This window comes from Bacteroidota bacterium (assembly GCA_021300195.1).
GTDB lineage: Bacteria > Bacteroidota > Bacteroidia > J057 > JAJTIE01 > JAJTIE01.
The window spans coordinates 1-57,469 of the sequence record JAJTIE010000008.1 but is presented as its reverse complement, the minus strand read 5'-3'; the positions used below and the strand labels follow the sequence as shown (position 1 = coordinate 57,469).

The window sequence follows — 57,469 nt, the reverse complement described above, 5'->3', positions numbered from 1 at the left end:
AATCACCCCAGCGGGCCAGTACCGTAAAGCCAGTGCGGATCAGCAGGTTTCGCAGCATCGGCTCCGTTAGCAGCTGCACCCGCTCCTGGTAGTGGTAGCTCTGCCCGGCATCCCGAAACCGAATGTCCTTGTGCACATACCCCCGGATGAGGCGCCGGCGGAGGTCGAACCGGATGCCCTCGCGCAGCAGCACCTCCTGTGGCACCAGCGTATGGGCTACCTGGTCTGCATTCATAAAGTCGAGCACAAAGCGTCCGCCGGGCTTTAGGCTTGCCTTTACGCCAGTCAGCACCCGCAGGTTGTCGGTCAGGGTGGAGAAGTAGCCGAAGCTGGTGAATAGGTTCAGCACCGCATCGAAGCGGTGGGTATAGCCCAGGTGCCGCATGTCTGCCACTTCATAGTGCAGGCCATCGGCCTCGTATTGCCGCGCATGGGCTATGCTCTGTGGGCTAAGGTCTACCCCCAGCACCCGGTAGCCCTGCCGGTGCAGGGCCCGTGCGTGCCGGCCCTTTCCGCAGGCCAGGTCTAGCACTGCGGCCCCGGCAGCCAGGCCTAGCCGGGGTGCCAGCACCTCTATCAGCGCATCGGCCTCGGCCTGGCTGCGGTGCCCATACAGCAGGTGGTAGTAGGGGCTGTCAAACCATTCGGCAAACCACTCGGCATCGCGTGTGGGCATCTCTGGGGCTTCGGTTTCAGTGTGCATGGGCATGGATCAGGCTAAGAAGGAAACGGGTAGAGAGGGGTCCTGTTTCATCCCCCAGCGCCCCGGCATGGTGCTAGGCAGTGCCAGAGGGGCTATCGTTTGGTTGGTTTCGCGTACAGGCAGGGTATCCGCATGCTTGCGTTTGCGATGGTGGGCAGGCGGCTTGTTGGCAGGCCGCGTACCCTCATTTTGCAGCATGATTGCATCTCAAACCAAATATCCAGCCGGATTGTTCATCTTGTAGCGGAAAGGCGCGGATTAACGTGCGAGGTGATATGATAGAAGAAAAACACAAGACCGAGGAATACGACCTGCTGGGCATGACATGCCTTAGCTGCGCCGACAGTGCCCAGCGTGCCCTGGCCCGGGTGCCGGGGGTGCACCAGGCCGAGGTAAATTTCGTTGGCCGGTCGGCCCGGGTTGACTACGACCCGCAGCAGGCACAGTTTGAGCAGCTGGCCGCTGCGGTAAGGACGGCAGGCTACACCCTGGTAGCCGATAAGCGCGACCTTCAGCAGGCCAGCAAGACCTATTTCTCCGACCTGCGCCTACGGGTGTGGGTGGCCTTTGGCTTTGCAGTTCCCATTTTTGTTCTCAGCCTGTTCTTTCCGCACAGCTTCGCCGGGCAGGCCTGGGTAGAGCTGGCACTTAGCCTGCCGGTAGTTTTCTATGCTGGCCGCGGCTTTTACCTGAATGCCTACCGGCAGGCCCGCCATGGGCAGATCAGCATGGATACCCTGGTGGCCCTGGGCACTGGCTCGGCCTTTGTAGTGGCGCTGCTGGGCGTGCTGTTTCCGGGCAGTGCGCTGCACCGCATGCCCGTACACTTTGAGAGTGCGGCGGTGGTCATCGCCTTCATCCTGGTGGGAAACTGGATAGAGGAATCGGCCAAGAACCGTACAGATGACGCACTGGACAGCCTGGGTAGCCTGCTGCCCCGCACCGCCACACGCCTTGGCCCCCAGGGGGCCGAGCAGATTGCTGTATCGGACATACGGGTGGGAGACCGCCTGGAGGTGGCACCCGGCATGGCCATACCGGTGGATGGCAGTGTGTGGCAGGGCGAAACCTATGTGGACGAAAGCATGCTGTCGGGCGAAAGTGTGCCGGTGCATAAGCAAAAGCCCGATACCCTGATGGCAGGCACCCAGAACCAGGATGGCACCATCCAGATGATAGCCCGCCAGGTGGGACAGGGCACCGTACTGCAGCAGATCATTGAGCAGGTAAAGCGGGCACAGGGCACACGGCCCCCGGCCCAGCGCCTGGCCGACCGTATCGCCGGCATCTTTGTGCCCCTGGTGCTGGCCATAGCCGTGCTGGCTGCCCTGGCCTGGGCCCTGTGGGTGCCCGGTGGCGACTGGACCATTGGCCTGTATACAGCCCTGGCTATCCTGGTAGTTTCTTGCCCCTGTGCGCTGGGGCTGGCCACGCCCGTGGCCATCAAGGTGGGCATGGGCACGGCCACCCGTGCAGGCATCCTGCTGCGCCATGCCACCGCCCTGGAGGTGGCAGCCCGGATGGACACCCTGGTTTTTGATAAAACGGGCACCCTCACCCGGGGTACACCCAGGGTGTACGAGGCCGAGTATGAGCCCGCGCTGGCCGGTGCCGCCGGCCAGTATATGGCACTGGTAGCTAGCACTGTGGCCGAGAGTGCCCACCCGCTGAGCAAGGCGGTGGGCGGCTATCTCCGCTCCCTTACACACACCAGCAGGCTGCCCGACCTGGTGCACCAGTACGGCGGAAAAGGGGTGGAAGCACACTTTGGCAGCTACATCGTACGTGTGGGCCGTGGGCAGTGGCTACTGGATAGCGGCTGCCAGCTGGGCCCGCAGCTACAGCAGGCTGCAGCCCGCATGGAGGCGCAGGGCTATAGCCTGGTATATGCGGCCGTAGACCGGCAGGTGTTTGGCCTGTTTGGCCTGGCAGACCAGGTAAAGCCCGAGAGTGCCGAGGTGCTGGGCCGCCTGAAGCAGGAAGGGGTGCAGGTGGTAATGCTTACTGGCGACCACCAGGCCGCCGCCGCCGCCGTGGCGGCCGAGCTGGACATACAGCACTGGCAGGCAGGCATGATGCCCGACCAGAAAGCAGCATACATACACGAACTGAAGGCTAAGGGACGAAAAGTGGCCATGCTGGGCGATGGCATAAACGATGCCGTGGCCTTTGCCGCTGCAGACCTGCCCATAGCCATGAGTACGGGGGCAGATATAGCCATAGACAGTGCAGATGTAGTGCTGCTGCACGGAAACCTGGCACTGCTGCTGCGCCTGCGCAGCCTTAGCCGCAGCACCCGTCGCATCATTCGCCAAAACCTGGCCTGGGCCTTTGCCTACAACCTGCTGGCCATCCCCCTGGCTGCCGGTGTGCTATACCCCCTGCTGCTATCGCCCATGGTGGCAGGCGGCCTTATGGCCGTCAGTTCCCTCACGGTGGTACTCAATAGCCTGCGCCTCCGAAAAAAACTGTAATTTTTTTACTCAAGGCGTTGGTTCGTGCCATTTATACGCCTATATTTGCCACTCTTTTTACAAGCGGCCTCCTTAGCTCAGCTGGTAGAGCAACTGATTTGTAATCAGTAGGTCGGCGGTTCGATCCCGTCAGGGGGCTCTGAAAAGAATGGTACAAGCTTATTTTAGGTAAGCTTCGTTTTTTGAAATCGTGCGTTTGTAGTACATTCTTTGTACGAGCATTGTTAAGTTCTCATTGAATCTCACGGGGAGTTGCCGGAGCGGTCAAACGGGGCGGACTGTAAATCCGTTGACTTATGTCTACAGTGGTTCGAACCCACTACTCCCCACCAAGATACAAACGAGAAGTTCCATACAGCGTAATCCGCGTAGTACATCCACAGCAGTCGGCATTCGCCTTCTTCCACAGCTGTAGAGATTAATACAAGTATAAGCGGGAGTAGCTCAATTGGTAGAGCATCAGCCTTCCAAGCTGAGGGTTGCGGGTTCGAGTCTCGTCTCCCGCTCTGTTTTGGTACTTTCTTGTTTTCCATGCCGTGTCGAAAGACACAGACAGGATTCCAGTTACAAATCCCTGTCTGTCTTCCCCACCGGTTGTTTCTAATTAAAGCGGCAACGGTCCAACTGCTTCCAATCCGGGCCCTGCTACTGAGAAAAAAAGAGGCTAAGTAAAAGAGGACAAAAACGAGAAAGGCGTCATTTTGATAAGCATTACACAGAAGAAGATTCGAATCAGATGAATCTATTCGGTTATTCTTTAGCAATAAGTGATTGTCTGTTAGGTTTTTGGCCGATTCCAAGTATACTACAAGCCTTTGTAGCTCAGAGGTAGAGCACTTCCTTGGTAAGGAAGAGGTCAGGGGTTCGATTCCCCTCAAAGGCTCCAAAAGAGTTCAGTTCATCATCCGTATTCTGTTTTAATTATGGCTAAGGAAACCTTCAACCGGTCGAAACCACACGTAAACGTGGGTACCATTGGTCACGTTGACCACGGTAAAACAACCCTGACTGCTGCTATCACGGCTGTGCTGGCAAAGAAAGGGATGTCTCAAGCGCGCGATTTCGCGTCTATCGATGCCGCACCCGAAGAAAAAGAGCGTGGTATCACCATTAACACCGCACACGTAGAGTACGAAACCGAAGCTCGTCACTACGCGCACGTAGACTGTCCGGGTCACGCCGACTACGTTAAGAACATGGTAACAGGTGCTGCCCAAATGGACGGTGCTATCCTGGTAGTGGCTGCTACAGACGGCCCGATGCCCCAAACCCGCGAGCACATCCTGCTGGCCCGCCAGGTAGGTGTGCCTGCCATCGTTGTGTTTATGAACAAGGTGGACATGGTAGATGATCCCGAGCTGCTGGAGCTAGTAGAGCTGGAGATCCGCGAACTGCTGAGCAGCTACGAATTCCCCGGCGACGACATTCCCGTTATCCAAGGCTCTGCCCTGGGTGGCCTGAACGGCGATGCCAAGTGGGAAGAGAAAATCATGGAGCTGATGAATGCTGTGGATTCCTACATCCCGCAGCCTGTGCGCGACGTGGATAAGCCCTTCCTCCTCTCTGTAGAAGACGTAATGACCATCACGGGACGTGGCACGGTAGCAACCGGTCGTATCGAGCGTGGTGTAATCAACGTAGGCGACGCAGTAGACATCATCGGCCTGCAAGAGGACAAGCTTTCTTCTACCGTTACCGGTGTAGAGATGTTCAAAAAGCAGCTAGACCGTGGCGAGGCCGGAGACAATGCCGGTATCCTGCTGCGTGGTATAGAGAAGTCGCAGATCAAGCGCGGTATGGTAATCGTAAAACCCGGTTCCATTACCCCCCACACCAAATTCAAGGCTGAGATCTACGTACTGAGCAAAGAAGAGGGTGGCCGTCATACGCCGTTCTTTACGGGCTATCGTCCCCAGTTCTTCTTCCGCACTACCGATGTTACAGGCGTTATTTCTCTGCCCGCTGGTGTAGAGATGATTATGCCTGGCGACAACGTAAGCATTGACGTAGAGCTGATCTATCCCGTAGCCATGGACAAAGGTCTGCGTTTCGCTATTCGCGAAGGTGGCCGTACCATTGGTGCCGGTCAGGTAACCGAGATCGTTGAATAGTATTTCAAAGATTCAGGAACGGGCGTAGCTCAATTGGTAGAGCGACGGTCTCCAAAACCGTAGGCTGCGGGTTCAAGTCCTGCCGCCCGTGCAGAAAAAATCTTACATCCTCCGATCATCGAATTCGCATCCCATGAATAAAATCAGAGCCTTCTTCAATGGTTACTACGACGAGCTGGTGAACAAGGTGAGCTGGCCCAAGACCGAGGAGCTGCAGAGCAATACCGTTACGGTGCTCGTGGCCTCACTTGTTATTGCGCTTGTCATTGCCCTCATGGATGTGGTCTTCAACTATGGTCTGCAGTTTGTATACGAGCTCTTTGCCTGATCCCGCTTTCCGCCAGCACATATTCTTCTATTTCGCTTCTTCCTATATCTGTCATGAGTAGCACCCCACACTGGTATGTAATCCGCAGCATTAGCGGCCAGGAGAAGAAGGTGAAGCAGTACCTCGAGAGTGAGATAGACCGCTTGCACCTGGGGGATGCCATCATTCAAATACTCATCCCTACCGAAAAGGTATTTGAGATGCGCAATGGCAAGAAGAAGAGCAGAGAGAAGAGCCTGTACCCCGGCTATGTGTTTGTGGAAACAGTACCCCACCCCGAGGTGATCCAGGTAATACGGGATGTGCCAGGTGTGGTAGGCTTTCTGGGTACCGACCGGGGCCAAACCCCCATACCCATGCGCGAGGGCGAGGTGCTGAAGATGCTGGGCCAGGTGAATGACCTGCAGGACATGGAAGAGGTGATGGAAAACCCTTTTGCCATTGGCGAGCCGGTGAAGGTGATGGATGGTCCCTTCAATGGCTTTGACGGGGTGGTAGAGGAAGTGTATGATGAGAAGAAGAAACTAAAGGTGATGGTAAAAATCTTCGGCCGCAATACTCCGCTGGAGCTTAACTATCTTCAAGTAGAACGCATTTCGTAATCGCAATTATCAGATAAAAGCTCATGGCTAAGCAGGTAGAAACCTATATAAAACTACAGATCAAGGGTGGCCAGGCTACCCCTGCACCTCCGGTAGGCCCGGCACTCGGCTCCAAGGGGCTAAACATCATGGATTTCTGCAAGGCGTTCAATGCACGTACGCAAGAAAAGCAGGGCCAGATTCTGCCGGTACAGATCACGGTGTACAGCGATAAGAGCTATGACTTTGTTATCAAGACTCCACCCGCTGCCATTCTGCTGAAGAAAGCCGCCAATATCGAAACCGGCTCTGCCGAGAGTAACCGGAAAAAGGTGGGTAAAGTGAGCTGGGAGCAGGTAAGAGAGATTGCTGAAATCAAGCTGCCCGATCTGAACTGTTTTACCATAGAGAGTGCAATGAAGCAGGTGGCAGGCACAGCGCGTAGCATAGGCCTGACAGTAGAGGGCACTGCACCCTGGGAGCAAAACTGAGTATCCGAGTTAATCAAGGGAAGGTACATTCATGAAGAAGCTGACCAAAAAGTATAAAGAGGCACTGAAGCACTACAGCCCCGAAGAGGTGTATGGCGTTCAGACTGCCATGGGCATCCTGAAGAAAATCAATCTGACCAAGTTTGATCCTTCGGTAGACATTGCTGTGAGGCTGGGGGTAGACCCACGCCAGGCAAACCAGATGGTACGGGGTACTGCCAGCCTGCCACACGGAACGGGTAAGACGGTGCGTGTGTTGGCTCTGTGCCCAGAGGATAAGCAGGCTGCTGCAAAGGAGGCCGGTGCCGACTATGTGGGCCTGGACGACTACCTGGACAAGATACAGGGGGGCTGGACAGATATCGATGTGATCATCTGCTCGCCCGACGTAATGCCCAAAATAGGACGGCTGGGCAAAGTACTGGGCCCAAAGGGCCTGATGCCTAACCCCAAGAGCGGTACGGTGGCTCCGGACGTGGCCAAGGCCGTGAAGGAGGTGAAGGCCGGAAAAATTGACTTCCGTGTAGACAAGACGGGTATTGTGCATGCCAGCATAGGCAAGCTGAGCTTCTCGGCCGACCAGCTGACCGAAAACGCCCTGGAGTTGATACAAACCCTAGTGCGCCTGAAGCCTCAGCAAACCAAGTCTACTTATTTCGAATCCATCTACCTCAGTACATCCATGAGCCCTAGTGTACAGGTAGATAAAGCGACCATCCCCGGAATATAAGTGCCATGACGAAGCAAGAGAAATTTAAATTTGTAGAAGAGCTAACCGAGAAGATCAAGCAGAACCCCTCGTTCTATGTGATCGACATGGGTGGCTTCAGCGTGTCCAAGACGAATGAGTTTCGGGCAAAGGCTTTTGCTGCAAACCTGCAGGTGCAGGTGGCCAAGAATACCTTGATTAAAAAGGCACTGGATGCATCGGAGGTAGACTACTCCGAGATCTATCCGGCTCTGAAGGAGACCTCGGCGCTCGTTTTCTTTACCGAAAACTTCAAGGCTCCCGCCCAGCTGATCAAGGACTTCCGTAAGGAAGGCGAAAAGCCTGCCCTCAAGGCTGCTTATGTAGAAGAGACCTTCTTCGTAGGCGATGCCCACTTGGCTACGCTCATAAGCCTGAAGAACAAGAACGAGCTTATCGGAGACATTGTTGGCATGCTGCAGGCACCAGCCAAGAATGTAATCGGTGCACTGAAAGGACAAGGCAGCAAGATTGCCGGCATCCTGAAAACCCTGGAAGAAAAGGGCAACTAATCCATGCCCTCCATTCACATAAAAATCTAAGTATCCACAATAATTTTTCATAAAATGGCAGATCTGAAGAACATTGCTGAGACCCTGGTGAATCTCACAGTGAAGGAAGTAAATGAACTGGCTACCATCCTGAAGGATGAGTATGGCATTGAGCCTGCTGCGGCTGCTCCTGTAATGATAGCTGGTGGTGCTGCAGGTGCTGGCGAAGGCGCTGCGGTAGAGGAGAAAACCGAGTTCAATGTAATGCTGGTAGACCACGGCCCCAAGAAGCTGGAGATCGTTAAGATTGTGAAGTCTGTTACCGGCCTTGGCCTGAAAGAAGCTAAGGACATCGTAGACGGTGTACCTTCCGCTGTTAAAGAGGCTGTAGGAAAAGAGGAAGCAGAAGACATCAAGAAGCAACTGGAAGAAGCTGGCGCCAAGGTTGAGCTGAAGTAAGGCCTTGCTAGGAGCTAGTTGCTTACCTGTTGTTTAATCGGAACCGGGCTTGTATTCACAGGCCCGGATTATTCCGTTTATGTCTCCCCCTTTTCTTTCACCGTTTTTTTAACCGGAGGTCACTTTGGCAAACATATTTGAGAACACGCGTATCAATTTCGGAAAGATTCCGCGTGTAGCTGAATATCCGGACCTGCTAGAGGTCCAGTTGGATTCATTCAAAACTTTCATGCAGCTGGATACGCCCCCAGACCGCAGAACCAATGAGGGTCTGTGGCGCGTGTTTCAGGAGAATTTCCCCGTTTCGGACGCACGAGAGAATTTCGTGCTCGAGTTTCGCGACTACTCGCTCGATCCTCCCCGCTACAGCATTGAGGAGTGTAGAGAGCGTGGCCTCACCTACAGCGTGGCGCTCAAGGCCAAGCTATACCTCTATTGCACCGATGAGGACAATGAGGACTTTGAGCCAGTATCGCAGGAAGTATACCTGGGGAACATCCCCTACATGACCCCGAGTGGTACCTTTATCATCAATGGTGCCGAGCGTGTCATTGTGTCTCAGCTGCACCGCTCGCCCGGTGTGTTCTTCGGCCAGAGTATGCACCCCAACGGTACGCGCCTGTATTCAGCGCGTATTATCCCGTTTAAGGGTAGCTGGATCGAGTTCAGCACCGATGTGAACAACGTGATGTATGCCTACATCGACGGGAAGAAGAAGTTCCCCATAACCACCCTGCTGCGGGCCATTGGCTATAGCAGCGATAAGGAGGTGCTGGAGCTATTCGGCCTGGCCGAGGAGGTGAAGGCCACCAAGGCTAGCCTGAAGAAAGTGGTAGGCCGCAAGCTGGCTGCACGTGTGCTGAAGAGCTGGGTGGAAGACTTTGTGGATGAAGACACCGGTGAGGTAATCAACATTACCCGAAACGAGGTGCTGCTGGAGCGAGACCACGTTATTACCGAAGACGACCTGGACACCATAGAGAACAGCGGCGAAAAGAGCGTTATCCTCCTGAGTGGCGATAGCACCGCCGCCGAATACAGCGTGATTATCAATACGCTACAGAAGGACAACAGCAACAGCGAGATGGAAGCGATGCAGTACATCTACCGCCAGCTGCGTAATGCCGAGGCGCCGGATGAAGAGACTGCACGGGGCATTATCGACAAGCTGTTCTTCAGCGACAAGCGGTATGACCTGGGCGAGGTGGGACGCTACCGGCTGAACAAGAAGCTGCACGGCAGCCAGGATGAGGCGAGCCAGGTGCTCACCAAGCACGATATCATCTGTATCGTGAAGTACCTGATCGAGCTGGTGAACAGCAAGGCTAACGTGGACGATATAGACCACCTGAGCAACAGGCGGGTACGCACGGTGGGCGAGCAGCTGTACGGCCAGTTTAGTGTAGGCCTGGCACGTATGGCCCGCACCATACGCGAGCGCATGAACATCCGGGATAACGAACTGTTCACCCCCTCGGACCTGATCAACGCCCGCACCCTGAGCAGCGTCATCAACTCGTTCTTTGGCACCAGCCAGCTGAGCCAGTTTATGGACCAGACAAACCCCCTGAGCGAGATTACCCACAAGCGCAGGATCTCTGCCCTGGGCCCAGGTGGCCTTAGCCGAGAGCATGCGGGCTTTGAGGTGCGCGACGTACACTACAGCCACTATGGCCGCCTGTGCCCCATCGAAACCCCGGAGGGGCCGAACATCGGCCTCATCTCCAGCCTGTGTGTGTATGCCAAGGTGAATAGCATGGGCTTTATAGAGACCCCCTACCTGAAGGTGGAGGAGGGCAAGGTGGACCTGAAGAAGGTAAACTACCTGAGTGCAGAGGAGGAGGACAACGCCACCATTGCCCAGAGCAGCACCAAGTATATAGACAATGGTACCTTTAGCGACAACCGGATAAAAGCCCGTCATTTGGCTGACTATCCGGTGGTAACGCCTGAGGAGCTGGACTATGTAGATATAGCCCCCAACCAGATTGTATCCGTGGCGGCATCGCTCATCCCCTTCCTGGAGCATGATGATGCCAACCGGGCGCTGATGGGATCGAACATGCAGCGCCAGGCTGTGCCCCTGCTGCGGCCAGACGCGCCCGTGGTGGGAACCGGCCTGGAGCTGAAAACCGCTGCCGATAGCCGAACCCAGCTGATAGCTGAGGGAAATGGAATCGTGGTAGAGGTGGATGCTACCCATGTAACCATTCGCTATGACCGCGATGAGATAGATGACCTGGTGAGCTTTGACAGCAATGTGAAGACCTACTACCTGCAGAAGTTTGTGCGCACCAACCAGAGCACGGCCGTAAACCTGCGCCCCATTGTAAAAAAGGGCACCAAGGTAAGTAAGGGTACCGTGCTGGTAGAGGGATACAGCACCGAGGCAGGCGAGCTAGCCCTGGGTCGAAACCTGCTGGTGGCCTTCATGCCCTGGCAGGGTTACAACTTTGAGGATGCCATCGTGATCTCGGAGCGTGTGGTGAGCGAAGACCTCTTTACCTCGCTGCATGTAGAGGAGTTTGAAATGCAGGTGCGAGACACCAAGCTGGGACAGGAGGAGCTGACCAACGAAATACCCAACGTAAGCGAAGAGGCTACCCGAAACCTGGATGAGAACGGACTCATCCGCATAGGTGCGGAGGTGAAAGAGGGCGACATCCTGATCGGCAAAATAACACCCAAGGGAGAAACAGACCCCACCCCGGAGGAGAAGCTGCTGCGTGCCATCTTTGGCGACAAAGCCGGCGACGTAAAGGATGCCTCGCTAAAGGCGCCCCCGTCTTTCCAGGGAGTAGTTATCGATAAGAAGCTTTTCAGCAAAGACCGCAAGGACGGCAAGACCCGTGCGGTGGACAAGAAGAAGCTAACCGACCTGGAAGAGCAGTACAAGCAGGACATAACTGCACTGGACAAGCAGATGACCGAAAAACTGCTGGAACTGGTAGGGAGCGAGAAGCTGAACTCGGTGAAAGACAAGTACGGCGAGGAAGTAATTTCTGCCGGAAAGAAACTGACCGCCAAGGCAGCAAACCTCCGCTTTATCGATGTCATCCCGTCGGAGTGGACCAAGGACGAGGCACTGAACAGCCGGATCGTGCAGCTCTTCCACAACTATACGAACCGCTATAACGAAATAGATGGCAAGTATAAGCGGGAGAAATACCAGATCTCGGTAGGCGACGAGCTGCCTACGGGCATCATCAAGCTTGCCAAGGTGTACGTGGCGAACAAGCGTAAGCTGAAGGTGGGCGATAAGATGGCAGGCCGCCACGGGAACAAGGGCATTGTGAGCCGCATCGTGCGGCAGGAAGATATGCCCTTCCTGGAAGATGGCACGCCGGTAGACGTGGTGCTAAACCCACTGGGTGTACCTAGCCGGATGAACCTGGGCCAGATCTATGAAACCATCCTGGGCTGGGCTGGCCACAAGCTGGGCGTGAAATACGCCACGCCTATCTTTGACGGAGCTACCGAGGAGGAGGTGAACCAGGAGCTGAAGAAGGCCGGACTGCCCGACTTTGGAGCTACCTACCTCTACGACGGCCAGTCGGGCGAGCGCTTTGACCAGCCTACCACCGTAGGCATCATCTATATGCTGAAGCTGAGCCACATGGTGGATGACAAGATGCACGCACGCTCCATCGGCCCATACTCGCTTATTACCCAGCAGCCGCTGGGGGGCAAGGCGCAGTTCGGTGGCCAGCGCTTTGGCGAGATGGAAGTGTGGGCGCTCGAGGCCTTCGGTGCCGCACACATCTTGCGCGAGCTACTCACCGTCAAAAGCGATGACGTAATTGGCCGGGCCAAAACCTACGAGTGTATTGTAAAAGGCGAGAATATACCCACCCCGGGTATACCCGAGTCTTTCAATGTATTGATGCACGAGCTACGTGGCCTGGCACTCGAAATTTCTCTTGATTAACCCCCGTTTTCTGTACCATGTACAATCCAAAGAAGGAAAACAAATTATCCAGCGACTTCAAGTCCATCACCATCAGCCTGGCGAGTCCGGAGACGATCCTGAATCGCTCGTTTGGTGAGGTGCTGAAGCCTGAAACCATAAACTACCGGACCTATAAGCCCGAGATGGGCGGTCTGTTCTGCGAGCGCATCTTCGGCCCCGTAAAGGACTATGAGTGCCACTGTGGTAAGTACAAGCGTATTCGCTACAAGGGCATCATCTGTGACCGCTGTGGGGTAGAAGTTACCGAGAAAAAAGTGCGCCGCGAACGCATGGGCCACATAGCCCTGGTGGTGCCGGTGGCACACATCTGGTACTTCCGCAGCCTGCCGAACAAGATCGGCAACCTCTTGGGCCTTACCACCAAGAAGCTCGACCAGGTAATCTACTACGAGCGCTACGTGGTGGTACAGCCCGGCGTAATGGCGCAGGAGGGCCTGCAGCACATGGACTTCCTGACCGAAGACGAATACCTGGACATCCAGGAGCGCCTACCCAGAGAAAACCAGCTGCTGGACGACAACGACCCACAAAAGTTTATCGCCAAGATGGGTGCCGAAGCCCTGGAGATGCTGCTGGCCCGTACCGAGCTGGACGACCTGAGCTATGAGCTACGCCGCCGGGCAGCAGAGGAAACCAGCCAGCAGCGCAAAAACGATGCCCTGAAGCGCCTGAAAATCGTGGAAGCCTTCCGGGGTGCAAACAAGCGCATGGAGAACCGCCCCGAGTGGATGGTGGTGCGCATGGTGCCGGTCATTCCCCCCGAGCTACGACCCCTGGTGCCACTGGAGGGGGGCCGATTTGCTACCTCAGACCTCAATGACCTCTATCGCCGCGTTATCATCCGGAACAACCGGCTGAAGCGCCTGATCGAGATCAAAGCCCCGGAGGTAATCCTGCGTAATGAAAAGCGGATGCTGCAGGAGGCTGTGGACTCGCTCTTCGACAACACCCGTAAGGTGAATGCCGTACGCACCGACAGCAACCGTGCCCTGAAGTCGCTCTCCGACATGCTGAAGGGCAAGCAGGGCCGATTCCGGCAAAACCTCCTCGGTAAGCGGGTTGACTATTCCGGTCGCTCGGTTATCGTGGTAGGCCCAAAAATGAAGCTGCATGAGTGCGGCCTGCCCAAAGACATGGCTGCCGAGCTCTTCAAGCCCTTCATCATCCGCAAGCTGCTGGAGCGCGGCATTGTCAAGACGGTGAAGAGTGCCAAGAAGATTGTGGACAAGAAAGAGCCCATCGTGTGGGAAATCCTGGAGAGTGTGCTGAAGGGACACCCCGTCCTGCTAAACCGTGCCCCTACACTCCACCGCCTGGGCATCCAGGCCTTCCAGCCCCGGCTGATCGAGGGCAAGGCCATCCAGCTGCACCCCCTGGTATGTACCGGTTTCAACGCCGACTTTGACGGCGACCAGATGGCGGTGCACGTGCCCCTTAGCCACGAGGCGGTGCTGGAGGCGAGCATCCTCATGCTGGCTAGCCACAACATCCTGCACCCGGCCAACGGAGCACCCATCACCGTGCCTTCGCAGGACATGGTACTGGGTATCTATTACATGACCAAGGCGCGGCCCAGGCAGATGGGCGAGGGCCTCACCTTCTATGGCCCAGATGAGGTGCGCATAGCCTACAATGAAGGCCGTGCTGCCCTACACGCCATCATCAAGGTGCGCCTGCCCAAGTTTGATGCAGAAAAAGGGCAGTATGTGCTGGATAAAAAGGGCAAGCCGGTGTATGAGCTGGTAGAAACCACCGTCGGGCGTGTATTGCTGAACGAGATTGTACCCCGCGAGGCCGGTTTTATCAACCGGGTGCTCACCAAGGGTAGCCTGCGTGGGGTGATCCTGGATGTATTCAATGCGGCAGGCATGGCCCGTACGGCCCAGTTTCTGGACGACATCAAGGCCATGGGCTTCCAGATGGCCTTCAAGGGCGGTCTGAGCTTCTCGCTGCTGAACGTGATTGTACCCGAAGAGAAGGACAAGCTGCTGGAGGATGCCTATGCCCGTATAGACGAGGTGTGGAGCAACTACAGCATGGGCTTGATAACCGAAAACGAGCGCTACAACCAGGTGATCGACATCTGGACCCGTGCCAACAGCCGCCTGGCAGAAACCCTGCTGAAGCAGCTGAGCAGCGACCAGGATGGCTTTAACCCGGTATACATGATGCTCGACTCGGGTGCCAGGGGCTCCAAGGAGCAGATCCGCCAGCTGGGCGGTATGCGGGGGCTGATGGCCAAGCCACAGAAGACCCTGAAGGGTTCGGCGGGTGAGATTATCGAGAACCCCATCCTCTCCAACTTCAAGGAGGGCCTGAGTGTACTCGAGTACTTTATCTCTACCCACGGTGCTCGTAAAGGCCTGGCTGATACCGCGCTGAAAACCGCCGATGCCGGCTACCTGACCCGTCGTCTGGTAGACGTGGCCCAAGACGTCATCATTACCGAAGACGACTGCGGCACCCTGCGAGGCATCATGATCTCGGCACTCAAGGAGAACGATGAGGTGGTGGAAGACCTGCGCGACCGCATACTGGGCCGCTGCCCCGTAGACGATGTGCACCACCCGGTAACAGACGAGCTGCTGGCACCCGCCGGCGAAATCATTACCGAGCAGGTGGCCCGCAAGATAGACGAGGCCGAGCTGGAGTCGGTAGAGATACGCTCGGTGCTAACCTGCGACAGCAAGCGCGGCGTATGTGCCAAGTGCTATGGCCGGAACCTGGCCACCAGTGCCCTGGTGCAGAATGGCGAGGCTGTGGGCGTAATCGCTGCCCAGTCCATCGGCGAGCCTGGTACCCAGCTCACACTGCGTACCTTCCACGTGGGGGGTACTGCCCAGCGCCTGAGTGCAGATAGTCAGATCAAAACCAAGTATGCCGGTAAGATTGTCTTTGAAAACATCCGCACCATTCCGCGCAAGGATGGCGAGGTAAGCAAGACCATCGTACTAGGCCGTGGGGGCGAGATTAAGCTGATGGACCCCAAAGCGGACAAGGTGTACACGGTGCACAACATCCCCTATGGATCCGAGCTGCTGTGCAAGGATGGCGATACCGTGGAAAAAGGCGCCATCATCTGCCAGTGGGATCCCTACAATGCGGTGATCCTGAGCGACTTCGACGGGCAGGTGCACTTTGAGCAGATTATTGAAAACATTACCTACCGCGAGGAGAGCGATGACCAGACCGGCTTCGTAGAGAAGGTGGTAATGGACAACCGGGATAAAACCATCAACCCCGCCATTAACGTAGAGGAGAAGAACGGTGGAGATCGCCGCTCGTACAACCTGCCGGTGGGCTCGCACATCATGGTAAACGACGGCGACAAGGTTAAGGCCGGCCAGATCCTGGTAAAAATACCCCGCCTGGCTAGCCGTACCAGCGACATTACGGGCGGCCTGCCGCGTGTAACCGAGCTGTTTGAGGCCCGAAACCCGAGCAACCCCGCTGTGGTGAGCGAGATAGACGGCATTGTGCAGCTAGGCACCATCAAGCGCGGTAACCGCGAAATCAGGGTGCTGAGCCGTGATGGCAGCGAGGAACGCAAGTACATGGTGCCCCTCAGCCGCCACATCCTGGTGCAGGACAACGACCTGGTGTATGCCGGCACTACCCTGAGCGATGGGGCCACCACACCGGCAGACATCCTGCGTATAAAGGGCACCTCTGCCGTGCAGGAGTATATCGTGAATGAGATTCAGGCCGTGTATCGCCTACAGGGTGTGAAGATCAACGACAAGCACATTGAGGTAATCGTACGCCAGATGATGCAGAAGGTACTGATCGAGGATGCAGGAGACACCATCTTCCTCGAAAAGGAAATCGTAGACCGCCTGGAGTTTCAGGAGGAGAACGACTGGATCTTCGATAAAAAGGTGGTGCTGGATGCCGGAGAAAGCACAACCCTGAAGGAAGGCATGATTGTATCGGCCCGCAAACTGCGCGACGAGAACAGCATGCTGAAGCGCAAGGACAAGAAGCTGGTGCAGGTGCGCGATGCACGTGCAGCCGTGGCGCACCCCGTGCTGCAGGGTATTACCCGTGCCTCGCTGGGTACACAGAGCTTTATGTCTGCCGCTTCGTTCCAGGAGACAACCAAGGTGCTGAGCGAAGCCGCTGTAAGCGCCAAGGTAGACAACCTGCTGGGCCTGAAGGAGAATGTGATAGTAGGCCACCTGGTGCCTGCCGGAACCGGACTACGCGAGTACGAAAACATCTACGTAGCCGGAAAAGGAGAGACCGAGCAGGTGGAACAGGGTGTGCTGGAGCTACCCAGTGCACGCGTGCTCTAGTGCAGAAGCTCTTTTGCAAAGTTTGAAGCAAAAACCGGCTGAAATAGCCGGTTTTTGTATTTTTACACGCGTCCTACTTCTATCTCACACACACAGATTTACCATCCGGCCATGGCTATCCAGATCCTACAGCATGCAGACAGTGAGGCTAAGCTGACCCGCATGGCCTGGCAGCTGTACGAGTGGGCCTATGGGCAGCCCGAGCTGGTGCTGGTGGGCATAGACGAACGCGGTGGCTACCTGGCCGACCTGCTGGCAGGCCAGCTTCGCCAGATTAGCCAGCTACAGCTGCAGGTATACTACCTGCCCAGGGGGGGGCAGCTGCACATGCCACACACGGCCGGGCAAAAGCCCATGGTACTGGTGGATGATGTACACTACAGTGGTACTACCCTGATGCATGCCCTGCAAGAGGCCGCCCGCTACCAGCCTAGCCAGCTGCAGGTAGCCGTGCTGATAGACCGGGGGCACCACCTGTACCCGGTGCATGCACGCTTTGTGGGCCTGGAGCTGGCCACTACCCTACAGGAGTACATTACGGTACGGATCCAGGACGGACAGATAGAGGCTTTTCTGGACTAGAGAAAGACGCGATCGGCTCACGCGCCCGATGCCCCGCGCGTACCAGTCGGTTCTTTTTGCCGACTTCACCAGCTGCATGGCTTGGTCAGCCTCTACATACTTGGAGGGGTAGTCTATTGGTCGCGGCTATAGTCGGGGTCGGCCAGGTAGTTTTGGCTGGTGTGTACAAAGTGTGTGGCCTTCTCATAGGTAGGGGGAATGATCCACTGCCCGCGCGTGTCTATCCAGCCCCACTTGCCATTTTCGGCCTGTGCCAGGGCGCGCCCCTCGTAGAATACATCCAGGGTAGGGTAGTTGAGGGGGATGATGATCTTTCCGTTTTTGTCGATAAAGCCCATCCGGCGCTGCTCGCCCTGCATGCGGCCCACCAGGATGAGCCCTGAGTGGAGGTAGCCCCGTGTGTCAATCAGGTCGAACACAGCAGGCACCACCTCTTCGCCCTTTGGATTGATGAGTGCCCACTTTAGCCCATCGGTACCATTGGGCGTATAGGTAAGGACGGGGGCTCTATCTCCACGAAAATTGAGTGCAAGCGGAAACTGGGCCGGTATCACCACGCGCCCCTGCCTATCCAGATAGCCAAAGCGCTGCCCATCATTGAAGTGCGTAAGGCCCGAGCGGAACTGAGTGCCCAGTTTTTTATACTTCAGGGGGATAATCATCTTTCCCGTCTCATCTATGGCCCCCCAGCGGCGTGCACGGCGGCCACTGCTGTCTTGCCGGGCTGTATCCAGCATGTATACAATGGCACGCCCCTCGCTGTACTCATAGGCTCCGTCGTACACCATGGGTATCACCAGTTTTCCCTGGGTATCCATGTAGCCCTTTTTGCCTTGTGCAGTCTGGCCCACAATGGCGCGCCCCTGTATGAACGGGGTAGCAAACCCATAGGGGATGCTGAGTGCTAGCTGGCCATTGGCATCCAGGTACTGCAGCTTGTCTTGGGTGCGCACCATGGCCAGCCCCTCGCTGTAGGGTAGGGCCAGGGCATACTGTGCGGCAATGGCCATGTCGCCCCTGGGGTGCAGGTAGCCATAGCGGGCAGCGGGTACATCTGCCAGGTCGGCACTGTCGGGCGCGGCCGCTACGGCCATTACAGCCAGTCCCTCGTTAAACTGGCTGGGGAAGGCATGTTCTGCCGGTATGGCCCACTGGCCTGTGGTGTCTATCCAGCCCCACTTTCCCTGCACCTGCACGGCAGCCAGTACGGGGGCATCGCCGGCAGATTCGGAGCAGGCGGAGAACAGGGCAGAAACTGCCACTAGGGCAATCAGGTAGCTGCGTGTAATCATGCTCCAAAAATAGCGAAAGCCCCGGATGCCAGGCCCCCGGCTGGCCGGAGCGCAGGCTTTTTGGTGTTAGTAGAGGACTTTTTCTCTGTTTCGGGTAGTCTCAAGCGGTTTTCGCTGCTCACGCCCAAAAAAATCCTGCACCAGTGTGCTTATGTTTGCTTCGGCCGCTTCCTTCCAGCCGTTTCCGGCCTGTGTGGCATAGGTCATCACATCCTGCAGGCTATGGTGTATTGCTACGGTTTTGCCTGGCAAGTCAAAGTTGCTGGGGAAGCCCAGGTCTATCCATAGCCGGGGCACTGCCTTTCCGGGGTTCAGGTGTGGGGTAGAGATAAGGGGTTCCTGTGATTTGGTGGCACCAATCACTACCTCGTACTGGGGCAGGCTGTCCGTAGCTTGCTGATAAGAGACGGTTCTTCCAAATTTTGGATGTGGCTTATCCGCGTTGGTCCCGTGGGTGGCCACAGTGGGCTGTCCGTACTCGGCTGCCGCCAGTCCATCCCGTATATGGCCAGCCAAATTGCCCGTTCCGAGCAACAAGATTCGAGGCTGGCTGCTGGCTGTGTAGCCTGTATCGTGCAGGATGGATACCACGTTTTGGGCATAGTCATAGTTGCCCTGCAGTTCTGGCGTTACTCGGCGCAGCTTTCGGGCCATGCGCAGGGCATGCTGCAGGTGGTGGAGGAGTGCCGGATCGTACTGGCTGCCTTCGGCGTACGTTGCTAGGGCTGCCCTATACTGCCCCACTATTTGATACTCGCCCAGCAGGGGCGAGCGTAGGCCTGCTACTACGGCCACCAGGTGCGCAAGCGTGTCGGCCGTGTGCTGGTAGCGGTCCAGGGCCCCGGCATAGGGCTGCAGGAGGGGCAGCTGCAGCAGCAGCTTTTCCGCATCCGGCTGTAGGCCTACGGCCACAAACCGGCTGCACGTGCTCAGCACAAACAGGGGCTGAGCATTCGGCCTGGGCCTAATTGCTTCATTTGCAGCAATTTGGGCAGCTAGCGCTGCCCGCTGTGCGGGTTCCAGTCGGGCATATTTTACTTCAATGCCTACTAGTTCTTTCATTGCTTTGGGGGGATCAGTTCGGCGGTCAGTTCATTCAGGTAGCGCACCTTTTGTGCAAAGTCTCCCTTCAGGTACATGCGCAGGTGCTTCAGCTGGTGCAGGAGCTCGTCCAGCTCAGCCTCGGGTAGTTCGGTCTCCAGCACTTCGCGCAGCCGCTTGGCCAGGGTAGGGGAGTATCCGTTGGTGGATATGCCGATGCGTAGCTGGCCTTTGGTTACGATACTGCCCAGGTAGAAGTCGCAACTATTGGGGGTATCGGCCACATTGGCCAGTATGTTCCGGGCCTGTGCTTCTTCGAAGATGCGCAGATTGAGGTCGGCGTTTTCTGTGGCAATGAGTGCCCAGTTTGCCCCTTCCAGGTCGCTGGGTAGCCATGCACGTTGCACAATCTCTACCCCCCTGTGCCCCTGTGCCAGTGTTTCCAGCTCTGGCAGCAGGTGGGGGGCTATCAGCCGCACCTGCGCCTGCGGCACAGCCCGCAGCAGGTGGGTAAGCTTCTCCAGTGCCACGGCCCCGCCGCCTACAATCACCGCCTGTAGCCTGGCAGCTTTGAGAAATATGGGGTAGAGCCCGGTTTTGGGCTCGGGCTGCGTGTGGGCTGGCTCTTTTTCGGGTGGCAAGATGGCTAGCAGGGTGGGGGCTTCCCTGTGCAGCCAGGCCTGGGCTAGCGGTGCCAGTGCCTCCACCGTGGCGGATAGCTGCCGCTGGGCAGGCAGGGTAGCATCCTGCACCAGTGTGGCCGGCCAGTGCCCTTTTCCGGCATCTATGTACAGCTGTAGCACCTGGGGCAGCACCTGCTGCACCATAAGCACCACGGTGGTATCGGGCAGATGCACCCCATGGCGCAGCGCGTCGGACAGGGTGCCATGCTGGGTAACGGCACTTACCACATGCACCCCCTCGCTGCGGCCACGCTGGGTGAGCGGTAGCCCTGCTGCTACAGGCCCTGCCAGCGCACTGCTGATGCCGGGTACCACCGATACGGATATGCCGGCTGCCCGCACATAGTCTACCTCCTCTTGGGCGCGGCCCAGTATATAGGGGTCTCCGCCCTTTAGCCTTACCACCTGGCGGTACTGCTGTGCCGCGGCCACCAGCTGGGCCTGTATCTGTGGCTGGGGGCAGCTATGGTTGGCGGCCCGCTTGCCCACATACACCCGCACTGCCGCAGGCGGCAGGTGCTCTAGCAGGGCTGGGTTCACCAGGGCATCGTAGAATACAATATCTGCCTGCTGCAGGGCACGCAGGCCCTTCAGGGTAATCAGTTCGGGGTCTCCGGGGCCGGCACCCACCAGGGTTACATGGCCGGCGCTAGGGGGCAATGGGTTTTTCATGGAGCGATCGGTTGTAGTGTTGCTCTATCTCTGCCACCAGGGTTGTGGCCTGCTGCAGGTAGTGTGCTGCAAAGGCCTCGGTGGGTTCTTGCTGGTTTATACCCAGCACAGTCTCGGAAAAGGGTTGAGATAGCCCCAGGTGGGTATCCAGGCTTTGTATAATGCCAATCTGGGTATTGCAGGCTACATCCTGGCCCAGCAGGTATCCCTTGGCTGCCAGCACCAGGGCGGTGTAGCCCGTGTATATGGCATCGGGGTAGTGCTGCTGCTGTTGCAGTGCCAGGCTACGGCTCAGTTTTTCTCGTGCTTCCTGAAACACAATGCTTACCAGGTCTGCCTGCGGCACGGCGCATTCGCCCACCCCAATGGCAGGCACAAAGTCCACCTTCCGTTCCCAATCCTGGTACTCCTCGGCCTGCAGGTCATTCAGGCCAGCCAGTGGCTTTAGCAGGTTGTAGAAGTAGTGTTTTTCTTGCTTCAGGTAGTAGGCCAGGTAGGGCTCTTGGCCCTCGGCACGGTGCACATAGTCGTCCAGCAGTATGCGTAGTGCCTGTGGTATCCGCTTGGTAGGCAGTTTGATGATTTTATCGGCTATATGCCCCTTTCCCTGGGCATCTACGCCACCACCCAGCACTACCTGCATGGCAGGCAGCACCTTGTTTCCCACCTTCAGGGATGAACCGCGGAGGCCAATGGCTGCGGCTTCGTGCTGTCCGCAGGAGTTCATGCAGCCACTTATCTTCACCTGCAGGTCTTTGCGCATACTCAGGGTGGGATATTCTGCCTCCAGTTGTTTTTCCAGTACGCGTGCCAGGCCCATGCTGCTGGCTATGCCCAGGTTGCAGGTGTCTGTGCCCGGGCAGGCTGTTATGTCTGCCAGTCCGCCAAATCCCGGCTCGGCCAGCCCCAGCTTGGCCAGCTCGGCATGTAGGGCTGGCAGGTTTTGGGGCCGCACGTACTTTAGCAGAATGCCCTGGTTTACCGTCATCCGCATATCATCGCTGGCGTAGTTGCGGGCCAGGTTTGCCAGTTCCCGGGCTGTGTTGGCGGTCATGTTTCCGGTAGACAGCCGTATCTGAACGGCTACCCAGCCTGCTTGTTTCTGCGGTAGTACATTGGTGGCCTGCCAGCGTGCATAGCCTTCGGCCTGGGCTTGGCCTGGGGCTGTGCCGGGGGCCAGGTAGGTAGGCAGGCTGGGGTGTTTGATGCTCTCAAAGCTCTCGGGTATCTCCACGGCCTCGTAGCCCAGCACTTTTCGCTCTTCTTCCACCCGCTTCATCAGTTCGGCCAGGCCTATGTCTTTCAGCAGAAACTTGATGCGCGCCTTGTTTCGCCGTGTGCGCTCGCCATATCGGTCAAACACCCGCAGGAGGGCAGCGGTAAAGGGGATGATCTGCTCTTCGGGCATAAAGTCGGCTACGGTTTGTGCCGCAAAGGGCTGGGCACCCAGCCCCCCACCCACCACCACCCCGAAGCCCCGAACGCCATGGCGCAGGCGTGGGATGAAGCCCAGGTCGTGAAAATAGGTATAGGCCGTATCGGCCTCGCTGCTGGAGAAGGCGATCTTGAACTTTCGCCCCATATCCTGGCAGATGGGGTTCCGCATAAAAAAGTAGGCCATGGTATAGGCGTGGGGAGACACATCGAAGGGCTCCGCCGGGTCTATGCCAGCCAGGCTGCTGGCGGTTATGTTTCGTACGGTATTTCCGCAGGCTTCGCGTAGGGTTACCTGCTTCTGTTCCAGCTCTGCCCACACGGCGGGGGTATCGGCCAGGTGCACATAGTGCAGCTGGATGTCTTGCCGGGTAGTGGCATGCAGTACGCCATGGCCATAGGTTTCGGCCACGTGGGCAATACGGTCCAGCTGGTCTGGCTTCAGGTGGCCAAAGGGTAGCTTTACGCGAATCATCTGCACCCCCTCTTGTCGCTGGCCATATATACCACGGGTTAGCCTATAGGCCCGAAAGTTCTCATCTGGCAAGCTGCCGTTTTGGAATGCTGCCAGTTTGTTTTCCAGCTCGTGGATGTCCTGCTGAACCAGGGGATCCAGTGCCGACAGGTCGTAAGGATTATTTCGACTCATTATTAAAATTTTATACCGCAAAGATAATTATTTCAGTATATTTTTCTGATTTATATAATATTTTTTAATTTATTAGATATTTTATTCTTGTTTATGTGGATTTTCGATATTTAATTCTATTGATTGAGTTGTTGTTGGAGTTTGCGCTCTCTTTTTTGGAATATAATTCTATTTAATTTTTATCTTCAGTATATAATTTTTCTTAATACATATTGATATAAATTTGCAGTTATTAATTCTGTTTTGAGATGAGAATTGGTACAAGGGGAAGTGAACTTGCCCTGAGGCAGGCAGCTATTGTGCAGGGCCTGCTTGGGCAGGCTGGGGTGCCCAGCTGGCAGGTGGTGATAGACACCCTGGGAGACCAGCGGCAAGATATCCTGCTGAATAGCCCCGATGCCGAGGGCCTCTTTACCGCCACGCTGGATAAGGCCCTGCTAGATGGCGAGATAGACATAGGCGTGCATGCGTGCAAAGACCTGCCCCTTGGCCTGAACCCAGCGCTGGAGATAATAGCCACCCCCCCGCGTGCCTATGCCGCAGAGGCCCTACTACTAAGGCCCGGAGCCAGGCTGGAGCAACCCCTGGTGCTGGGCAGCTGCAGCCACCGGCGAAAGCTGCAGTGGCAGGCCCGCTATGCGCACCATAGCGTACTGCCCGTGCGGGGCAGTGTGCCCCACCGGCTGCAGCAGATGGACGAGGGCGAGTATGATGGGCTTATACTGGCAGCAGCGGGTTTGCAGCGGCTAGGCCTGCTGCTGCGCATACACAGCTACCTGCCCTGGATGCTGCCTGCACCTGGCCAGGGCGCCATAGCCATCGTGGCCCGAAAGAACGACCCCAGGTTGCGGGCCCTAAAAAGTATACTAAACCACCCGGCCACCTACCTGGAGGTAATGACGGAGCGCCATGTATGCAGCGCACTGGGTGCACACTATGATAGCCCCCTGGGTGTGTGGGCGCAGGTAATGCCCCCGGGCCGTACACTGAAACTGCAGCTGTGGTACAAAGACCACGCCCAGCAGGTATTCAGATACCGGCAGCACACACTCCACACCCAGTCGCCCGCCCGGGTATGGCAGGCATGGCTGGCCCACACTGGGGCTAGGCCCATGTCCTATTCGCCCTGGGCAGCCCACTAGCCTACACAGATATTGCCATGCCTCCCGCACCGCTTATCCTTACCCGCCCACTACCCCCCAGCCTGCAGCTATACGCACAGCAGCGCGGGCTGGCGCTTGCTGCCTGGCCCCTGCTGTGCACGGCCCTGCTGCCCACTGGTCGCATCTTGCAGCAGCTGGGTGCGCACACTACGAGCACACCCGGTAGTACCGCCTGGGTGTTTACCAGCCCACGCGCTGCAGCAGCTTTCTCCGCTGCCTTGCCCTACCTGGATGCCAGCCAGGTACCCGAAACCCTGTACGCCATTGGCACCGCTACGGCAGCGGCCCTACCGGTCGGTAGCTGCCAGGCACAGATATGCCCGGTGCCACAGGGCGCCATACTGGCCCACTACATACGCAGCCAAGCCACTGTGCAGCAGGTAGTACACTGGACCAGCCCCGGGCATCGGCCCGAGTTGGCGGCCATCCTTACCCAAGCCGGGATTCGGTACAGGGCATTGCATACGTATTTCAGGTATTCCGTGCATACCCCCCCACCTGATGAGGCCAGCCTGGCACAGGGGCTTTTATTCTGTAGCCCCAGTGCCGTAGTAGCATCGCTAGGCTGGCAGCACTACTGGTCGCAGTCCATGCGATGTTATGGCATCGGGCCTACTACCGGCCAGGCTCTCCGGCAGCACTATGCCCACCACCCACTTAGCTACCCAAGCTGCGGCCTGAATATGCCCCAGCTGATAGACTATGTGCAGGCACAGCTGGGCTAGGGTGCAAGTATCCTTCCCCCCCCCACATTTTTCCACCCGATTTACTTCCCTTTATCATGTCACTCACCACCCTAGAGCATATATATGGCCCACAAGGCCTGCCTGTGCGGCTGCGCAGGCTGCGGCACCATGGCCGCATGCGGCATGCGCTGGCAGAAACGAACCTGGAACCCGCACATCTGCTGGCGCCCCTCTTTGTTACCGAGGGGACCAATGTTCGGCACGCCATATCCAGCATGCCTGGCCAGTATGTATACAGCCTGGACCAAGCCCTGGAAAAAGCGCAGCACTGGCACCGGCTGGGCATAGCAGGCATCCTGCTGTTTGTAAAAATTTCCGCTTCGAAAAAAGAGAATACAGGCAAGGAAGCCCTGAATGAGCGCGGCCTGATGCCACAGGCCATACATGCAATCAAACAGCGGCTGCCCGATATGCCGCTGTTTACCGACATTGCCCTGGACCCCTACTCCAGCCACGGGCACGACGGCATTGTGCGGGCCGGCCGTGTGCTGAACGACGAGACGGTAAAGATCCTGGCCCAGATGGCTGTGCTGCACGCCCAGGCAGGGGCCGACTTTGTAGCCCCGTCGGATATGATGGATGGGCGTGTGGGTGCCATACGCCGCAGGCTAGACATGGCTGGACATACCGATACCGGCATTATGAGTTATAGTGCGAAGTATGCCAGCAGCCTGTATGGCCCATTTCGAGATGCCCTGGAATCTGCGCCCGCATTTGGCGACAAGAAAACCTACCAGCTAAACCCGGCCAACGTGCAGGAGGCGATACGAGAAGCCCTGCTGGATGAGCAAGAAGGCGCTGATATCCTGATGGTTAAGCCCGGACTGCCCTACCTGGATGTACTGATGCGCCTAGGCCAGCACAGCCAGCTGCCCCTGGCTGCCTACCAGGTTTCGGGCGAATACGCCATGCTGCACAGCTGGGTGCCCTGCGGCTGGAGGATGCCGTACTCGAAACCCTGATCTCCCTCCGGCGCGCCGGTGCCCAGCTGATAGCCACCTACTTTGCCGAGTATGCTGCTACCCTGCTAAACCAACAGGAATACACCGATGCAAACTAGTGCCGACCTATATGCCCAGGCCGGCCGGGTAATGCCCGGTGGGGTAAATAGCCCGGTTCGATCCTTCGGCAAGGTGGGTGGCCATCCGTTTTACACACAGCGGGCCGAAGGAGCCATGCTGTATACCGTGGATGGAACCCAACTGATAGACTACGTGGGTGCCTGGGGCCCCATGCTGCTGGGCCACGCCTATGCGCCCGTGGTTCAGGCCGTACAGCAGGCTGCCCAGCACGCCTTCTGCACCGGCACCTGTAGCCCTGCCGAGCTGCTGCTGGCCCAGCAGATACAGCAGCTGGTTCCACAGGCCGAGCGTGTACGCCTGCTGTGCTCGGGCACCGAAGCCTGCATGACGGCCATACGCGTGGCAAGGGCCTACACCGGGCGTACCTACATCCTCAAGTTTGACGGCGGCTACCACGGGCATGCAGACGACTTTCTGGTAGCTGCCGGCAGCGGGATGGCTACCCTGGGAATAGCCGACAGTGCAGGTGCCCTGGCCGGCCACACCCTTGTAGTGCCCTATAACGACCTGCCTGCCCTGGATGCGGTGCTGGAGGCCTATGCCGGCCAGCTGGCAGCCATTATTGTAGAGCCGGTATGCGGAAATATGGGCTGTGTGCCCCCGCAGCCTGGTTTTCTGGCGGGCCTACGGCAGCGGTGCACCACCACCGGGGCCTTACTCATCTTTGATGAAGTGATGACTGGCTTCAGGCTGGCACTGGGGGGCGCGCAGGAGCTTTTTGACTGCCAGGCAGACCTGATAACCCTGGGCAAAATAGTGGGCGGCGGCATGCCCCTGGCTGCCCTGGCAGGTCCGGCTCGTTTTATGGATCTACTGGCACCGGCAGGGCCGGTGTACCAGGCAGGCACCATGGCGGGCCACCCGCTGGCCTGTGTGGCGGGCAGCACCCAGCTGCAGGCCATCCGGCAGCTGGCTCCTGGCCTGTATACCACCCTGGATGAACGGGCGCGGGCACTGGCCAGCGGGCTTAGGCACTTGTTTGATGCCAGGGGAATACAGCAGGTGATCAATCAGCAGGGCAGCATGCTTAGCCTGCACTTTGGGGTAGACAGGGTGCATACCTATAGCCAGGCCAGGCAGGCCGATGCTGAAGCCTACGGCCGGTTTTTTAGGGCTATGCTGGCACTTGGGGTGTTCATTCCCCCCTCAGCTTATGAAAGCTGGTTCCTCTCCACTTGTCATACCGATGATCTTATCGATAAAACGCTGAACGCAGCCGAAAAGGCCCTATACGCGCTTCGCGCTACCTAACAGCACCCAATTCATTTCCAATATCTTGTAAACATGGCTATCATCATTACTCAGGAATGTATAAACTGCGGGGCCTGCGAGCCGGAATGCCCCAATACGGCCATCTATGAACCAGCCCAGCAGTGGGCCTTTTCGGATGGAACGACGCTAAAGGGCAACATTGACTTTGGCGGGGGGGTAATCGTAGCGGCAGACGAAAGGTATGATCCTGTTTCGCAGGATTTTTACTACATCGTGCCCAACAAGTGTACCGAGTGTATGGGCTTCCACGAAGAGCCCCAGTGTGCAGCTGTGTGCCCCGTAGACTGCTGTGTGCCCGACCCGGAACATCCGGAGCCGGAGGAGACGCTACTGGCCAAGCAGCACTGGATGCACGGTTCCTAGCCTGGCGCCGCATGGGCCTGTTCTTTTCAGGCCCGTATGTGCGTTCATTTATGCTGTCCATCTTGCCTGGCAAAAAGAATGCCTCCGGGCTGCCTATATCCCGCTTGTGCTTCGTATTTTGGCTGGGTATGGCAGCCAAGATGGGTCTGAACTGGATATTTACCGGCTGTGTAGCCGTAGGCCTGCTGCTAGCCTGGGCCTGGCCCGGGGGCACTGGTGCCCAGCTTCCGGCACCCAGTGCACCCGGCAGCTACGCGGTAGCCGATACGCTGCGGCACCCCAATGCCTGGCTGGACAGGGAGCTAGCCCTGCTGGAACGCAGTTGGGGGGTAGAGCTGGGCGTGTATATGCAGCGCGTGGGGGATGCGCACTATTTTAGCTACAGAGAGCGCACCCCTTTCCAGATGGCCAGCGTGTACAAGCTGCCCATAGCCCTGCATGTGCTGAAGCTGCACGAAGAGGGCCGCCTGCGGCTGGACAGTGTGCTAAGCCTGCACAGCTGGGACTACTGCCCGGGCAGTGGCCTGCTACAGTGGGCGCTACAGCAGGGGGCCGTGCAGCGCAGTGTGGGCCAGCTGCTAGACCTGATGCTGCAAGAGAGCGATAACACAGCCACAGACATACTGCTTGGCCTGGCCGGAGGGCCATGGGCTGTGCAGCAGCGGATGAATGCCTGGGGGATAACGGGCCTGCGGGTAGACCGGAAGGTGATCCAGCTCTTTGCCGACTACACCCAGCGCCCCCTGCCGCTTATGCACGAGCGGAGCATAGCAGGCCTGAACCAACGCTACGAGTGGGGGCTGAGTGCAGCCGAGCGTAGCCTGGCTGAGCAGCGCTGGCGGCAAGACACCCTGGACACCGGCACCCCCCTGGCCTATGGCCAGCTGTGGCAGCGCCTGGAGGCAGGAGAGCTACTACAGCCGACCACCCGGCAGCGCCTGTATCAGGCCATGCGGCACCGCCACCTGGGCCAGGCACGCATAGCCGCAGCCCTGCCTGCCGGGGCTGCACTCTACCACAAGACGGGCACCTTTTTCGGCAGCTGCAACGATGCGGCCCTGATAGACTACCAGGGCCACCGCTATATCCTGGTGGTGCTTACGCGGGGGGCGGTGCGGGGCCATGCGTATATGGAGGGGGTGCTGGCCCGTGCGGCAGACAAGGCCCTGCAGGCCTATCCCGAGGCTTTTTTGGGCGTGCCGTCGCTCAGCAGGTAGCCATCTTCCAGCTCTATGATCCGGTCGCAGCGGGCGGCAAAGTCTGGGTCGTGGGTTACCGCCAGTATGCTCTGCCCCATCTCCTGGCTTACGGCACGCAGCAGGTCGAACACGATGGCCGAGTTGTGGCTGTCCAGGTTGCCCGTAGGCTCATCTCCCATGATGATCAGCGGGTCATTTATCAGCGCACGGGCTATGGCCACCCGCTGCTGCTGGCCGCCGCTCAGCTTGTTTGCGGGCTTGTGCATCTGGTCCTCCAGGCCCAGTAGTTTCAGCTTCTCTACAGCCCGGTGCTCTATCTCGGCAGGCGAGTATCGGCCCAGCTTCAGGGCCGGCAGCATCACGTTTCGTAGTACCGTAAAGGACGAGAGTAAGTAGTGAAACTGGAACACAAAGCCGATGTTTGCGCCCCTGAAGTCGGACAGGAACTGCTGCGACTGGCCATTCAGGCAGGTGTCGCCTATGCGCAGTTCACCCTCATAGTCTGTGTCCATGGTAGAGAGCACATACAGCAGGGTGCTCTTTCCGCTCCCGCTTTTGCCCATCAGCGCCAGGAACTCGCCCGGATGAATGTGGAAGCTGATGTCCTTCAGCACCTGGAAGCGCGTGGGTTTCTCAAACCACTTGCTGATGTGGCTGGCCTGCAGGATGGGGGGAGCTTCGGTATCTGGGTACATGCCGCGTGTCGTCATCGTTTATCAGGCCCGGATGATGGCTATGGGGTCCAGGCCGCCTGCCTTTCGGCTGGGGAAGTAGCCCGCCAGGGTGGTGGTGATCAGCCCAAACAGGAAACCCGCTATATACGTGCTGGCGTAGAAATTGACCGGGTAGGTATTTACATCAAACATCTGCCCTGCCGTGAAGGTGGTAATGCTAATGACGTACGAGAAGGAGAAGCCCAGGATGAGCCCTGCTGTGCCCCCCAGTACGCCTATGGTGATGGCCTCTATCAGGAAGATGCCGAGCACATCCCGCCTGCTGAAGCCCATGGCCTTGAGGATAGCAATGTCTTTCATTTTCTCCTGTATGCTCATACTCAGGATATTGAAGATGCCAAAGCCTGCCACCACCAGCAGGGTGATCGATACGGCATAGCCGATTATGCTGCGGATCTTGCTGCCAGTTTCGTACTGTTTGTTGGCCTCGCGCCAGCTCTCAGCCTTGTAGCCAAACTGGCGGGCAAATGCCATGGCTATGGCATCGGCCTGCTCACGGTCCTTCAGGCGCATGCTTATGTCGGTTATGTAGGTGCTGCTTTCACCCAGTAGTTTCTGCACAGTGGCCAGGCTGGTGTAGGCGCGGGTGTCGTCTACAGATTTTACACCCGTATTCAGCAGGCCCACCACCTGCATACGCAGTCGGTTCCCGGCGGGGGTGGTTACCACTACCCGGTCTCCCACCCGCAGGCTCAGCAGCTTGGCCATGCCCTCGCCCAGTATTACGTCATTCTCGCCCGGGCGCAGGTTGCGAATGTTTCCCTCCTTTATCTTATAGTCTAGCGTATACAGGGCCGCTTCGGCCTCGGGCTGTATGCCCTCCAGGTTGCCACTCAGCTCCTGGCTGCCGTAGCTGAAGAAGGCCTGGGTGCCTGTTTTTGCCGCCGCCACGCGCACCAGTGGGTGGGCCTGCACCAGCTCTAGCATCAGCAGGCCATTCTTCAGGTTTTCCTTTTCCTGCTTGGGCCGCTGGTGGTGCAGGATGATGTTTCTGCCCTGGCTGCTGCCTGCCAGAATTGGGGGTCGGTCAGACTCCAGCTCGTAGTAGATGCGTATATCGGGGGTATTCTCTATGGTGATGTTGTCCAGAAATCGATTCAGCCCACCCATGAAGCTGATCATGAAGATGTACATGCCGATGCCAAACGTAACCCCCAGGGCCGCCAGTATGGTCTGCTTGGGCCGTTGTAGCAGGTGGGTGCGCGCTATGCTGAAGAGCAGCCGGTAGTTCATTCCGGCTTCAGGATTAGCGTACCGGCCTCCACGCCCCTCAGGATTTCTACCAGCTTGTAGTTTTGTATGCCTGTTTGCACAGCCACGTACTGCGTTTTGCCGTCTAGCTCCACCTTCAGGCTATCGCCCTCCATCAGGTACTCCTTGGGCACCACCAGGGCGCGGGTTTTGGTTTGTATCACGATGTTGGCCTCCACACTCAGGCCTGCGTAGGCCGCGGGCATGGCCTGTGCCAGTACGGCATCTACCCGGAAGGTCAGGTCCTGGCTATTCAGCATCGGGTATATCCGAGACACCGTGGCAGCATACACACTGTCTGGATACGCGTCCAGCGACACCACAATCTGCTGGCCGATGCGTATTTTGTGTATATCCAGCTCATCCACACTCAGGCGCAGCTCCAGCTTGTCTGGGCTACCCAGTATGGCTACAGGCTTTTGGGTTGTTACCAGTTCGCCCGGTTCGTATAGTATGCTGTACACCATGCCGGGTATGCTGCTAGTCAGCAGCTGGTCTGCCTGCTGCAGGCTGCTTATGCGCAGCTGTGCCTCGGCATTGGCCAGCTCGGCGCTAGCCAGGTTCTGTTGGGTTTGCAGCTTGGCCTGCAGGGCCTGCAGGTTCCGCAGGCTGCTTTCATAGCCTAGTGCCGCATTCTCCAGTTGCGCCGCTGGCACCACATTCTCTGCGTGCAGGGCCGTGTAGCGGGCATAGTTCAGGCTATCCTGTCGCAGCTTTTCCGCAGCCAGCTTCAGCTCGGCCCTCAGTTGGGCAATCACGCTGCTGTGCAGGCCGTAGTTTTTTTGGCTGGTTTTGTACAGCACCTCGGCCTGTGCGGTCCGTGCTTTTTCTTGTCCGTTATCCAGCTCGAATAGCAGCTGCCCACGGGCTACTGTGTCGCCTGTTTCCACATACTTTTTCAGCAGGATGCCCGGCGCTTTGGCATACAGTTCGTAGCGGTTAGCTGGCTCCAGCACACCGCTGGCATACACGGCCTCGGTAAGCGGGCGATACTCGGCGCGTATCCCTTCCTCGCTGGTGCTACAGGCCAGCAGCAGGATGGCCAGGGCAGGCAGGCTGCATCCAAAACCTTTCATGCTTGAAAGCTAAAACTTATGTGGGACAATACAATCCAGTTCACATATTTTTGACGGCATACAGGCCAGATAATCCGGCAGGTGTATACGGACGCGTGTATATTTGTAGGCCAGTGTTGCAAGAAAAAAATCCGGATTCCTTATGCGTCAGGACAAGATAGACTGTTCCCTGTGCAATGCACACGCCAGTTCCCTCTTCCGTTTTTGTGGGCACCAGACCCTGGAGCTGATCGATGCCCACAAGTCGTCGAATGCGTACCGGAAGGGGCAGATCATTTTCTTTGAGGGCAACCAGCCACTCGGCCTATTCTGTGTAAACAAGGGCGTATTCAAGATCTACAAGGCTGGCCCTGATGGCAAGGAGCAGATCCTGTACCTGGCCAAGCCGGGCGACTTTTTGGGCTACCGTGCCCTGATTGCGGATGAGCCCTATACGGCCTCGGCCGAGGCCCTGGATGAGTCTGTTGCCTGCTTTGTTCCGCGCGATGAGTTTATAAAAGTACTGGAAGCACAGCCAGACCTGAGCCGAAAGCTGATGCAGAGCCTGTGCCACGAGCTGGGCATAGCGGCAGACCGACTGACCAGTATGGCCCAAAAGACCGTGCGCGAGCGCCTGGCCGAAACACTGCTCCTGCTCTACGACAGTTTTGGCAAGGAGAATGAAGTACAAATCGGCATCCAGCTGCCCAGAGAGGATATTGCCAACATTACGGGTACCAGCACCGAGACCGCCATCCGGCTGCTCAGCGAGCTGAAGTCCGACGGCGTTATCAGCCTCCAGGGCAAGCGCATCCACATCCAGGACCTGCCGGCCCTCAGGCGCATTGCGCGCACCTACGCCTAGCGTGTGGGCCTGGGGTGCCCATTCACTGAGATAAATCATATTTTGGCGGCATGGGCCTCATGTTTTGGCCGCCTGTCTTTGCGCATCTTGCAGCAGGGTGTTTTTTCCCGGCGGATGAAAAAGATCACAGCCATACTCACCGACCCAGCCCAGGCCCCCCTGCTACTAGCGGCAATGGCCCGCCTGCGTGCGCCCCTGCACCCCATACAGGCCGACCTGCTGATAAGCCCCCCCGATCGGGAACCAGCTGCCGTAGCCACTGCCAGTACACGCACTGCGCCCGCCCCTGTTCAGCCTGGCAGGCCGTACAGCCCGGCAGGCACAGGGGGTACCGAGCCAGATGGGTTTCAGGCTATCCTGCAGTGGGCTGAGCAGTCGGGAAACGAGCTGATCCTGCCAGATGGGCAGCGGCCCGAAGCCCGCCTGCTGGAGGCCTCACGCTACAGCGACCTGCTGGTGGTGGACCGGCAGCTGCTGCCAGGGCTTTCCTGGTTTTCCACCCCGGGCGGGGCCCAGGCTCCTGCCCCGCAGGCCCCCCTGTATATACCCGGCGCAGCCCAGGCCCAGGCCGCCTTGCTATTCTGTAGCGATCCGGCCTGCATCAAGCAGTACCTGCACCTGCTGCTGCCCGTGCACAGGCCACGGTCGCTCACGCTGCTGAGCGCTGGGCTGCCCTGCACGGCCGGGGGAGAGATGGACCAGAAGAGGCTGCTGCGCTATATACAGGCCTACTATGCGCATCCCTCCTTCTACCACACCCACCAGCTGGATGGGCGCGACCTGCAGATCGTGCTGAAGCCCAATACCCTGGTAGTGCTGCCGCTGCATGCCTGGCCTGGCCTGCGCCAGCGCCTGCAGCCCTATCTGCGCTCGGCCGAGCCTGCACACACGTCTTTGTCCTGGCTCTTTACTACCCCCTGATTTCTTATATTTATACCCATGCAACCTGCTGCTACTACCTGCTACCACTGCGGAGACCCCCTGCCCGCACAGCCTATCCGGGCGGGTGGGCATGCCTTCTGCTGCCGGGGCTGCGAAACGGTGTACAGCCTGCTGGCAGACCACCGGATGGCCGATACCTACTACAGCCTGAACGACCGGCCAGGCCACAAGCAGGCCGAGCCGGCACAGGCACAGGGCTACCTGGATGAAGAAGAGACCTTCCGGTCGCTGATCGATGTGTCGGACGGAGACCGCACCACCATCACCCTACAGCTGCCCGCCATCCACTGCAGCAGCTGCCTGTGGCTGCTGGAGCGGCTGTACCGCCTGCACCCGGGTATAGGCCAGGTAGAGGTGAGCCTGCCGCGCAAGCAGGCCACCATCACCTTTAGCCGGCAGCAGCTCCCCCTTAGCGAGCTGGTACGCCTGCTGCAGCGCATTGGCTATCCGCCCCAGCTGTCTGGCTCGGGTACCCGGGGGCAGCGGCCCAACGGCGTGCCCAGGCGGCTGCTGTATCAGATTGGCGTGGCGGGCTTCTGCTTCGGAAACCTCATGCTACTCAGCTTACCGGAATACACCAACGCGGGCGAGGTGCCCCTGCTGTATCGCCGCCTGTTTGCCTTCATCAGCCTGCTGCTCAGCATTCCCGTGCTCTTCTACGCCGGCAGAGACTACCTGCGCAGCAGCTGGCAGGGCCTGCTGGCACGCCGCTTTGTGATAGACCAACCCCTGGCCCTGGGCATGCTGGCCATGCTGGGCGTTAGCCTGTGGGAGATACTGACCGATACGGGCATGGGCTACCTGGATAGCCTGGCCGCCCTCATTTTTTTCCTGCTGTTGGGCAAGTATTTTCAGGCCCGGACGTACCTGGCCCTGGCCTTCGACCGCGACTACCGGGCCTACCTGCCCCTGGCCAGCCTGCGCCTGGAGGCGGATGGGCAGGAACGCCCCGTGCCTGTGCGGCAGCTGGCCGTGGGCGACCGCATCCGGGTGCGGCACGGAGAGGTAGTGCCTGCGGATGCCGAGCTATTGTCTGCCACCGCTACCCTGGACTACAGCTTTGCTACCGGAGAGAGCCACCCCATACCCGCCCAGCGGGGCGAAGCCGTGTATGCTGGTGCCCGGGTGCTAGGCACCAGCCTGGAGCTGCGGGTACAGCGCCCCATGCGCCAGAGCCAGATAAGCCGGCTGTGGAACCTGCCCGCATTCCGGAAAGAGTACAAGGGCGAGCAGACCGAGTCGGAACGGCTGAACCTGCTGGGCCGCTATTTTACCCTGGCCATCCTGGTGCTGGCTACAGGCACAGCCCTCTACTGGCTGTGGGCCGACCCGAGCCAAGCCCTGTTTGCTGCCACCTCGGTGCTCATTGTGGCTTGCCCCTGTGCCCTGGCCATAGCCATACCCTTTACATACGGGCACATGAGCCGCATCCTGGGCCACCAGGGCCTGTATTTGCGGCGGGCTGATGTGGTGGAGCAGCTGGCCGGCCTGGATACCCTGGTTTTTGACAAAACCGGCACCCTCACCCAGCCGGGTACGCTGGCCTGGCAGGCTGCCCAGCCCCAGGCAGCCCCTATGGGCCCCGAGGCCGAGCAGCTGGTGGCTACCCTGGCGGCCCAGAGTACCCACCCCCTTAGCCGGGCGCTGCACGCCCGCCTGCACGCACCCGAGCCGCCTGCACCCGTAGCCGAGCTGGCCGAAACCCCGGGCATGGGTGTGCAGGGCAGGGTGGGGGGCCACAGCCTGCGGCTGGGCAGCGCCAGCTATGCCGGGGCCACCGGCAGCGCAGATGGGGCTGCCGATAGCCAGGTGCATGTGCAGCTAGACGGGCAGTATGTGGGGCACTACAGCCTACAGGCCCGCTACCGGCCACACATGCAGCAGTGGCTGGGCAGCCTGGGGCAAGACTACCGCCTGCACCTGCTGAGTGGAGACCAGCCTACAGACGAGGCCCAGCTGCGGCCCCTCTTTGCACACCTGCAATTCAGGCAGCAGCCCGAGAGCAAGCTGACCTATATGGAGCAGCTGGCCGCCGCCGGCCACCGGGCGGCCATGCTGGGCGATGGGCTGAACGACGCAGGGGCCCTGCGGGTGGCCCGGGTAGGCATAGCCGTTACAGAGGATACCAGTAGCTTTAGCCCCGCAGCAGATGCCATCCTGCACGCCGACTCATTGCCCCGGCTGCCGCAGCTGCTGGCCCTGGCACGCCACAGCCGCCGAAACCTGCACACCTGCACGGCCCTATCGCTGGTGTACAACCTCATCGGGCTTAGCTTTGCCGTACAGGGCACCCTGGCACCCGTAGTGGCTGCCATCCTGATGCCCCTCAGCTCGGTGGGGGTGGTGGGCCTTTCCACCTGGCTGTGCTACCGGGATGCACGCAGGCTGGGGCTCAATGTGAAGAAATGATGAAAATCATGTTTCTGTCTGGCATCTATCAGTCCTTTTAAGTTCCAATATTTATTTACTTGCACCCATGGAAGTCATCTTCATACTCATCGGGTTCAGCCTGCTGATTGCTATGATCTTTCTGGCTGCCTTTGTGTGGAATGTGCGCAGCGGGCAGTATGAGGATACCGACACACCACCCATCCGCATGTTATTCGACGATACCGAAAATCCTGAATCATGACTAGTACCCCCGCATCCGCGCCCCCCGCAAAGCCCCACACGGACCCCAACGCACCGGTGGAGCACTTCAGCTACGACAACAAGATTGTATGGATGTTTGTCATTGCCACCCTGGTCTTTGGCTTTGTGGCCATGCTGGTGGGTGTGCTGGTGGCCCTCCAGATCTTTAGCCCGGCCATGAACCTGGATACGCCCTATACTACCTTTGGGCGCACCCGGCCGCTGCACACCAATGCTGCCATATTCGCCTTTGTAGGCAACCTGGTGTTTGCCGGCATCTACTACAGCCTGCAGCGCCTGCTGAAGGCCCGGCTGTTTAGCGATACCCTGAGCCGAATACACTTCTGGGGCTGGCAGCTCATTATCCTCTCTGCCGCCATCACCCTGCCCCTGGGTATTACTACCAGCAAGGAGTATGCCGAGCTGGAGTGGCCCATAGACATTGCCATTGCCCTGGTGTGGGTGGTTTTTGGCATCAACATGATAGGCACCATCCTGAAACGGCGCGTGCGGCACATGTATGTGGCCATCTGGTTCTACATCGCCACGTTTGCAACCGTTGCCGTACTACACATTGTCAACTCCATAGAGCTGCCCATAGCCGCCCTGAAGAGCTATAGCATGTACAGCGGTGTGCAGGATGCCCTGGTGCAGTGGTGGTATGGCCACAATGCAGTAGCCTTTTTCCTCACTACCCCTTTCCTGGGGCTGATGTACTACTACCTGCCCAAGGCGGCCAACCGGCCTGTGTACAGCTACCGGCTCAGTATTGTACACTTCTGGAGCCTGGTGTTCATCTACATCTGGGCCGGGCCACACCACCTGCTGTATAGCAGCCTGCCCGACTGGGCACAGAGCCTGGGTGTGGTCTTCAGCATCATGCTGATAGCCCCTAGCTGGGGGGGTATGCTGAATGGCCTGCTCACCCTGCGCGGCGCCTGGGACCGCGTGCGAGAGGATCCCGTCCTGAAATTCCTCGTGGTAGCGGTTACGGCCTACGGTATGGCCACCTTTGAGGGGCCCATGCTCTCTACCAAAACCATCAACAGCATAGCCCACTTTACCGATTGGATTCCGGCGCACGTACACGTGGGTACCCTGGGCTGGAATGGCTTCATGATCTTTGGCATCCTGTACTGGATGATCCCACGCCTCTTTGGCACCCAGCTGTACAGCAAGCGGCTGGCCAATGCGCACTTCTGGATCGGCACACTGGGCATCCTGCTGTGGGTTATCCCCATGTACTTCAGCGGCTTTACGCAGGGCCTGATGTGGAAAGAGTTTGATGCCGATGGCTACCTGGTGTACAACAACTTCCTGGAAACTACCCTACAGATCCTGCCCCTGCACCATGTGCGCGCCCTGGGTGGCACCCTGTACCTGGTAGGCCTCATCGTCATGATCTACAACGTGGTGAAAACCGTGAAGCAGGGCAAGCTGGTGGCCAACGAGCCAGACAGCTATCCCGCCCTGCAGCACAACCTGACCCCCGATGGCAAATATGCCTGGCACCGCGTGCTGGAGCGCCGCCCCGTGCAGTTCATGGTGCTTAGTGTGGTAGCCATCCTCATCGGTACGGTTATTGAGATGATGCCGACCTTCCTGATAGAGAGCAACGTGCCCACCATAGCCAGTGTGCAGCCCTACACCCCCCTGGAGCTGGAGGGCCGAGACATCTACATGCGCGAGGGCTGCTACAACTGCCACAGCCAGTGGGTGCGCCCATTCCGGAACGAGACGGTGCGCTACGGTGAGTACAGCAAGGCTGGCGAGTTTGTGTACGACCACCCCTTCCTGTGGGGTAGCCGCCGCACAGGGCCAGACCTGCACCGCCTGGGTGGCAAGTATCTGGATAGCTGGCACTACAACCACATGTATGACCCCACCCTTACCTCGCAGGGCTCCGTTATGCCCCGCTACAAGTGGCTGCACGAAAACAAGCTGGATGTAGCGCTGCTGCCCAACAAGATAGCCGCCATGCGTACCCTGGGTGTGCCCTACGAGGCCGGGTATGAGCGCAAGGCCGAGGAAGACCTGTGGCAGCAGGCCAAGGCCATAAAGCTGCGCCTGGATAAAGAACTGAGCACCGAGGGCAACGCCGTACAAGTGCCCATGGATACCGAGATTATTGCCCTGATTGCCTATCTGCAGCGCCTGGGTACAGACATAAAGGCTGTGCCACCCGCCGGGCAGAAGGCCGAAATCGGAAAATCTTTAAGTAGTAAGTAGTAGTAATACGAACTATCCTGATACCACCCTGCTATGAGACAGTTTTTGCAAGACCTGGAAGCCCTGAGTATCTATCCGGCGCTTGCCTTTATCCTCTTCGGCGCCTTTTTCTTGCTGGTCGTCTTCCTGGTATACACCCAGGAGAACCGCAAGATTCAGGCCCTCAAGCAGCTTCCGTTTCTGGATGCCGATTCTCCCCAAGTTCACCCTGATTCTGACCCGTCATGAAACGCCTTCTACTTTTCCTCCTGGGCCTGCTGCCTGGCACCACCCTGCTAGCTGCCGCTGCCGAGCCCGCTACCACCCAGGCCGGTGCTAACCCCCTGGCTACCAGCGAGCTGTTCTGGTTCCTCTTCTCCCTGGTGGCCCTGCTGCTGGTGGTGGTGATTGTGCTGGTGGTTGCTACCATCATGATGCTGGACTACTTCTTTCGCGAGAAATACGGCTATAGCATCCTGCCACGGGTGTCTCTACCCAAGTTTAGCCTGGGCTGGAGCCGCTTTACGGGCCAAAAGCCTGCCCGTGCCAACAGCGATCAGGAACTGGGCCATGACTACGACGGTATATCCGAGCTGGACAATGCCGCCCCCCCTATCTTCAACTACATCCTGTACGGTACCGTGCTCTTTGCCGTGGTGTACCTCCTGGTGTTTCACGTGTTTAATGCCGCACCCCTGCAGGCCGAGGAGTACGACCGGGAGGTGAAGCTGGCTGAACTGGAGGCCGAAAAACGTGCTACTGGTGCGCTGGATAAGGTAACTGCCGAAACGGTGGAACTGCTGACGGATGCCACAAACCTGGCCGCGGGCAAGGCCATCTTTCAGGAAAACTGCGTAGCCTGCCACGGAGACCAGGGCCAGGGTGTAAACGCCCCCAACCTGACGGATGAATACTGGATCCATGGCCACACCGTGGGGAACGTGTTCAACACAATTACCGTGGGGGTACAAGAGAAGGGGATGGCTGCCTGGGAGGGCATTCTGAAACCCAAACAGCGTGCCCAGGTGGCCAGCTACATCCTGAGCCTGCCCCCTGCCAAAGGACGTGCCCCCGAGGGCGAAAAGGCCCCCGCAGCAGGCGAGGCGGAGAAGGCCAGCCCGGCCGACACGGCCACCGTGGAAGCCAAGGGCGTATAACCCCCCCACGCACCTTACAGCCATGGAGCAACCCCATACCCATACAGGCTCATCCCCGGGTTCCGCCTCGTCGGTGCCCGGTGCGGAAGCAGCGCCCAGCTACATCCGGCCGGATGGCACCCTGGGGTATGACATGGACGAAAGCTTTCGCGATACCATCGGCACGCTGGACGAGAAGGGTAAACGCAAGTGGATCTATGCCAAGCTCTTTACCGGCCGTTTCCTTCGTCGCAGGCGCGTCCTCAGCTGGGTGTACCTTGGCTTTCTGTTTGCAGCTCCATTCGTGCGCATAGGCGGCCAGCCGCTGCTGCTGTTCAACTTTCTGGAGCGCAAGTTTGTCCTCTTCGGTCAGCCCTTCTGGCCACAGGATTTTTATCTCTTCGCACTCGTTGCCCTCACGGCCATTGTCGGGCTGGTTATCTTCACCGTAGCCTTTGGGCGCATCTTCTGCGGCTGGGTGTGCCCCCAAACAATCTTCATGGAGTTTGTATTCAGGCGCATAGAGTACTGGATAGACGGAGATGCCCCCGCCCAGCGCCGCCTGACCCAGCAGCCCTGGAACAGCGAAAAAATAACCAAGCGTGTGGCCAAGCACAGCCTCTTCTGGCTGTTTTCCTTCCTGATTGGCAATACCTTTCTGGCCTATCTGATTGGTAGCGAGGCGCTGATCGAGATCGTAACCGAGAGCCCGGCCAAGCATCTGGCAGGCTTTTCGGGTATGCTGGTTTTCAGCACCGTTTTCTACTTTGTCTTCTCACGCTTTCGCGAGCAGGTGTGCATTGTGGCCTGCCCCTATGGCCGCCTGCAGGGCGTGCTGCTGGATAACAACAGCCTGGTGGTGGCCTATGACTACAGCCGGGGCGAGCCGCGGGGCAAATACAAAAAGGAGGAAACCCGCACCCTGGGAGACTGCATCAACTGCTACCAGTGTGTACAGGTGTGCCCCACCGGCATCGACATCCGGAATGGTACCCAGCTGGAGTGCATAAACTGTACGGCCTGCATAGATGCCTGCGACGACATTATGGACAAGATAGGCAAGCCGCGCGGCCTGGTGCGCTATGCCACCCAGAACGAGATTGCCCTGAAGAAGCCTTTCCGCTTCACCCCGCGTATGAAGGCGTACGCGGTGGTGCTCACCGTGCTGCTGGGGGTGGTCATTACTCTGCTGCTGCTGCGTTCAGACGTACAGTCTATCCTGACGCGTATGCCCGGCACCACCTATAGCCGCGACGACCGGGGCCGCTTTGTCAACACCTTTCAGTATCAGCTGGTGAACAAGACCAACGATGACAAGGTGATCCACTACCAGCTGCTGCACCCCGCCGGGGGCGAGCTGCGGCTGAATGGCATGACACAGAACCGCCTGGTGCCGGCTGGAGACCGTGTTGCGGGCCTGCTGATCCTGAGCCTGCCCCGCGCAAAGATGACGGGCTATCATACGGATGTGAAAATTGGTGTTTACAGCGGCGAGGAATTGCTTGTGGAAGAAAAAATCCAGTTCACCGGTCCCATTCACTAGTCATTCAATCTCCACCGCACATGCACACGGGTAAAAGCAGATGGAACTGGGGTCTGGGCCTTGCGCTTTCGCTGGGTGCCTTTATGCTGCTGATGATGGGTTTTCTGACCTACACCCTGCTACAGAAGGCTGAGCCCCCCGAGCCCCATGCCTATGAGCAGGGCCTGAACTACGAGCAAGAGCTGCAAGCCCGGCGCAACACCCTGGCCCTACCTCGCCAGCCCAGCCTGCGCACAGGCACAGGCACGGGTGGCCTACAGGTGGAAATACCGCAGGAGGGGGCCACAGACATCCGGCTGAGCCTACTGCGGCCCAATGACCCGAGCCAGGACCTGATCGTACGCCTGGATAGCCACCGGGCCGTGGTGCCCCTGCACCGCCTGCAGCCTGGCCGCTGGGAAGCCCGCCTGCAGTGGCAAGACGGGGGTAAGGCCTACCTCCACACCCAATTCCTGAGCCTGCCATGAGTACCGCCTGGGCTATGAGTATAGCTCTGGGCATGGGCCTGGTAGGTAGCCTGCACTGCGCCGGCATGTGTGGCCCCCTGGCCATGGCCCTGCCGAGTGGTAGGGCTAAGTCCATGCTGCTGGGCCGCCTGCTATACAACCTGGGCCGGATCAGCACCTACAGCCTGCTGGGCCTGGCTATGGGCCTGCTGGGCTATGGCATAGCCGCCACGCCTGCCCAGCGCTACCTCAGTTTGCTCTCGGGTTTGCTTATTCTGCTGCTGCTGCTGCTGCTGCCCGCCATGGAGCGCGCGGGCGGTGGCCCGCTGGTGCGGATGGCGGGCTGGGTGCGCCTGCGGTTAGGCCGCTATCTGGGGGCGGGTGGCAGCCCAGGCAGCCTGTACATGCTGGGGGTAATAAACGGCCTGCTGCCCTGTGGCCTCGTGTATGCTGCCCTGGCAGGGGCCCTGGAGGGCGGAAGTCTGCTGCGGGGCGTGGGCTTTATGGTTGCCTTTGGCCTGGGTACTGTGCCTATGATGCTGGCCCTGAGCCTGGCTGGCCACCGGCTGCTGCGTTTCCGCTGGGCACGCCACAGCATCCGCCTCACAGGTGTGCTGGTGGCGGCGCTCCTCATCCTGCGGGGGCTAAACCTGGGCATCCCCTACCTAAGTCCACACTTTGAGCAGCGCCTGGATAGCGACCTGCCCTACATAGAGTGCAGCCCAAACTGCCCCATGCGCTCGGCCGTAGGGCCGGGGGGAGAGTCTGTGCCTCGCTAGGGCAAGGGTAATTTAGGCTACCCAAAATGCCCCGGCACTGCAAAATCTAACTGTCTAGTTACCGGGTGTACCAGCAGCTTAAATCACAGATTAACCGCTATCAGCCCATTACAGAGGAGGACTGGGCCATGGCTGTTCCATACTTTCACTTTCATCTGGCGAAGCGGGGTAGCCACATCCTACAGCCTGGAGCTGTATGCGCACACTTTCACTTTATGGTAGAGGGGGCTGCCCATGTGTACCTGCTGCAGGACGGCAAACAGGTTACGGGTCAGTTCTTTCTGGATAACCACTTTTTCACCGAAATAAACAGCCTATCCACAGGTAGCCCCAGCGCCCTCGCCATAGAGGCCATAGAAGATTGCCGCCTGCTGAGCATTGAGCGGAGGGACCTGGAGGACCTCTATACCCATAGCACCAATTTTTTGCGCTTTGGCAAGCAAATGGCAGACTTGACGGCTATTTGGCTGATCCAGCGCTATACCCAGCTGCTTACCCTGCCAGCCATAGACCGCTATCGGCATCTGCTACAGGAACGTCCGGGCGTACTACGCCGCTTTCCCCTGTACATGATTGCCAGCTATCTGGGTGTTTCGCCCGAGGCACTCAGCCGGATACGCAGGCAGATGGCGCAATCTTGATCCAGGTCAAGCATCAGTTCCTGTTTCTGAATTTATATCAAGGCGCAGCTTACTGGTCGGCCCTACTTTTGCCCTGGTTTTTATTCACGCATTATATGATCTATCAGAGGTTTCGTTTCCGTTCACTGCCCACGCTACTGTTTGTCCTTTTCATCATGGGCGCAGCGGTTAGCGAGCTTACGCAAGCCCCGGCTGTTGTGCTATCTGCCCAGGCTTTACAGTTGCCTTATTACCTGCTTTATGTATTAGCCGGCTGGAAGCTACTGGGCGTATGCGCCCTGGTTTTCTCAAGGCAGCGCATACTGAAGGAGTGGGCCTATGCGGGCTTTTTTTTCAATCTCAGCGGGGCCCTTTGCTGCCTGCTTATCCAGGCACCCATTCTGCCCGATATGGCCGTAGCACCTGCGGCACTGGCCTTGCTACTGCTGTCTTACCAGCTGGATTTTCGCGCCCGGGGATAGGCGGGCCGGGACCGCTTGTCTGTAGCCTCCTGCATCGGTGGCCCAGTGCTGTGCAGCGCCAGGTGGTGGCCAGCCGGGTCTCCCGTCTGTTTCGGGCTACTCCGCGGGTTCTATCCGCTTCAGCTCGTAGCGCAGCCCATTGCTCATGTCTATGGCGATCAGGCCATGGCGTTTGCTCCAGTATACTCTTTTTGCATAGGCGGTTAGTTCATCGGGCTCGTGGTGTAGCTCATTTTCTACCACTTCTACATCCTCGTACTCTCCGGCTTTCACAGTCAGGCTATCGTCCCAGTTGCTCTGCTGGCTCACACGCCCGCTGTAGCCCAGGTCGTCCAGGCGTATCTGTAGCAGCATGGGTGCCTGCATAGTGGTGCGCTCTATATACAGCAGCATGGGCGCGGGGTCGCGGCGGCTCATGCGGGCATCCTCAAAGGTGCTGGCATACACCTGCAGGCTGGGCACGGTGCCAAAGGAGCGGGGTTTCTGGTCGCGCATCTTGCGCCAGCCCAATACGTACAGCCGGTAGGGGCCAGCACCTGCCTTGTCAAACACCAGGGTCTGTGCCTCCTTATAGGGGTTGTACTTCAGGTCGTACTCCGTAATGTGTACCCCACAGGCTGCCAGGCTGATGGCAAACAATACCATATATGCCTGCAAAAACCGCGTCTCTCTTTTCATGCCTCGATCTTACAAAAAAGTAGGCACATCGCCACACAGAAAAGCCACAGCAGGGCTGTGGCTTTCAGTATTTTGTACGGGCTCGGCTACGCGCCTAGTTGTCAGCGCGGCTGAATGGGTCGGTAGGGGTCTTTTTGTCTGCCGAGGGGCTTTTGGGTGTTTCGGTACCACTGTCTATGCCCTGTAGCTTCAGCGCTTCCTTAATGTTGCGCAGGCGCACGCCATCCTTATAGGCCACTACGAAGGCATCGCGTATGCCCAGCTTCTGTATGTCGGCTCCGAAGGCCTTGGCCAGGTTATAGTCATGAAACTTGCCTACCAGGAATTTATTCAGGTTGTCCTGGCTCTCACCCTTGAAATTTTCGTCTGTACCGGTCAGCTTTCCATCAATGTTGAACTTCTCGTAGGCGCCTATCTGCACCCTGTATACCACCCCGGGCATGGCATCGGTTACTACCTGAGATTTTTTTGCCTCAAATTCGCGCTTCAGTTTCAGGTATTCATAGTTCAGCGAATCGAAGCTGCCGCGCTGCCGGCGTATGGTAGCCTCTAGCGCATCAATATCCTTCTGTACCTGTGCCAGGCGCTCGGTCAGGTCGGCATTTTTGCGGCTCAGGTCATCTATGGCCTTGTCGCAGGCTTCCTCCTTTGCTTTTAGGGCAAGCGGATTTTTTTTGTACTCGCTGGCTTTTTTCTTCCACTGCTTTTTTATGGCTTTCAGCTCTTTTTTGCTTTGTGCCTGCGTGTGGTTAATGGTACCCTGCAGCGCGATCAGGGTGCAGCAAGCAGTGAATGTTAGGAGTAGCTTTCTCATGTATTCCGGTTTTGCTTAAGTGAATAAAGATACCGATAGGAACAAAAGTAGGCTGAAAATTTAGTTAGGTTGTGTTTTGGGTATCCGTTTTCCTAATTTTGGGTTCGTTTTTTTCCACAAGTACTAACATCAAAACCATGAGTAAAATAACCGTTGTGGGTTCTGGTGCCGTAGGTGCCACCTGTGCAGATGCCTGTGCCCGCCTGGAGCTGGCGAATGAAGTAATCCTGCTGGATATAAAAGAAGGCGTGAGCGAGGGAAAATCGCTCGACCTGTTTCAGTGCGCACCCATCAGCCTGTTCGACACCCGGCTGAAGGGCAGCACCAATGACTATAGCCTGACTGCAAACTCGGACATCGTGGTGGTAACCAGTGGCCGCCCGCGCAGCCCCGGCATGAGCCGCGATGACCTGATAGCTACCAACGCCGACATTGTGCGCCAGGTAGTAGAGAATGTGGTGAAGCATAGCCCCGATGCCATCATCATCCTGGTAGCCAATCCGCTGGATACCATGACGTATCATGCCCTGAAGGTTACCGGAAAGAGCAAGAACAAGGTGTTTGGTATGGCTGGCATCCTGGATACGGCCCGCTACCGCGCCTTCCTGGCCGAGGAGCTGGGCATTAGCCCCAAGGACATACAGGCTATGCTGATGGGCGGCCACGGCGACACCATGGTGCCGCTGCCCCGCTACACCACTGTAAGCGGTATACCCGTAACCGAGCTGGGCATCAGCCCCCAGCGCCTGAACGAAATAATAGAGCGCACCAAAGTGGGCGGCGGTGAGATAACCAAACTGCTGGGCACCAGTGCCTGGTATGCCCCTGGCACGGCGGCAGCCCAGATGGTAGAGGCTATCCTGCGAGACCAAAAGCGTGTATTCCCCGTATGTGCCCTGCTGGAGGGTGAGTATGGACTGAAGGATATATGCGTGGGTGTACCGGTTATCTTGGGCAAGAATGGCATAGAGAAAGTGCTGGAGCTGGACCTGACTGCTGAGGAGAAGAAGCTGCTGCACGAGAGTGCCGATGCCGTGCGCAAGATGAACGACGTACTGTATAGCAAAGCCTAGTTTTCGCCTCGGGGCGCTATCCGCCTCGTAGCGCGTACACGATACCGTACAAGGAAGCCCACCTATGTGTCTTGTGGCACAGGGGTGGGCTTCTCTTTTGCTAAGTGCCTGTGCGCCAGTGGGTGCGTGTGCGGATAGGGGGAAGGAAGACGGTTATGCCCCCAGGGCCGGACGGTAGAGCATGCGGGGCCGCCCCTGCAGGTCGTTTCGCAGCTGGTAGGGCATGCCCTGGCGGGCTACCCACCGGGCCAGGTCCTCGGCGGTGCCGCTGTGGCACTCCAGAAACACCGCGCCGGGTGTGTGCAGCAGGATATAGGTGTAGAAGGCCAGGGGGTCCCCCTGCGGGGCAAAGAGGGCCTGGTGGGGCTCCCAGTCTCGCACATGGGGGTGTAGGGTGGCTGCCTCTTCGGGTGGGATGTAGGGCGGATTACTCACCACCACCGGCCAGCTGTCCAGCCTGGCCCGAAATACATCCTGTAGGGCCCAGTGCACTGCCAGGCCCAGTGCATCGGCATTTTGGCGGGCATAGGCCAGGGCCTGCTCGCTGGCATCCCAGCCCTCCAGATATGCCTGTGGCAGCAGCTGCTTTAGCCCTAGTGCAATACAGCCCGAGCCAGTGCCCACATCCAGTATGCTACTATCGGGTGCCACCGTCTGTGCCACCCACTGCACCAGTTCCTCGGTTTCGGGCCGCGGTATCAGCACACCCGGCCCTACCTGTATCCGCAGACCCATAAAGTCGGCTTCGCCCAGCACATACTGCAGGGGTTCGTGCCGCAGTAGCCGCTCCAGGTCGGCCTCCAGGGTCTGCTGCTGGGCATCTGTGGGCTCGGTGTCGGCCAGCAGGATCAGCTGGTGGCGTGCCAGCCCCAGCCGGTGTGCTACCAGCAGCGCTGCCATCCGCTGGGCCTCTCGGGCCTCATATAGCTCGGCCAGCCGGGCGTTTAGCCTTTTCCGCAGGCTTAGCAGGGTGGTTTTGGGCATACCAGGTACATAGGTCGGTCAGGGGGCAGTGGCTACAGCTGGGCTTTCGGGCCTTGCAGGTGTAGCGCCCGTGCAGGATCAGCCAGTGGTGGGCGTTGTGCATCTGCGCATCGGGCACTATGGCCAGCAGCTGTTTTTCGGCTTGTGCCACATTGGTAGCCTTCACCAGGCCCAGGCGGTTGCTCACCCGGAACACATGTGTGTCTACCGGCATGGCTGCCTGCTGGTACAGCACGGCCAGGATTACATTCGCGGTCTTTCGGCCCACGCCGGGCAGTTTCACCAGCTCATCCCGGTCTGCCGGCACTTCGCTGCCATACTGCTGCACCAGCAGCTCGGCCATAGCCTTCAGGTGCCGGGCCTTGTTGTTCGGGTAGGAGATGCTGCGGATAAGGCCAAAAATTTCTTCTACCGTAGCGGCTGCCAGTGCCTGTGGGGTGGGGTAGTGCCGGAATAGATCGGGCGTTACCAGGTTTACCCGCTTGTCTGTACACTGGGCACTCAGCGCCACGGCCACCAGCAGCTCATATGCATTGCGGTAGTGCAGCTCCGTTTCGGGGCTGGGGTTCTGTATCCGCAGCCGCTCCAGTACCTGCAGGGCTTTTTCCTTGCGCCTCATCCTGCAAGTATAGCGCAAAAAGGGCTGATCTTGTTGCGCAGCGCGGCCAAGCGGGGGGCGTAGCCAGTACGAGGCTTCTGCCCCCCGCTGAGACTGGTAGCCGCCCCCTCCCCGCCTGTGCTAGCGGGCTGCTGCCTGTGGCTGCGCATCCATCAGCTTGCGCAGGTTTATCAGGGCATAGCGCATGCGGCCCAGGGCGGTGTTGATGCTTACCTGTGTCAGCTCGGCAATTTCTTTGAAGCTCATGTCATTATAGTAGCGGAGTATGAGCACCTCTTTCTGCTTTTGGGGCAGCTGCTGCACCAGGCGGCGCACGTACTGCTGGTCTTCGTGCTGCATAATCTGCTGATCCACCCGCTCGGTGCCAGGTATGGCCTGCTTCATCAGGTGCAGGGGGATGGGCTGGTACTGCTGCTGGTGTCGCCGCTCTTTGCGAAAGTGGTCTATGGCAATATTTCGGGCCACGCGCAGCATCCAGGGCAGAAACTTCCCTTTCTCATTATATCGGCCTTCGTCCAGCACCCGCACCATCTTGATCAGCGCCTCTTGCAGGAGGTCTTCGGCCAAGTCTCGGTCTTTTGTAATGAGCAGGATGGTGCTGATTAACTTGGCCCGATGGCGGTTAATAAGCACTTCCAGGGCGCGTGCATATCCTTTCTGATAGGCTTCAATCAAATCTTGATCAGCAAGTTCTTTCCAAAGTTTTAATGTTTCCACAGCAAAAACGGTTTAAGTGTACGTAACCGTAGAGGTCAAATCATCTAGCAACTGATAACAGGTAATGGGCGTAGAGATTCTGACGTATAAGCTGTGTGCTGTTAGGGTTCTGTGATCTACAAACAATCCCGCTGCGCTTCTCCCCACTGATACAAAATTCCGTTGGTAGGCCGTCGGGTTGATTCAAATATACGAACTTTACCAACCGTAGGGCCTTTGTCCTGCAAATTCACGAATTTTTCACATGGACGACTGCATACACATTAAAGGTGCCCGAATGCACAACCTGCGGAATGTAGAGGTGCAGATACCCCGAAACCGGCTGACGGTGGTAACCGGCGTGAGCGGCAGTGGTAAGAGCAGCCTGGTATTCGACACCCTGTATGCCGAGGGCCACCGCCGCTATGTAGAGAGCCTGAGTGCCTATGCCCGCCAGTTCCTGAGCCGGCTGCCCAAGCCCGAGGTGGATTTTATACACGGGCTGAGCCCCGCCATTGCCATCGAGCAGCGCACCCACACGGGTAATCCGCGCAGTACGGTAGGCTCTATTACCGAGGTGTACGACTATCTGCGGCTGCTGTATGCGCGGGTGGGCGTTACCTACAGCCCGCATTCCGGGCTGCCCGTACAGTCGGATAGCGTTGCCTCTATCTCCGATTTTATCTTTGGCCATCCGCCTGGCACGCCCATTTACGTTCTTACCCCCCTGTACAAGGCCGCGGGCCGCAGCTGGGTGCAGGAGCTGGAGGTAAGCCTGCAGAAGGGTTTTACCCGCCTGTTTGACGGCCAGCAGCCGGTGCAGATACAGCAACTGCTGGAGGGGGGCGAGCTGCCAGCGTGGGAGACCGACCCCCTGCTGCTGATTGACCGATTCCGCATACCCCAGGAGCTGGAAGAGACTTTTCAGTTCCGGGTGGCAGATAGCCTGAGTACAGCCCTGGCCGAGGGGATGGGCCGCTGCCTGGTGCAGGTGGACCAGGCAGCGCCGCGCATGTTTAGCGAACTGTTTGAGCAAGACGGCTTGCTATTCGAGCAGCCCAGCGAGCAGCTGTTCAACTACAACACCCCCCAGGGGGCATGCCCCCGCTGCGAGGGCTTTGGCCGGGTGATCGGCCTGGACGAGGACCTAGTGGTGCCAAACAAGCACAAAAGTGTGTACGACGGGGCGATAGCACCCTGGCGGGGCGACCAGATGCGCTGGTACCAGGATCAGTTTATCCAGCAGGCATCTGGCTATGGCTTCCCAATCCACAAGCCCTACCAGGCACTGACCCAGGCACAGCAAGAGCTGCTGTGGCACGGAAATAAGGAAGTGGCTGGCATCTACGACTTCTTCGCCACGGTGGAGCAGCAGGCCTATAAGGTACAGTACCGGGTGCTGCTGGCCCGCTATCGCGGCTATAGCCGCTGCCCCGGCTGCCGGGGCAGCCGCCTGCGCCACGAGGCCCTGTATGTGCAGGTGGGGGGCTACACCATAGCCCAGCTGCTGGAGATGCCGGTAGAAAGCCTGGCCAGGGTGTTCGACAGCATACAGCTTACAGACCACCAGCTGGCAGTGGCCAAGCGCATCCTGGCCGAGGTAAAAAGCCGACTAAAGTACCTGAGTGAGGTGGGCGTGGGCTACCTGAGCCTGAGCCGAAAGGCCAGCACCCTGAGCGGGGGCGAAACCCAGCGTATAAACCTGGCCACCAGCCTGGGTAGCAGCCTGGTGGGTAGCCTGTACATCCTGGATGAGCCGAGCATAGGCCTGCATCCCCGCGATGGCGAGCGGCTGCTGAATGTGCTGGCCGCCCTGCGAGACCAGGGCAACACGGTGATTGTGGTAGAGCACGACGAGGCGGCCATGCAGCGGGCAGACTATCTGGTAGACATGGGCCCCTACGCGGGCGAGCTGGGCGGAGAGCTGATCTTTCAGGGAGACTATGCTGCCCTGCTGAAGGACACGCACAGCCTTACGGCCCGGTACCTTACGGGCGAGGAGCGCATAGCCATACCCCTGCACCGCCGTAAGCCCAAAGGCTACCTGCACCTGAAGGGAGCTGCCGAGCACAACCTGAAGCAAGTGGACGTTAGTTTTCCCACAGGCGTGCTCACGGTGGTAACAGGGGTAAGCGGCAGTGGTAAGAGCACCCTGGTGCAGCAGGTGCTGTACCCGGCCCTGCGCCAGCAGCTAGACCTGCCTGCCGATAGACCCGGTGCATGCTCGGCCCTGGTGCCAGAGGGGGACACACCCACCTATACAGAGCTGGTGGGCCAGGATGCCCTGAGCCGAAGCCAGCGCAGCAATGCCGTAACCTACACCGGTGCCTATGACTACATCCGGGAGCTGTATGCCAGCCAGCCCGAGGCAAAGGCACAGCTGCTGAAGCCGGCCCATTTTTCGTTTAACGTAGACGGGGGCCGCTGCGATACCTGTAAGGGCGATGGGGTGATAACGGTGGAAATGCAGTTTCTGCCCGATGTAAAGCTTACCTGCGACACCTGCAAGGGGCGGCGGTTCAAAGACGTAGTGCTCGGCATCCGCTACCAGGGCCAGAATATAAACGACGTGCTGCAAATGACCATCCAGCAGGCATTACAGTTTTTTGCTGAAGAGGAGAAGATTGCCAAGCGCCTGCAGCTACTGCTGGATGTGGGCCTGGGCTACCTCCGCATGGGCCAGAGCACCAGCAGCCTAAGCGGGGGCGAAGCACAGCGCCTGAAGCTCGCCAGCTTTCTGGCAGGTGGTGAGCACAAGCATGCCCTATACGTGTTCGACGAGCCTACCACGGGCCTGCATGTGCACGATGTACGAAAACTGATTGAGGTGCTAAACCGGCTGGTAGACCAGGGCCACAGCGTGCTGGTTATCGAGCACCAGCTGGATATAATGAAGTGTGCAGATTATCTGATCGACATGGGCCCGGAGGGCGGAGATGCCGGCGGCCAATGCTTGTATGCTGGCCTGCCAGAGGGTATATTGCAGTATGAGGAGCAGAACGCAACTGCACGCTTTCTGGCATCCAAGCTGTAGCTTCATAATATTAGGTACTAATGCTGATTGAAAAAACAGGCAAAAAGAGTATAGTTTTTGATTTCAGAGAATAATATTTACTAGCTTTACAGCCACTAAGAATTACATAAGATTCTGTAAACCAATAAATTAGTTAGGCTAAATAAAGGGAGTACGGACGTAAACCGTTAGTTCATAAAAGAAGAAAAAAAGGTAGTTCGACAAAAGACAGACAATGATTGGGTTGGAAATGGAAATAGGAAAAAAACTTAAAGACCTGGTGGAGCTTAAGCGGGTCAACAAAGCGGAGCTGGCTCGCCAGATGAACATGTCAGAGCAAAATCTGTACAAGATTTTCAAGAAACAGTCCATCGACACCGCTTTGCTACAGGCATTCGCCAGTCATCTGGGGGTAACGCTCAGTTACTTCTTTGATGATGCGCCCCGTGCCGAGTACCGCCAAGCGGACGATGCATTTGAAGACAGGGTGCACGAGGGTGAAGATCAGGAAGAGTACATCGCTCGCCTGCGCAAGGAGATCTCGTACCTGAAAGAGCTGAACAAGCTGAAGGACGATTTGATCCGTGCACTCAAGCGGGATTAATTGCATCTTTGCGGCCATGTGCCGTGCCCTTGGTGTCTCTGTCTGTGCTAGCAGCCTGTGCATGCTTGCCCTGCTTATTTCGGGCATGCACACACTCCGTGCCCAGGGGGTAACCCCGGCTGATATACAGCGGTATGAGATACCCGACACTACCGAGCGGGCAGTAAAGCAATGGCGTACGAAAATCCGCACCAACGAGAAGGTAGATATTACTGTTTATCGGTCCTTCTTTATCGACTTTGAGCAGCTGGATACGGTTCCTATCAATACGGCGCTGAGTGGTACGCTCAATTTCTCCTTTGCTCGAAACCTGATCCTTTCTCCTGCGGGGCACTGGGTTAGTGTTATCCCGGCATTTTCGCTCACACGCCTTGAGTTTCCGTCTACAGCTAGCAAGACCTTCCCGTCTCGGCAGGATAGCATCGGGTTTGAGCGCATTGGTGTGAACTACCTGGATGTATCTGCCGGCCTGGGTTTTTTGCTATCCCGAGAGCCACTCTCTACCGACTCGCTGGTTTATCGCAACATAAGCAGTGTAGAGTTTGGCTTTACCCTTGGGTATGCCTTCAGCAGCTTCTACAAGGTGCAGGATAACCGCATTGGGCGCGATGCCCTGCTGCGTATATCTGGTCTGGACGATATTCAGCGGTTTCGGTTTTCAGCCTATATGCGCTTTACCTATCGAGTCTTGGCTTTTTATGCACTCTACCGGTTTACGCCCCTCTTTTTACCGGGCCGCACCTACCAGGGTTTTACCAAGGGTGTTCAGCCCACTACTTCCTATCCGGTACTACCCCGCCTGGAGCTAGGCATCGGCCTCCACATCTTTTGATACGGGGGTGGTTTTGTTCGCCCCGGTCAGTTTACCCAGGCCAGCTGCTGCTGCTGCCATGGCCATGGCATCTGCTGGCATCCGGTAGCGGCCATCGGCCCAGGCTGCTGCATGGGCCAGCAGCAGTACCAGTGCTGCCAGTAGCCCCAGCCAGGCATGGCTGGCAGCAGCCCTGCCCGGCTGAGCCGGCCCATACCTGGGCCACCTGCGCAGGTTCCAGTACAGAAAGCCCAGCGATCCCAGGGCCAGTAGCAGGCTCAGGCAGGCCTGCAGGCCCGCTAGTAGCCAGGCCGCGGGGGGCCACTCCAGCAGCCTGAGGGCAGTGCCGTAGCCTATCCCCGTCGCCATTTGGTACATGCTTCGCAAATGGAAGCGAACAACCCCCAAGGGATGTGTAAGCCCATACTGCCAGGCATAGTGCCGGGCAGTTTCAGCTATTCGAGTTTGCGGCTGAGATGCTTGTTGGCCGTACTGGCGAATCTTCTGTAGGGGTATGCCCGCAGCCACTAGTGTCGAGTCGGTTCGGAAAACAAGCGCTCGGTCATCGGTATAGGGGCCCAGCATGCCACCCAGCTTGCCATACACCAGGTTTATGCCTCCAGTTTCTGGCTGCCGGGCGCAGTATAGGTACCAGGGGGCATATAGCACGAGCACAGCCCCTAGCAGCTCCAGGTAGGCAGGGGCTTTGGCCCGCTGTGCTAGCAGGTAGCCTAGCCAGAGGGGCAGTAGTACCCAGGCTAGCTCTTTAGTAAGCAGGGCCAGGCCCAGGGCCAGGCCACTGAGGCCCCACCTGCGGCTAGCCAGCAGGTGCCAGCTGGCCACTATACACCAGATAAAAAGACTCTCGGTAAGCAGGGTGCTGGCAAACAGGGCAGGGTAGGGCATAAGTGCGTATCCCCAGCCGGCCAGGCGTGCCACCCCCCGGTGGCTACGCCGTAGCACGCCGTATAGCAGCCAGGCAGTGTGCAGCACCAGCAGGTGCTGCACCAGCAGGATCAGCCAGGGTAGGCGCCCCAGGGCAATGAGCAGGAGTGCGTAGGCCGGCGGGCGCTGTGTGTCGGCTGTTAGGGGGGGGAGGTAGTCTTGGCTATACACCCCATGGGTCTGCAGGTTTTCGGCCAGCGTCAGGTACTGCACGCTGTCTTCCCACAGGTAGCTGCGCTGCCACAGGGCCACTATCAGCGTGCCTGCGTGCAGCAGCAGCACGCACAGTGGCAGCAGGCGTCGCATCAGCTCAGGCTGCTGTTGGCCTCTTTCTGCAGGTGCCGATAGACCATCTTGTCCATCCAGCCCGGCAGCCACTTATTCATAAATACCGTTAGTTTCCCCTGGCGGGTGAGGATTAGGTCTCGTCGGCGCTTGTCGGTAGCTCGATAGATGTGCTCGGCCACAGTTTCAGCGCGCATCATTTTTTCTTCTTCGCGCTGGCTCTCCCCCTGGGCCGCCCCACTGGCGGTGAGTGCCACGCGGCGTATGTTGCTGGCGGTGAAGCCTGGGCAGGCCGTAAGCACATGCACGCCTGTATGCAGCAGCTCGGTACGCACACTTTCCAGAAAGCCATTGAGGGCAAACTTGCTGGCCGAGTAGCCTGATCGCTCGGGCAGACCCCGATAGCCTGCAATTGACGAGATGCCTACCAGGCTACCCCGGCTCTTCAATAGATGGGGCAGGGCAGCCTTTGCGCAGTATACAGCACCCCAGAAGTTTACGTCCATCACCTGTTCCAACACCTTCAGCTCCAAGTCGGCCAGCTGGGCACGCATGCTGATGCCGGCATTGCACACCAGTACATCCAGCCGGCCGTATGTATGTACCGTTTCCTCGATAAACTGCTGGCAGGCTGCTGCATCGGTTACATCCACGGCTGCGGTGTGCACCTGTACCGAGTAGGCTGCACGCAGCTTCTCTGCCTCGGCCTCCAGCACCACTTCGCGCCGCGCACACAGGCTCAGGTGATTCCCCCGGCGGGCAAACGCGTGAGCCAAGGCCAGCCCTATGCCGCTGCTTGCACCCGTTATGGCGATAACTTTATCCTTCATCTAACTGCAAAAGAACTGAAATTTCGGATATTAGCCGCTTATGCGCCTTTGTATCTGTCTCTTCGGAATACTTCTATTGCCCATCCTGGTGGTGGCCCAGCCGTTTACCGGTCGCATTCGGTACACCCTTACGCGGGGGGATAGCACAGGCCTACAGTTGGATCCCTATATGGCCGATACCCTGGTTTATACCATTGCCGAGCAGGGTGTGCGCCTGGATAGCCAGGGCCACGGCCGGCATTTTGTGCATACGGCCCGTAGTTGGCCCCTGCTCTACCTGGCCGATAGTGGTGCCATTTATCTGCTCGATACAGCCCGCCGCGTAGCGTACCGCAGAAAGGTTGCCCTTTTCAGGCTGGCAGGCCAGCCGGTGGTGAAGTGGGAACAGGAACTACCCCCAGTGCAGCTGCTGGCCTATGCCTGTAGGCAGCGGCGGGGCACCTTTGTGCACGAGATGGGTGGCGGCCCAGTGCAGTACACCGTGGCCTATAGCCCAGCACTGCGCTACCCGGTGGCCAACCCCCTGGAGGATGCCCGGTATGAGACAGACCTGGCTGGTGCCATCCCCCTGCTGAAGGAGTGGAAGTACCTGCGGCAAGACCTGGTGCTGCGCCAGCAGGCTATACAGATAGATGCCCTGCCCGTGCAGCTGGCCCTGCCCATGGGCTACGAATTGCGTCCGTTTGAGCCGGATATGCAGCCCGAGTAATCGGCCCCCGCTACCTGTACCTGCCGGGTCCAAGACGCAGCATCTCAGGCATACGGCAAAGAGCCGTATCAAGGAGTTTGGGTTTCGGGTTCAGCAGGCCCACACGCGACCCGCTTGTACACCCATGCAGGGGAGAGCCATGCTAGGGCAGGTACCAGGCTAGGGCAGGGTAATGGCCTGATCCAGGTGGCTGTATATGTCGAGTACATATTTATCCAGCAGTCCTGGCATTACACCCACGGCCAGCAGCAGGATGCCCATGGTGAGCACACCCAGGTAGGGCAGCAGCTGGCTACCCGTGTGCACGTCGTCGGCCAGCAGGCCTTGCTCGCCCCGTTCCGGGCTGGCTTTGAAGTACATTAGCACAATGACCCGCAGGTAGTAGTAGGCCCCTACTACCGAGGCCAGGATGCCCAGTATGGCCATTACCTCCAGGTCGGCCCCTATGGCTGCCACAAAGATCTTGTACTTGGCAATAAAACCCCCAAGTGGCGGAATGCCTGCCATGGAGAACAGGAAAGCACTCATGAGTACACCCAGCAGGGGCTTGCGCAGGCCCAGGCCACTCCAGCGGCTCACATCGGCATCGCCATCCTTGCGCTCCACCATGCTGATGATGCCAAAGGCACCAACGGTCATTAGCGTATAGATAACCATGTAGAACACCACGGCATCATAGCCCTGTGGGCCCGCCATCAGGCCCAGCATCAGGTAGCCGGTGTGGGCTATGGAGCTGTAGGCCAGCATGCGCTTCAGGTTGCGCTGCTGCACAGCCACCAGGTTTCCATACAGCATGCTGGCCAGGGCTACTATGCCCAGCACATTCTGTAGCTTGATGTAGTTTACGGCATCCCACTCGGGCCGAAGCGTTACTTGCATCAGGAAAAAGATAAAGGCCATGAAGGTGGCCAACTTGGCACCCGTAGCCATAAAACCTGCCAGTGGGGTGGGAGCCCCGGTGTACACATCCGGTGTCCAGCTGTGGAAGGGGAAGGCGGCCAGCTTGAACAAGAAGCCTACCAGGGTAAGGCCTATGGCCGTAAAGAGCAGCACCAGGGGGGCTACGCCCAGCTGCTTGTTCGCTAGCAGGGTATAGGCGCGCTCCTGAAAGATCACCTCGCCTATTCGGTCTAGCCGCGTGCTGCCCGTAATGCCGTACAGCAGGGTAATGCCAAAGAGAAAGAAGCCGGTAGCAAATGCCCCCAGCAAGAAGTACTTCATGCCACTCTCGTTGCTACGCACATTCTTGGGGAAGAGCCCGGCCATGATGTAGAGGCAGATCGACATGATCTCCAAGCCGATGAATACAATGATCAGGTCGTTTGCGGTGGCCAGCATCACCATCCCCACCACGGCGAAGAGCAGGAGTGCGTACACGCTATCGGCTTCCTCGTTCCGGCGCTTCAGGTAGTCGGTAAGAAAGAAGAGCGTGAGCAGGCTGATAATGCACAGCAGCACGTGCATCAGGGCTGCACGGCCCCCAAAGCCGATCATCCCCCCAAAGTAGAGCTGGAACGCATGGGCATCTCCTCCGGCCGTGAGGGCCAGCAGCGCAGAGCCTACCAGGCCGGCAGCTGCCAGCCAGGGTAGCAGCCGGCGTAGCCCAAAGGCATCGGCCAGCATAAGCAGTAGGCCTGTACCCAGCAGGCTTAGCAGGGGGATGGATGCAATAAAATGCTCGGAACCAAAGGGGGCGTTTGCAGCCTGCAGTAGGGAGAAGAACGGTGCATTCATAGGATCAAGCAAATACATATGGGCCCGAAAGATAGGGCTTTTGGCGGGCTGAAATTAGCAGCTTCCGCTCAACTATCAAAGCCCTGATGCAGGTAGGTACAGGCTTTTGGCTCCGGATAGATCAATAGGGAGTTGTTCATGCGTTTTCCTGTT

49 protein-coding genes, 5 tRNA genes and 1 pseudogene (1 of these 55 cut by a window edge) are annotated in these 57,469 nt (G+C 58.2%); 39 read left to right on the top strand and 16 right to left on the bottom strand.

Annotated features, from left to right (window positions below; genetic code table 11):
* On the bottom strand, positions 1 to 709 hold the 5' portion of the coding sequence (locus tag LW884_02830; GenBank protein ID MCE3007265.1) for a class I SAM-dependent methyltransferase. The gene continues 62 nt to the left of window position 1, outside the view; 709 of the gene's 771 nt are visible here — the first part of the coding sequence; the start codon lies at positions 707 to 709; its stop codon lies off the left edge, out of view.
* Positions 710 to 978: 269 nt separating this feature from the next.
* On the opposite strand from LW884_02830, the gene LW884_02825 reads away from it, so the two are divergent.
* From LW884_02825 to LW884_02750, 16 genes are all read left to right on the top strand, one after another.
* The gene (locus tag LW884_02825) at positions 979 to 3,177 is read left to right on the top strand and encodes a cation-translocating P-type ATPase (protein ID MCE3007264.1); all 2,199 of its coding nucleotides are present in this window, start codon (positions 979 to 981) and stop codon (positions 3,175 to 3,177) included.
* Positions 3,178 to 3,243: 66 nt separating this feature from the next.
* Positions 3,244 to 3,316 (top strand) — tRNA-Thr (locus tag LW884_02820).
* A gap of 107 nt (positions 3,317 to 3,423) precedes the next feature.
* Positions 3,424 to 3,509, top strand: a tRNA-Tyr gene (locus LW884_02815).
* A 101-nt stretch (positions 3,510 to 3,610) separates the two neighbouring features.
* Positions 3,611 to 3,683 (top strand) — tRNA-Gly (locus tag LW884_02810).
* A gap of 305 nt (positions 3,684 to 3,988) precedes the next feature.
* Positions 3,989 to 4,063: transfer RNA gene (locus LW884_02805), tRNA-Thr, on the top strand.
* Between the two features lie 37 nt (positions 4,064 to 4,100).
* The gene (gene tuf, locus LW884_02800) at positions 4,101 to 5,288 is read left to right on the top strand and encodes an elongation factor Tu (protein ID MCE3007263.1); all 1,188 of its coding nucleotides are present in this window, start codon (positions 4,101 to 4,103) and stop codon (positions 5,286 to 5,288) included.
* 18 nt (positions 5,289 to 5,306) lie between these two features.
* Positions 5,307 to 5,379 (top strand) — tRNA-Trp (locus LW884_02795).
* 42 nt (positions 5,380 to 5,421) lie between these two features.
* Positions 5,422 to 5,616 (top strand): preprotein translocase subunit SecE, encoded by a 195-nt coding sequence (gene secE, locus LW884_02790; protein MCE3007262.1) that lies wholly within the window; start codon positions 5,422 to 5,424, stop codon positions 5,614 to 5,616.
* 53 nt (positions 5,617 to 5,669) lie between these two features.
* Complete coding sequence (gene nusG / locus LW884_02785) at positions 5,670 to 6,218, top strand: transcription termination/antitermination protein NusG (GenBank protein ID MCE3007261.1); 549 nt, start codon at positions 5,670 to 5,672, stop codon at positions 6,216 to 6,218.
* Between the two features lie 23 nt (positions 6,219 to 6,241).
* On the top strand, positions 6,242 to 6,688 hold the full coding sequence (rplK, locus tag LW884_02780) for a 50S ribosomal protein L11 (GenBank protein MCE3007260.1): 447 nt from the start codon (positions 6,242 to 6,244) through the stop codon (positions 6,686 to 6,688).
* Positions 6,689 to 6,719: 31 nt separating this feature from the next.
* A complete protein-coding gene (rplA, locus tag LW884_02775) occupies positions 6,720 to 7,418 on the top strand; it encodes a 50S ribosomal protein L1 (GenBank protein ID MCE3007259.1) in 699 nt (232 codons plus the stop codon).
* A 5-nt stretch (positions 7,419 to 7,423) separates the two neighbouring features.
* Positions 7,424 to 7,948: a 50S ribosomal protein L10 gene (gene rplJ / locus LW884_02770; protein ID MCE3007258.1), complete on the top strand. Its 525-nt coding sequence runs from the start codon at positions 7,424 to 7,426 to the stop codon at positions 7,946 to 7,948.
* Positions 7,949 to 8,002: 54 nt separating this feature from the next.
* Positions 8,003 to 8,386, top strand: coding sequence for a 50S ribosomal protein L7/L12 (gene rplL / locus LW884_02765; GenBank protein ID MCE3007257.1), 384 nt, complete (start codon positions 8,003 to 8,005; stop codon positions 8,384 to 8,386).
* 124 nt (positions 8,387 to 8,510) lie between these two features.
* Entirely contained in the window at positions 8,511 to 12,314 is a 3,804-nt protein-coding gene (gene rpoB, locus LW884_02760; protein ID MCE3007256.1) for a DNA-directed RNA polymerase subunit beta, read from the top strand.
* A gap of 17 nt (positions 12,315 to 12,331) precedes the next feature.
* Positions 12,332 to 16,651: a DNA-directed RNA polymerase subunit beta' gene (gene rpoC / locus LW884_02755; GenBank protein ID MCE3007255.1), complete on the top strand. Its 4,320-nt coding sequence runs from the start codon at positions 12,332 to 12,334 to the stop codon at positions 16,649 to 16,651.
* A gap of 111 nt (positions 16,652 to 16,762) precedes the next feature.
* Positions 16,763 to 17,233 (top strand): phosphoribosyltransferase, encoded by a 471-nt coding sequence (locus LW884_02750; protein ID MCE3007254.1) that lies wholly within the window; start codon positions 16,763 to 16,765, stop codon positions 17,231 to 17,233.
* A 113-nt stretch (positions 17,234 to 17,346) separates the two neighbouring features.
* On the opposite strand, the gene LW884_02745 is transcribed toward LW884_02750, so the two are convergent.
* The 4 genes from LW884_02745 to LW884_02730 form a co-directional block, all read right to left on the bottom strand.
* Entirely contained in the window at positions 17,347 to 18,525 is a 1,179-nt protein-coding gene (locus LW884_02745) for a WG repeat-containing protein (GenBank protein MCE3007253.1), read from the bottom strand.
* Between the two features lie 66 nt (positions 18,526 to 18,591).
* On the bottom strand, positions 18,592 to 19,587 hold the full coding sequence (locus LW884_02740) for a hypothetical protein (protein MCE3007252.1): 996 nt from the start codon (positions 19,585 to 19,587) through the stop codon (positions 18,592 to 18,594).
* Positions 19,584 to 20,921 carry a uroporphyrinogen-III C-methyltransferase gene (gene cobA / locus LW884_02735; GenBank protein ID MCE3007251.1) on the bottom strand — a complete coding sequence of 446 codons (1,338 nt, stop codon included), beginning with the start codon at positions 20,919 to 20,921 and terminating at the stop codon, positions 19,584 to 19,586. Before cobA ends, LW884_02740 begins: the two co-directional genes overlap by 4 nt.
* Positions 20,899 to 23,004, bottom strand: coding sequence for a nitrite/sulfite reductase (locus tag LW884_02730; GenBank protein MCE3007250.1), 2,106 nt, complete (start codon positions 23,002 to 23,004; stop codon positions 20,899 to 20,901). Before LW884_02730 ends, cobA begins: the two co-directional genes overlap by 23 nt.
* 248 nt (positions 23,005 to 23,252) lie before the next feature.
* On the opposite strand from LW884_02730, the gene hemC reads away from it, so the two are divergent.
* From hemC to LW884_02700, 6 genes and pseudogenes are all read left to right on the top strand, one after another.
* Positions 23,253 to 24,146 (top strand): hydroxymethylbilane synthase, encoded by an 894-nt coding sequence (gene hemC, locus LW884_02725; GenBank protein MCE3007249.1) that lies wholly within the window; start codon positions 23,253 to 23,255, stop codon positions 24,144 to 24,146.
* Positions 24,147 to 24,163: 17 nt separating this feature from the next.
* Positions 24,164 to 24,892 (top strand): uroporphyrinogen-III synthase, encoded by a 729-nt coding sequence (locus tag LW884_02720; protein ID MCE3007248.1) that lies wholly within the window; start codon positions 24,164 to 24,166, stop codon positions 24,890 to 24,892.
* A 98-nt stretch (positions 24,893 to 24,990) separates the two neighbouring features.
* Positions 24,991 to 25,973 (top strand): annotated as a pseudogene (gene hemB, locus LW884_02715) (porphobilinogen synthase).
* Complete coding sequence (gene hemL / locus LW884_02710) at positions 25,963 to 27,246, top strand: glutamate-1-semialdehyde 2,1-aminomutase (protein MCE3007247.1); 1,284 nt, start codon at positions 25,963 to 25,965, stop codon at positions 27,244 to 27,246. The pseudogene hemB and the gene hemL overlap by 11 nt, the downstream one beginning before the upstream one ends.
* 33 nt (positions 27,247 to 27,279) lie before the next feature.
* Positions 27,280 to 27,630 carry a 4Fe-4S dicluster domain-containing protein gene (locus tag LW884_02705; GenBank protein MCE3007246.1) on the top strand — a complete coding sequence of 117 codons (351 nt, stop codon included), beginning with the start codon at positions 27,280 to 27,282 and terminating at the stop codon, positions 27,628 to 27,630.
* Between the two features lie 128 nt (positions 27,631 to 27,758).
* Positions 27,759 to 28,847 (top strand): class A beta-lactamase-related serine hydrolase, encoded by a 1,089-nt coding sequence (locus LW884_02700; protein ID MCE3007245.1) that lies wholly within the window; start codon positions 27,759 to 27,761, stop codon positions 28,845 to 28,847.
* Here LW884_02700 and LW884_02695 read toward each other — a convergent pair.
* The 3 genes from LW884_02695 to LW884_02685 are packed head-to-tail and all read right to left on the bottom strand — an operon-like array spanning position 28,805 to position 31,890.
* Positions 28,805 to 29,524, bottom strand: a complete 720-nt coding sequence (locus LW884_02695) for an ABC transporter ATP-binding protein (GenBank protein MCE3007244.1) — start codon at positions 29,522 to 29,524, stop codon at positions 28,805 to 28,807. The genes LW884_02700 and LW884_02695 overlap by 43 nt on opposite strands.
* Positions 29,525 to 29,545: 21 nt before the next feature.
* A complete protein-coding gene (locus LW884_02690) occupies positions 29,546 to 30,796 on the bottom strand; it encodes an ABC transporter permease (GenBank protein ID MCE3007243.1) in 1,251 nt (416 codons plus the stop codon).
* On the bottom strand, positions 30,793 to 31,890 hold the full coding sequence (locus LW884_02685) for an HlyD family efflux transporter periplasmic adaptor subunit (GenBank protein ID MCE3007242.1): 1,098 nt from the start codon (positions 31,888 to 31,890) through the stop codon (positions 30,793 to 30,795). Before LW884_02685 ends, LW884_02690 begins: the two co-directional genes overlap by 4 nt.
* Positions 31,891 to 32,032: 142 nt before the next feature.
* Here LW884_02685 and LW884_02680 point away from each other — a divergent pair, with 142 nt between their 5' ends.
* The 12 genes from LW884_02680 (at position 32,033) to LW884_02625 (ending at position 43,521) form a co-directional block, all read left to right on the top strand.
* Complete coding sequence (locus LW884_02680; protein MCE3007241.1) at positions 32,033 to 32,734, top strand: Crp/Fnr family transcriptional regulator; 702 nt, start codon at positions 32,033 to 32,035, stop codon at positions 32,732 to 32,734.
* A 114-nt stretch (positions 32,735 to 32,848) separates the two neighbouring features.
* Positions 32,849 to 33,655 carry a hypothetical protein gene (locus LW884_02675; GenBank protein MCE3007240.1) on the top strand — a complete coding sequence of 269 codons (807 nt, stop codon included), beginning with the start codon at positions 32,849 to 32,851 and terminating at the stop codon, positions 33,653 to 33,655.
* An 18-nt stretch (positions 33,656 to 33,673) separates the two neighbouring features.
* Positions 33,674 to 36,085 (top strand): heavy metal translocating P-type ATPase metal-binding domain-containing protein, encoded by a 2,412-nt coding sequence (locus tag LW884_02670; protein ID MCE3007239.1) that lies wholly within the window; start codon positions 33,674 to 33,676, stop codon positions 36,083 to 36,085.
* Positions 36,086 to 36,152: 67 nt separating this feature from the next.
* The gene (gene ccoS, locus LW884_02665; protein ID MCE3007238.1) at positions 36,153 to 36,308 is read left to right on the top strand and encodes a cbb3-type cytochrome oxidase assembly protein CcoS; all 156 of its coding nucleotides are present in this window, start codon (positions 36,153 to 36,155) and stop codon (positions 36,306 to 36,308) included.
* Positions 36,305 to 38,536, top strand: coding sequence for a cytochrome-c oxidase, cbb3-type subunit I (ccoN, locus tag LW884_02660; protein MCE3007237.1), 2,232 nt, complete (start codon positions 36,305 to 36,307; stop codon positions 38,534 to 38,536). The genes ccoS and ccoN overlap by 4 nt, the downstream gene beginning before the upstream one ends.
* Positions 38,537 to 38,569: 33 nt before the next feature.
* Positions 38,570 to 38,764 (top strand): hypothetical protein, encoded by a 195-nt coding sequence (locus LW884_02655; GenBank protein ID MCE3007236.1) that lies wholly within the window; start codon positions 38,570 to 38,572, stop codon positions 38,762 to 38,764.
* Complete coding sequence (locus LW884_02650; GenBank protein MCE3007235.1) at positions 38,761 to 39,672, top strand: c-type cytochrome; 912 nt, start codon at positions 38,761 to 38,763, stop codon at positions 39,670 to 39,672. Before LW884_02655 ends, LW884_02650 begins: the two co-directional genes overlap by 4 nt.
* A 133-nt stretch (positions 39,673 to 39,805) precedes the next feature.
* On the top strand, positions 39,806 to 41,194 hold the full coding sequence (gene ccoG, locus LW884_02645) for a cytochrome c oxidase accessory protein CcoG (protein MCE3007234.1): 1,389 nt from the start codon (positions 39,806 to 39,808) through the stop codon (positions 41,192 to 41,194).
* A gap of 20 nt (positions 41,195 to 41,214) precedes the next feature.
* Entirely contained in the window at positions 41,215 to 41,661 is a 447-nt protein-coding gene (locus LW884_02640) for a FixH family protein (protein ID MCE3007233.1), read from the top strand.
* Positions 41,658 to 42,419: a sulfite exporter TauE/SafE family protein gene (locus LW884_02635; protein MCE3007232.1), complete on the top strand. Its 762-nt coding sequence runs from the start codon at positions 41,658 to 41,660 to the stop codon at positions 42,417 to 42,419. Before LW884_02640 ends, LW884_02635 begins: the two co-directional genes overlap by 4 nt.
* A 65-nt stretch (positions 42,420 to 42,484) precedes the next feature.
* Positions 42,485 to 43,060, top strand: a complete 576-nt coding sequence (locus LW884_02630; protein MCE3007231.1) for a Crp/Fnr family transcriptional regulator — start codon at positions 42,485 to 42,487, stop codon at positions 43,058 to 43,060.
* A 95-nt stretch (positions 43,061 to 43,155) separates the two neighbouring features.
* Positions 43,156 to 43,521, top strand: coding sequence for a DoxX family protein (locus tag LW884_02625; protein MCE3007230.1), 366 nt, complete (start codon positions 43,156 to 43,158; stop codon positions 43,519 to 43,521).
* 96 nt (positions 43,522 to 43,617) lie between these two features.
* Here LW884_02625 and LW884_02620 read toward each other — a convergent pair whose 3' ends face one another.
* On the bottom strand, positions 43,618 to 44,199 hold the full coding sequence (locus LW884_02620) for a hypothetical protein (GenBank protein MCE3007229.1): 582 nt from the start codon (positions 44,197 to 44,199) through the stop codon (positions 43,618 to 43,620).
* A gap of 94 nt (positions 44,200 to 44,293) precedes the next feature.
* The gene (locus LW884_02615; GenBank protein MCE3007228.1) at positions 44,294 to 45,013 is read right to left on the bottom strand and encodes a hypothetical protein; all 720 of its coding nucleotides are present in this window, start codon (positions 45,011 to 45,013) and stop codon (positions 44,294 to 44,296) included.
* A gap of 137 nt (positions 45,014 to 45,150) precedes the next feature.
* On the opposite strand from LW884_02615, the gene mdh reads away from it, so the two are divergent.
* Positions 45,151 to 46,086, top strand: coding sequence for a malate dehydrogenase (gene mdh, locus LW884_02610; protein MCE3007227.1), 936 nt, complete (start codon positions 45,151 to 45,153; stop codon positions 46,084 to 46,086).
* Between the two features lie 153 nt (positions 46,087 to 46,239).
* Here the strand turns inward: mdh and prmC are convergent, their stop codons facing one another.
* The 3 genes from prmC to LW884_02595 form a co-directional block, all read right to left on the bottom strand.
* On the bottom strand, positions 46,240 to 47,070 hold the full coding sequence (gene prmC / locus LW884_02605; protein MCE3007226.1) for a peptide chain release factor N(5)-glutamine methyltransferase: 831 nt from the start codon (positions 47,068 to 47,070) through the stop codon (positions 46,240 to 46,242).
* Entirely contained in the window at positions 47,006 to 47,689 is a 684-nt protein-coding gene (gene nth, locus LW884_02600) for an endonuclease III (protein ID MCE3007225.1), read from the bottom strand. The genes prmC and nth overlap by 65 nt, the downstream gene beginning before the upstream one ends.
* A gap of 120 nt (positions 47,690 to 47,809) precedes the next feature.
* Positions 47,810 to 48,364, bottom strand: coding sequence for a sigma-70 family RNA polymerase sigma factor (locus LW884_02595; GenBank protein MCE3007224.1), 555 nt, complete (start codon positions 48,362 to 48,364; stop codon positions 47,810 to 47,812).
* A gap of 286 nt (positions 48,365 to 48,650) precedes the next feature.
* Here LW884_02595 and uvrA point away from each other — a divergent pair, with 286 nt between their 5' ends.
* From uvrA to LW884_02580, 3 genes are all read left to right on the top strand, one after another.
* Positions 48,651 to 51,419 carry an excinuclease ABC subunit UvrA gene (uvrA, locus tag LW884_02590; GenBank protein MCE3007223.1) on the top strand — a complete coding sequence of 923 codons (2,769 nt, stop codon included), beginning with the start codon at positions 48,651 to 48,653 and terminating at the stop codon, positions 51,417 to 51,419.
* A 301-nt stretch (positions 51,420 to 51,720) separates the two neighbouring features.
* Positions 51,721 to 52,002 carry a hypothetical protein gene (locus tag LW884_02585; protein ID MCE3007222.1) on the top strand — a complete coding sequence of 94 codons (282 nt, stop codon included), beginning with the start codon at positions 51,721 to 51,723 and terminating at the stop codon, positions 52,000 to 52,002.
* Positions 52,003 to 52,087: 85 nt separating this feature from the next.
* Positions 52,088 to 52,834 carry a hypothetical protein gene (locus LW884_02580; GenBank protein MCE3007221.1) on the top strand — a complete coding sequence of 249 codons (747 nt, stop codon included), beginning with the start codon at positions 52,088 to 52,090 and terminating at the stop codon, positions 52,832 to 52,834.
* On the opposite strand, the gene LW884_02575 is transcribed toward LW884_02580, so the two are convergent.
* Together LW884_02575 and LW884_02570 are read right to left on the bottom strand one after the other, a co-directional pair.
* Positions 52,808 to 54,064 carry a hypothetical protein gene (locus LW884_02575; GenBank protein MCE3007220.1) on the bottom strand — a complete coding sequence of 419 codons (1,257 nt, stop codon included), beginning with the start codon at positions 54,062 to 54,064 and terminating at the stop codon, positions 52,808 to 52,810. The genes LW884_02580 and LW884_02575 overlap by 27 nt on opposite strands.
* Complete coding sequence (locus LW884_02570) at positions 54,064 to 54,873, bottom strand: SDR family oxidoreductase (GenBank protein MCE3007219.1); 810 nt, start codon at positions 54,871 to 54,873, stop codon at positions 54,064 to 54,066. Before LW884_02570 ends, LW884_02575 begins: the two co-directional genes overlap by 1 nt.
* 40 nt (positions 54,874 to 54,913) lie before the next feature.
* On the opposite strand from LW884_02570, the gene LW884_02565 reads away from it, so the two are divergent.
* Positions 54,914 to 55,582, top strand: coding sequence for a hypothetical protein (locus LW884_02565; GenBank protein ID MCE3007218.1), 669 nt, complete (start codon positions 54,914 to 54,916; stop codon positions 55,580 to 55,582).
* A 159-nt stretch (positions 55,583 to 55,741) separates the two neighbouring features.
* Here LW884_02565 and LW884_02560 read toward each other — a convergent pair whose 3' ends face one another.
* A complete protein-coding gene (locus LW884_02560) occupies positions 55,742 to 57,316 on the bottom strand; it encodes an NADH-quinone oxidoreductase subunit N (protein ID MCE3007217.1) in 1,575 nt (524 codons plus the stop codon).
* Positions 57,317 to 57,469 lie beyond the last annotated feature (153 nt).

Excerpts from the sequence above, each read along its gene's own strand:
- LW884_02825 (MCE3007264.1), top strand. The coding sequence starts at position 979 with ATGATAGAAGAAAAACACAAGACCGAGGAATACGACCTGCTGGGCATG.
- tuf (MCE3007263.1), top strand. The coding sequence starts at position 4,101 with ATGGCTAAGGAAACCTTCAACCGGTCGAAACCACACGTAAACGTGGGT.
- secE (MCE3007262.1), top strand. The coding sequence starts at position 5,422 with ATGAATAAAATCAGAGCCTTCTTCAATGGTTACTACGACGAGCTGGTG.
- nusG (MCE3007261.1), top strand. The coding sequence starts at position 5,670 with ATGAGTAGCACCCCACACTGGTATGTAATCCGCAGCATTAGCGGCCAG.
- rplK (MCE3007260.1), top strand. The coding sequence starts at position 6,242 with ATGGCTAAGCAGGTAGAAACCTATATAAAACTACAGATCAAGGGTGGC.
- rplA (MCE3007259.1), top strand. The coding sequence starts at position 6,720 with ATGAAGAAGCTGACCAAAAAGTATAAAGAGGCACTGAAGCACTACAGC.
- rplJ (MCE3007258.1), top strand. The coding sequence starts at position 7,424 with ATGACGAAGCAAGAGAAATTTAAATTTGTAGAAGAGCTAACCGAGAAG.
- rplL (MCE3007257.1), top strand. The coding sequence starts at position 8,003 with ATGGCAGATCTGAAGAACATTGCTGAGACCCTGGTGAATCTCACAGTG.
- rpoC (MCE3007255.1), top strand. The coding sequence starts at position 12,332 with ATGTACAATCCAAAGAAGGAAAACAAATTATCCAGCGACTTCAAGTCC.
- LW884_02750 (MCE3007254.1), top strand. The coding sequence starts at position 16,763 with ATGGCTATCCAGATCCTACAGCATGCAGACAGTGAGGCTAAGCTGACC.
- LW884_02745 (MCE3007253.1), bottom strand. The coding sequence starts at position 18,525 with ATGATTACACGCAGCTACCTGATTGCCCTAGTGGCAGTTTCTGCCCTG.
- LW884_02740 (MCE3007252.1), bottom strand. The coding sequence starts at position 19,587 with ATGAAAGAACTAGTAGGCATTGAAGTAAAATATGCCCGACTGGAACCC.
- cobA (MCE3007251.1), bottom strand. The coding sequence starts at position 20,921 with ATGAAAAACCCATTGCCCCCTAGCGCCGGCCATGTAACCCTGGTGGGT.
- LW884_02730 (MCE3007250.1), bottom strand. The coding sequence starts at position 23,004 with ATGAGTCGAAATAATCCTTACGACCTGTCGGCACTGGATCCCCTGGTT.
- hemC (MCE3007249.1), top strand. The coding sequence starts at position 23,253 with ATGAGAATTGGTACAAGGGGAAGTGAACTTGCCCTGAGGCAGGCAGCT.
- LW884_02720 (MCE3007248.1), top strand. The coding sequence starts at position 24,164 with ATGCCTCCCGCACCGCTTATCCTTACCCGCCCACTACCCCCCAGCCTG.
- hemL (MCE3007247.1), top strand. The coding sequence starts at position 25,963 with ATGCAAACTAGTGCCGACCTATATGCCCAGGCCGGCCGGGTAATGCCC.
- LW884_02705 (MCE3007246.1), top strand. The coding sequence starts at position 27,280 with ATGGCTATCATCATTACTCAGGAATGTATAAACTGCGGGGCCTGCGAG.
- LW884_02700 (MCE3007245.1), top strand. The coding sequence starts at position 27,759 with ATGGCAGCCAAGATGGGTCTGAACTGGATATTTACCGGCTGTGTAGCC.
- LW884_02695 (MCE3007244.1), bottom strand. The coding sequence starts at position 29,524 with ATGTACCCAGATACCGAAGCTCCCCCCATCCTGCAGGCCAGCCACATC.
- LW884_02690 (MCE3007243.1), bottom strand. The coding sequence starts at position 30,796 with ATGAACTACCGGCTGCTCTTCAGCATAGCGCGCACCCACCTGCTACAA.
- LW884_02685 (MCE3007242.1), bottom strand. The coding sequence starts at position 31,890 with ATGAAAGGTTTTGGATGCAGCCTGCCTGCCCTGGCCATCCTGCTGCTG.
- LW884_02680 (MCE3007241.1), top strand. The coding sequence starts at position 32,033 with ATGCGTCAGGACAAGATAGACTGTTCCCTGTGCAATGCACACGCCAGT.
- LW884_02675 (MCE3007240.1), top strand. The coding sequence starts at position 32,849 with ATGAAAAAGATCACAGCCATACTCACCGACCCAGCCCAGGCCCCCCTG.
- LW884_02670 (MCE3007239.1), top strand. The coding sequence starts at position 33,674 with ATGCAACCTGCTGCTACTACCTGCTACCACTGCGGAGACCCCCTGCCC.
- ccoS (MCE3007238.1), top strand. The coding sequence starts at position 36,153 with ATGGAAGTCATCTTCATACTCATCGGGTTCAGCCTGCTGATTGCTATG.
- ccoN (MCE3007237.1), top strand. The coding sequence starts at position 36,305 with ATGACTAGTACCCCCGCATCCGCGCCCCCCGCAAAGCCCCACACGGAC.
- LW884_02655 (MCE3007236.1), top strand. The coding sequence starts at position 38,570 with ATGAGACAGTTTTTGCAAGACCTGGAAGCCCTGAGTATCTATCCGGCG.
- LW884_02650 (MCE3007235.1), top strand. The coding sequence starts at position 38,761 with ATGAAACGCCTTCTACTTTTCCTCCTGGGCCTGCTGCCTGGCACCACC.
- ccoG (MCE3007234.1), top strand. The coding sequence starts at position 39,806 with ATGGACGAAAGCTTTCGCGATACCATCGGCACGCTGGACGAGAAGGGT.
- LW884_02640 (MCE3007233.1), top strand. The coding sequence starts at position 41,215 with ATGCACACGGGTAAAAGCAGATGGAACTGGGGTCTGGGCCTTGCGCTT.
- LW884_02635 (MCE3007232.1), top strand. The coding sequence starts at position 41,658 with ATGAGTACCGCCTGGGCTATGAGTATAGCTCTGGGCATGGGCCTGGTA.
- LW884_02625 (MCE3007230.1), top strand. The coding sequence starts at position 43,156 with ATGATCTATCAGAGGTTTCGTTTCCGTTCACTGCCCACGCTACTGTTT.
- LW884_02620 (MCE3007229.1), bottom strand. The coding sequence starts at position 44,199 with ATGAAAAGAGAGACGCGGTTTTTGCAGGCATATATGGTATTGTTTGCC.
- LW884_02615 (MCE3007228.1), bottom strand. The coding sequence starts at position 45,013 with ATGAGAAAGCTACTCCTAACATTCACTGCTTGCTGCACCCTGATCGCG.
- mdh (MCE3007227.1), top strand. The coding sequence starts at position 45,151 with ATGAGTAAAATAACCGTTGTGGGTTCTGGTGCCGTAGGTGCCACCTGT.
- prmC (MCE3007226.1), bottom strand. The coding sequence starts at position 47,070 with ATGCCCAAAACCACCCTGCTAAGCCTGCGGAAAAGGCTAAACGCCCGG.
- nth (MCE3007225.1), bottom strand. The coding sequence starts at position 47,689 with ATGAGGCGCAAGGAAAAAGCCCTGCAGGTACTGGAGCGGCTGCGGATA.
- uvrA (MCE3007223.1), top strand. The coding sequence starts at position 48,651 with ATGGACGACTGCATACACATTAAAGGTGCCCGAATGCACAACCTGCGG.
- LW884_02585 (MCE3007222.1), top strand. The coding sequence starts at position 51,721 with ATGAACATGTCAGAGCAAAATCTGTACAAGATTTTCAAGAAACAGTCC.
- LW884_02580 (MCE3007221.1), top strand. The coding sequence starts at position 52,088 with ATGCACACACTCCGTGCCCAGGGGGTAACCCCGGCTGATATACAGCGG.
- LW884_02575 (MCE3007220.1), bottom strand. The coding sequence starts at position 54,064 with ATGCGACGCCTGCTGCCACTGTGCGTGCTGCTGCTGCACGCAGGCACG.
- LW884_02570 (MCE3007219.1), bottom strand. The coding sequence starts at position 54,873 with ATGAAGGATAAAGTTATCGCCATAACGGGTGCAAGCAGCGGCATAGGG.
- LW884_02565 (MCE3007218.1), top strand. The coding sequence starts at position 54,914 with ATGCGCCTTTGTATCTGTCTCTTCGGAATACTTCTATTGCCCATCCTG.
- LW884_02560 (MCE3007217.1), bottom strand. The coding sequence starts at position 57,316 with ATGAATGCACCGTTCTTCTCCCTACTGCAGGCTGCAAACGCCCCCTTT.